The sequence below is a fragment of the Roseateles sp. YR242 genome, from assembly GCF_900109745.1.
Classification (GTDB): domain Bacteria; phylum Pseudomonadota; class Gammaproteobacteria; order Burkholderiales; family Burkholderiaceae_C; genus Roseateles.
Window position 1 is genome coordinate 583,642 of sequence record NZ_FOAV01000002.1, and the last position, 57,671, is coordinate 641,312.

Annotated in this window: 48 protein-coding genes, 1 other RNA gene and 2 pseudogenes (2 of these 51 only partly in view); 21 read left to right on the forward strand and 30 right to left on the reverse strand. The window is 64.7% G+C overall.

Features of this window, described 5'->3' with window-relative positions; all coding sequences use genetic code 11:
• From BMY53_RS06200 to BMY53_RS06255, 12 genes are all read right to left on the reverse strand, one after another.
• On the reverse strand, positions 1-350 hold the 5' portion of the coding sequence (locus BMY53_RS06200) for an FHA domain-containing protein (protein ID WP_143073946.1). The gene continues 667 nt to the left of window position 1, outside the view; the window shows 350 of its 1,017 coding nt (coding positions 1-350); its start codon is at positions 348-350; the stop codon falls past the left edge of the window.
• Between the two features lie 5 nt (positions 351-355).
• Complete coding sequence (gene sctC, locus BMY53_RS06205; protein ID WP_092944712.1) at positions 356-2,020, reverse strand: type III secretion system outer membrane ring subunit SctC; 1,665 nt, start codon at positions 2,018-2,020, stop codon at positions 356-358.
• On the reverse strand, positions 2,017-2,715 hold the full coding sequence (locus BMY53_RS25375) for a hypothetical protein (protein ID WP_143073947.1): 699 nt from the start codon (positions 2,713-2,715) through the stop codon (positions 2,017-2,019). The genes sctC and BMY53_RS25375 overlap by 4 nt, the downstream gene beginning before the upstream one ends.
• Positions 2,716-3,009: 294 nt before the next feature.
• Positions 3,010-5,142, reverse strand: a complete 2,133-nt coding sequence (gene sctV, locus BMY53_RS06215; RefSeq protein WP_092944716.1) for a type III secretion system export apparatus subunit SctV — start codon at positions 5,140-5,142, stop codon at positions 3,010-3,012.
• Positions 5,139-5,696, reverse strand: a complete 558-nt coding sequence (locus BMY53_RS06220) for an RNA polymerase sigma factor (protein WP_092945151.1) — start codon at positions 5,694-5,696, stop codon at positions 5,139-5,141. The genes sctV and BMY53_RS06220 overlap by 4 nt, the downstream gene beginning before the upstream one ends.
• A gap of 312 nt (positions 5,697-6,008) precedes the next feature.
• The gene (locus tag BMY53_RS06225) at positions 6,009-7,103 is read right to left on the reverse strand and encodes a hypothetical protein (RefSeq protein ID WP_143073948.1); all 1,095 of its coding nucleotides are present in this window, start codon (positions 7,101-7,103) and stop codon (positions 6,009-6,011) included.
• 362 nt (positions 7,104-7,465) lie between these two features.
• On the reverse strand, positions 7,466-7,723 hold the full coding sequence (gene sctS / locus BMY53_RS06230; protein WP_092944720.1) for a type III secretion system export apparatus subunit SctS: 258 nt from the start codon (positions 7,721-7,723) through the stop codon (positions 7,466-7,468).
• 10 nt (positions 7,724-7,733) lie between these two features.
• The gene (locus BMY53_RS06235; protein ID WP_143073949.1) at positions 7,734-8,675 is read right to left on the reverse strand and encodes a hypothetical protein; all 942 of its coding nucleotides are present in this window, start codon (positions 8,673-8,675) and stop codon (positions 7,734-7,736) included.
• Between the two features lie 189 nt (positions 8,676-8,864).
• Positions 8,865-9,074 carry a hypothetical protein gene (locus tag BMY53_RS06240; RefSeq protein ID WP_143073950.1) on the reverse strand — a complete coding sequence of 70 codons (210 nt, stop codon included), beginning with the start codon at positions 9,072-9,074 and terminating at the stop codon, positions 8,865-8,867.
• A 120-nt stretch (positions 9,075-9,194) separates the two neighbouring features.
• Positions 9,195-10,145 carry a general secretion pathway protein GspB gene (locus tag BMY53_RS06245; RefSeq protein WP_177200757.1) on the reverse strand — a complete coding sequence of 317 codons (951 nt, stop codon included), beginning with the start codon at positions 10,143-10,145 and terminating at the stop codon, positions 9,195-9,197.
• A 2-nt stretch (positions 10,146-10,147) separates the two neighbouring features.
• Positions 10,148-11,767 carry an ExeA family protein gene (locus BMY53_RS06250; protein WP_092944728.1) on the reverse strand — a complete coding sequence of 540 codons (1,620 nt, stop codon included), beginning with the start codon at positions 11,765-11,767 and terminating at the stop codon, positions 10,148-10,150.
• Between the two features lie 203 nt (positions 11,768-11,970).
• Entirely contained in the window at positions 11,971-13,332 is a 1,362-nt protein-coding gene (locus tag BMY53_RS06255; RefSeq protein ID WP_092944730.1) for a pentatricopeptide repeat-containing protein, read from the reverse strand.
• A gap of 151 nt (positions 13,333-13,483) precedes the next feature.
• Here BMY53_RS06255 and ssrA point away from each other — a divergent pair.
• Positions 13,484-13,757: a transfer-messenger RNA gene (gene ssrA / locus BMY53_RS06260) on the forward strand.
• Between the two features lie 92 nt (positions 13,758-13,849).
• Here the strand turns inward: ssrA and BMY53_RS06265 are convergent.
• Positions 13,850-14,914, reverse strand: coding sequence for a sigma 54-interacting transcriptional regulator (locus BMY53_RS06265; protein WP_092944732.1), 1,065 nt, complete (start codon positions 14,912-14,914; stop codon positions 13,850-13,852).
• 156 nt (positions 14,915-15,070) lie between these two features.
• Between BMY53_RS06265 and BMY53_RS06270 the strand changes: the two genes are divergently transcribed.
• Positions 15,071-16,252 carry a type IV pilus twitching motility protein PilT gene (locus BMY53_RS06270; protein ID WP_092944733.1) on the forward strand — a complete coding sequence of 394 codons (1,182 nt, stop codon included), beginning with the start codon at positions 15,071-15,073 and terminating at the stop codon, positions 16,250-16,252.
• A gap of 53 nt (positions 16,253-16,305) precedes the next feature.
• Here BMY53_RS06270 and BMY53_RS06275 read toward each other — a convergent pair whose 3' ends face one another.
• Genes BMY53_RS06275 through BMY53_RS06320 form a run of 10 tightly spaced genes read right to left on the reverse strand, consistent with a single transcriptional unit; the run spans position 16,306 to position 26,802 of the window.
• On the reverse strand, positions 16,306-16,806 hold the full coding sequence (locus BMY53_RS06275) for a lytic transglycosylase domain-containing protein (RefSeq protein WP_092944735.1): 501 nt from the start codon (positions 16,804-16,806) through the stop codon (positions 16,306-16,308).
• Positions 16,807-16,825: 19 nt separating this feature from the next.
• Positions 16,826-18,511 carry a shufflon system plasmid conjugative transfer pilus tip adhesin PilV gene (gene pilV / locus BMY53_RS06280; RefSeq protein ID WP_092944737.1) on the reverse strand — a complete coding sequence of 562 codons (1,686 nt, stop codon included), beginning with the start codon at positions 18,509-18,511 and terminating at the stop codon, positions 16,826-16,828.
• A gap of 2 nt (positions 18,512-18,513) precedes the next feature.
• Positions 18,514-18,969 carry a type IV pilus biogenesis protein PilM gene (gene pilM, locus BMY53_RS06285; protein ID WP_092944739.1) on the reverse strand — a complete coding sequence of 152 codons (456 nt, stop codon included), beginning with the start codon at positions 18,967-18,969 and terminating at the stop codon, positions 18,514-18,516.
• A 31-nt stretch (positions 18,970-19,000) separates the two neighbouring features.
• On the reverse strand, positions 19,001-19,570 hold the full coding sequence (locus BMY53_RS06290) for a type 4 pilus major pilin (protein ID WP_255370054.1): 570 nt from the start codon (positions 19,568-19,570) through the stop codon (positions 19,001-19,003).
• A gap of 47 nt (positions 19,571-19,617) precedes the next feature.
• Positions 19,618-20,694: a type II secretion system F family protein gene (locus BMY53_RS06295; RefSeq protein ID WP_092944741.1), complete on the reverse strand. Its 1,077-nt coding sequence runs from the start codon at positions 20,692-20,694 to the stop codon at positions 19,618-19,620.
• Positions 20,684-22,243, reverse strand: a complete 1,560-nt coding sequence (locus BMY53_RS06300) for a GspE/PulE family protein (protein WP_092944743.1) — start codon at positions 22,241-22,243, stop codon at positions 20,684-20,686. The genes BMY53_RS06295 and BMY53_RS06300 overlap by 11 nt, the downstream gene beginning before the upstream one ends.
• Complete coding sequence (pilP, locus tag BMY53_RS06305) at positions 22,240-22,845, reverse strand: type IV pilus biogenesis protein PilP (protein ID WP_092944745.1); 606 nt, start codon at positions 22,843-22,845, stop codon at positions 22,240-22,242. Before pilP ends, BMY53_RS06300 begins: the two co-directional genes overlap by 4 nt.
• On the reverse strand, positions 22,835-24,115 hold the full coding sequence (gene pilO2 / locus BMY53_RS06310; RefSeq protein WP_092944747.1) for a type 4b pilus protein PilO2: 1,281 nt from the start codon (positions 24,113-24,115) through the stop codon (positions 22,835-22,837). The genes pilP and pilO2 overlap by 11 nt, the downstream gene beginning before the upstream one ends.
• Before the next feature lie 9 nt (positions 24,116-24,124).
• Positions 24,125-25,834: a PilN family type IVB pilus formation outer membrane protein gene (locus BMY53_RS06315; RefSeq protein WP_092944749.1), complete on the reverse strand. Its 1,710-nt coding sequence runs from the start codon at positions 25,832-25,834 to the stop codon at positions 24,125-24,127.
• On the reverse strand, positions 25,831-26,802 hold the full coding sequence (locus BMY53_RS06320) for a toxin co-regulated pilus biosynthesis Q family protein (protein ID WP_177200758.1): 972 nt from the start codon (positions 26,800-26,802) through the stop codon (positions 25,831-25,833). The genes BMY53_RS06315 and BMY53_RS06320 overlap by 4 nt, the downstream gene beginning before the upstream one ends.
• Before the next feature lie 419 nt (positions 26,803-27,221).
• On the opposite strand from BMY53_RS06320, the gene BMY53_RS25875 reads away from it, so the two are divergent.
• From BMY53_RS25875 to BMY53_RS06335, 4 genes are all read left to right on the forward strand, one after another.
• Positions 27,222-27,611: a hypothetical protein gene (locus BMY53_RS25875; RefSeq protein ID WP_177200759.1), complete on the forward strand. Its 390-nt coding sequence runs from the start codon at positions 27,222-27,224 to the stop codon at positions 27,609-27,611.
• Positions 27,604-28,092 carry a CesT family type III secretion system chaperone gene (locus BMY53_RS06325; RefSeq protein ID WP_177200760.1) on the forward strand — a complete coding sequence of 163 codons (489 nt, stop codon included), beginning with the start codon at positions 27,604-27,606 and terminating at the stop codon, positions 28,090-28,092. The genes BMY53_RS25875 and BMY53_RS06325 overlap by 8 nt, the downstream gene beginning before the upstream one ends.
• A gap of 48 nt (positions 28,093-28,140) precedes the next feature.
• On the forward strand, positions 28,141-29,331 hold the full coding sequence (locus tag BMY53_RS06330) for a hypothetical protein (protein WP_143073951.1): 1,191 nt from the start codon (positions 28,141-28,143) through the stop codon (positions 29,329-29,331).
• Positions 29,332-29,518: 187 nt separating this feature from the next.
• On the forward strand, positions 29,519-31,198 hold the full coding sequence (locus BMY53_RS06335; protein WP_143073952.1) for an ExeA family protein: 1,680 nt from the start codon (positions 29,519-29,521) through the stop codon (positions 31,196-31,198).
• Between the two features lie 85 nt (positions 31,199-31,283).
• Here BMY53_RS06335 and BMY53_RS06340 read toward each other — a convergent pair whose 3' ends face one another.
• Entirely contained in the window at positions 31,284-31,898 is a 615-nt protein-coding gene (locus BMY53_RS06340) for an RNA polymerase sigma factor (protein ID WP_092944759.1), read from the reverse strand.
• Positions 31,899-32,668: 770 nt separating this feature from the next.
• On the opposite strand from BMY53_RS06340, the gene BMY53_RS06345 reads away from it, so the two are divergent.
• Both BMY53_RS06345 and BMY53_RS06350 read left to right on the forward strand, forming a co-directional pair.
• Entirely contained in the window at positions 32,669-34,078 is a 1,410-nt protein-coding gene (locus tag BMY53_RS06345; RefSeq protein ID WP_143073953.1) for a hypothetical protein, read from the forward strand.
• Between the two features lie 62 nt (positions 34,079-34,140).
• Positions 34,141-34,911, forward strand: a complete 771-nt coding sequence (locus BMY53_RS06350) for a transglycosylase SLT domain-containing protein (protein WP_177200761.1) — start codon at positions 34,141-34,143, stop codon at positions 34,909-34,911.
• Positions 34,912-34,992: 81 nt separating this feature from the next.
• On the opposite strand, the gene BMY53_RS06355 is transcribed toward BMY53_RS06350, so the two are convergent.
• Positions 34,993-35,529, reverse strand: a complete 537-nt coding sequence (locus tag BMY53_RS06355) for a hypothetical protein (RefSeq protein WP_143073954.1) — start codon at positions 35,527-35,529, stop codon at positions 34,993-34,995.
• 100 nt (positions 35,530-35,629) lie between these two features.
• On the opposite strand from BMY53_RS06355, the gene BMY53_RS06360 reads away from it, so the two are divergent.
• Positions 35,630-36,820 (forward strand): GntR family transcriptional regulator, encoded by a 1,191-nt coding sequence (locus BMY53_RS06360; RefSeq protein WP_092944767.1) that lies wholly within the window; start codon positions 35,630-35,632, stop codon positions 36,818-36,820.
• A gap of 33 nt (positions 36,821-36,853) precedes the next feature.
• Here the strand turns inward: BMY53_RS06360 and BMY53_RS06365 are convergent, their stop codons facing one another.
• Positions 36,854-38,245 (reverse strand): class-II fumarase/aspartase family protein, encoded by a 1,392-nt coding sequence (locus BMY53_RS06365; RefSeq protein ID WP_255370055.1) that lies wholly within the window; start codon positions 38,243-38,245, stop codon positions 36,854-36,856.
• Between the two features lie 128 nt (positions 38,246-38,373).
• Between BMY53_RS06365 and BMY53_RS06370 the strand changes: the two genes are divergently transcribed.
• From BMY53_RS06370 to BMY53_RS06380, 3 genes are all read left to right on the forward strand, one after another.
• A complete protein-coding gene (locus BMY53_RS06370) occupies positions 38,374-39,378 on the forward strand; it encodes a porin (RefSeq protein ID WP_092944771.1) in 1,005 nt (334 codons plus the stop codon).
• An 11-nt stretch (positions 39,379-39,389) separates the two neighbouring features.
• On the forward strand, positions 39,390-40,364 hold the full coding sequence (locus BMY53_RS06375) for a Bug family tripartite tricarboxylate transporter substrate binding protein (RefSeq protein ID WP_092944773.1): 975 nt from the start codon (positions 39,390-39,392) through the stop codon (positions 40,362-40,364).
• A gap of 247 nt (positions 40,365-40,611) precedes the next feature.
• Positions 40,612-40,857, forward strand: a complete 246-nt coding sequence (locus BMY53_RS06380; protein WP_143073955.1) for a polysaccharide lyase family 7 protein — start codon at positions 40,612-40,614, stop codon at positions 40,855-40,857.
• Between the two features lie 269 nt (positions 40,858-41,126).
• On the opposite strand, the gene BMY53_RS06385 is transcribed toward BMY53_RS06380, so the two are convergent.
• Both BMY53_RS06385 and BMY53_RS06390 read right to left on the reverse strand, forming a co-directional pair.
• Positions 41,127-41,735, reverse strand: coding sequence for an ankyrin repeat domain-containing protein (locus BMY53_RS06385; protein ID WP_143073956.1), 609 nt, complete (start codon positions 41,733-41,735; stop codon positions 41,127-41,129).
• Between the two features lie 202 nt (positions 41,736-41,937).
• On the reverse strand, positions 41,938-43,518 hold the full coding sequence (locus tag BMY53_RS06390; RefSeq protein ID WP_143073957.1) for a DMT family protein: 1,581 nt from the start codon (positions 43,516-43,518) through the stop codon (positions 41,938-41,940).
• A 219-nt stretch (positions 43,519-43,737) separates the two neighbouring features.
• On the opposite strand from BMY53_RS06390, the pseudogene BMY53_RS06395 reads away from it, so the two are divergent.
• Positions 43,738-44,001, forward strand: a pseudogene (locus BMY53_RS06395) (transposase); the annotation flags it as partial.
• Between the two features lie 95 nt (positions 44,002-44,096).
• On the opposite strand, the gene BMY53_RS26170 reads toward BMY53_RS06395, so the two are convergent.
• Positions 44,097-44,759 (reverse strand): OTU domain-containing protein, encoded by a 663-nt coding sequence (locus tag BMY53_RS26170; RefSeq protein WP_218151186.1) that lies wholly within the window; start codon positions 44,757-44,759, stop codon positions 44,097-44,099.
• A gap of 985 nt (positions 44,760-45,744) precedes the next feature.
• On the opposite strand from BMY53_RS26170, the gene BMY53_RS06405 reads away from it, so the two are divergent.
• The 7 genes and pseudogenes from BMY53_RS06405 (at position 45,745) to BMY53_RS06440 (ending at position 56,006) form a co-directional block, all read left to right on the forward strand.
• Positions 45,745-47,244, forward strand: coding sequence for a hypothetical protein (locus BMY53_RS06405; RefSeq protein ID WP_092944783.1), 1,500 nt, complete (start codon positions 45,745-45,747; stop codon positions 47,242-47,244).
• A 34-nt stretch (positions 47,245-47,278) separates the two neighbouring features.
• Positions 47,279-48,297 (forward strand): annotated as a pseudogene (locus BMY53_RS06410) (IS30 family transposase).
• 244 nt (positions 48,298-48,541) lie between these two features.
• Positions 48,542-49,000: a DUF2087 domain-containing protein gene (locus tag BMY53_RS06420; protein ID WP_143073960.1), complete on the forward strand. Its 459-nt coding sequence runs from the start codon at positions 48,542-48,544 to the stop codon at positions 48,998-49,000.
• 317 nt (positions 49,001-49,317) lie between these two features.
• Entirely contained in the window at positions 49,318-49,608 is a 291-nt protein-coding gene (locus BMY53_RS06425) for a co-chaperone GroES (protein ID WP_092944789.1), read from the forward strand.
• 188 nt (positions 49,609-49,796) lie between these two features.
• On the forward strand, positions 49,797-51,434 hold the full coding sequence (gene groL, locus BMY53_RS06430) for a chaperonin GroEL (protein WP_092944791.1): 1,638 nt from the start codon (positions 49,797-49,799) through the stop codon (positions 51,432-51,434).
• 232 nt (positions 51,435-51,666) lie between these two features.
• Positions 51,667-53,685, forward strand: coding sequence for a DUF1631 family protein (locus tag BMY53_RS06435; protein ID WP_092944793.1), 2,019 nt, complete (start codon positions 51,667-51,669; stop codon positions 53,683-53,685).
• Positions 53,686-53,690: 5 nt separating this feature from the next.
• Positions 53,691-56,006, forward strand: a complete 2,316-nt coding sequence (locus BMY53_RS06440) for a patatin-like phospholipase family protein (protein WP_092944795.1) — start codon at positions 53,691-53,693, stop codon at positions 56,004-56,006.
• A 51-nt stretch (positions 56,007-56,057) separates the two neighbouring features.
• Here the strand turns inward: BMY53_RS06440 and yihA are convergent, their stop codons facing one another.
• Positions 56,058-56,891 carry a ribosome biogenesis GTP-binding protein YihA/YsxC gene (yihA, locus tag BMY53_RS06445; RefSeq protein ID WP_092945153.1) on the reverse strand — a complete coding sequence of 278 codons (834 nt, stop codon included), beginning with the start codon at positions 56,889-56,891 and terminating at the stop codon, positions 56,058-56,060.
• A 456-nt stretch (positions 56,892-57,347) separates the two neighbouring features.
• Here yihA and BMY53_RS06450 point away from each other — a divergent pair, with 456 nt between their 5' ends.
• Positions 57,348-57,671 carry the 5' portion of a c-type cytochrome gene (locus tag BMY53_RS06450; protein ID WP_092944797.1) on the forward strand. The gene runs 297 nt beyond the window's last position, so only the first 324 of its 621 coding nucleotides appear in the window; the start codon lies at positions 57,348-57,350; the stop codon falls past the right edge of the window.

Genomic DNA, 57,671 nt, shown 5'->3' on the forward strand with positions numbered 1-57,671 from the left:
GGCCCGTCGGCCGGCACCTTCCCAGGCCGCTTCAGCGGCGGTACTTCGGCCCAGTCATCCTCGGCGGCCTGGAGCACGATCCAGATGTCCCCCAGACCGACCGGCACGCCGCGCATCAGTGGCACGGCACCGGCGATCGGCTGCCGCCGCACGTCCAGGACGGCCCCCTCGAGCGGCTCGATGAGCCAGAGGCCACCTTGCCGGACGATCCGGCAATGGCGGCCGGACAGGCCAGGATCGACCAGGGCGATGTCAGCGTCCTGCGCAGGCCCGACGACCAGTTCATCCAGCGCTTCGTCGAGATCCAGCACGGCCTCCCGATGCAGGCCCGACAGGACACGTAGTTGCATGGCTGTCATCCCTTCACTCCTGTGGTGGCCACGAGGCGCGGCGTGATGATGAACAGGCGCTGACGGCTCTGGCTCTCCTGGCGCGTGCCGGTGAAGAGCCGCCCGATCAGCGGAATCTTCGACAACCCGGGAACCGAAGCGTCGCTGCTCGTGGTGCTGTCCGTGTTGTAGCCGCCGATCACCAGCGACTGCCGGTCGGGCAAGGTGGCCTGGGTACTGATCGTGCTGCGCTGCACTTCAGGCGTGTCGGCGCTCGTGGCGGCCGACATCACCTTGCCATCCTCGATGTCGACCGTCAGGCTGACCTTGTTCCCACGCTTTTCACGCACGACCCGTGGCGTGACGCGCAGCAGCATGCCGGCGGTTACCGGTTCGATGTTGGCCACGCGTTCGCCGGTGGCGCGGATATAGACCGTCTGGCTCAGGTCCAGCACGGCCACGAGGTTTTCCAGGGTCAGCACGCTCGGCTTGGCCAGTACCTTGGCTTGACCCTCGCGCTCCATCAGGTGCAGGCGCGAAAAGAACGAATTGACATTCGAGACGACCAGCGAGCTGCCACCAGCGAGCGGCGCCGCGAGCACTCCCGCCGGATCGATGATGGCGCGAACGTCCCCACCGCCCCCGTCGAGTCCGAAACCCAGCTCAGCCACACGATCGCGATTCACGTCGATGATGTAGGCCTCGATCTCGACCAGCTGCTGAGGGACGTCGATGGCGTCGACGAGCCGCTGGTAGTACGCACGCTTCCTGGCCAGGTCGTAGATCACCAGGGAATTGGTCCGCACATCCCCCTCGACGCCGACGCCGCGACCGCTGCCACTCCCGCGGGACGTATTGGTGCGCTGCGGCAGGCTGCTGCCGGTCGCCATGCCCGAGGACCCCTCGGACGATCCGCCCGTGCCGCTGTTCATCGACGGCATCGGAACGCCCGACCGACTGCTAGCCAAATCATTGAGGAAACCGCCAGAACCCGTCAACGCTCGTCCGCCACCGCCACCGGCCGCCGTTCCACTCAACATGCTCTTGAGCATGGACGCCGCACCGGGCGTCACCACGCTCTGGTTGCGGATGGTGACCGTGCGATCGTCCACGGTCGCGTTCTTCAGGCGGAACACCATGGCCTCGTAGTCATCGGCCCGGTCCCGGGTGGAGACCATCTCCCGGACAAGTCGTACATACTCGCGCGGACCGGTCACGATCACCGCCGAGCTCTCGGGCAGCTCGCCCCATCCGAAACGGGTCTCCAGAAGGCCCACGCCGGTCAAGGCCGTCTTGGCATCGACCATCGCTTCGCGGGGCATCTCCAGCCGCTCACTGACCATGTCGGCACCCGGACTCACATACAACACGCGGTTGTGCACAAACCATTGGAAGCGCCAGGTACCGGCCATTCGATCCAGAAACTCTGCAGCAGTCCCGCCCTTGACCGAACCGGTGACCAGCTCGGTCATGACGCTCGCCCCGCGCAGTTCTACGCCGTGGCTGCGCGAAAAGTCCTCCAGTACCTTGCTGAGCGGCACGCCTTGCGCGTTGTAGGCATAGCCCGATTCCTTCCACTTGGCCGGCGTTGTAGCCAGGGAGGTGCCGGCCAGTGCCAGACCCGCCGCGAGGACGCCCAGGCACCGGATTGGCAAAGGGCTCAATGCAGCCAGGATCCGGCGGCCATTCATGGGATCGTCCTCCTGTGCTCATTCGGCAAGGCACTTCGCGAAGGAGTTGATCCCTCCGCCTCGACGCCGTTGTCGGCGGCCGAATGGAAAGTGGTCACTGTATGGATGGACGATGTGTCGTCGACTTCGCCGCCCTGCCCTTGGGCAGACTCATGTGGGCGCACATGGGGAGGTACGACTCCGGGTTCTCTGGCTGGGGCCTCCTGCGCACGTTTCCGCTCCCGCGCCGGCTCTGCCTGCCGGATGATCAGGACGTCATCCACCTGTGAAGCGTTTGACTTGCGGTTCGGACTGGCGCTCGATCCGAAGGGAATGTAGGCAACCTCGAAGAACGCGCCCGGCTGTTGCAAGCTCTTCTCAATGGCCTGCAGCAGCGTCAGATCGCAAGGCTGGCGCGTGACCCCGAGATAGCCCTGCCATTGATCCCCACAACGCTCGAAGAGAACCTGAGGCGATCCATGCACGTCCAGGAAGATGATGGGGCCGCGATGCGACTGGATGCGCTGCACCAACTCATTGCCAGTGATCGAGAGCCGGCGCGGTGCGCGCGCTGAGCGCGCTGGCGCCGTACCGCTGCTCGTCCGGATAGCGCGTGAAAATGGATCTCGTCGTCCCAAGAGCTGCTGAAACGTCGACGTCCTCGTTTTCACAGCCTCATCGAGCTGATTCGCGAGGGCAAACAGGCCGCTGCTCATCTCCGGAAGTGTGGCGGACGGCGCCGCGGGGGTTGAGGGAGAGTCCACGCCCGCCCGGTGGTGCTGCGGCCACGTCGATAGCCCGCCGGGTGTAGCCGAGATCGCTGGAAATTTCATGATGATGCTCCTCAATGCGAATGGGCGGTGCAGCCTCAGGCGCGCGGGAAGTAGGTGGATCGAGCGCGCACCCAGTTCCGTCCCGTCAGCGAGAAAGCGTTCCGGCGGCGGGCACGCGGATGCGCCGACCGCGCGGATCGGACACGAGCAGCGCGCTCAGCGCACACCGTCGCGCTCTCATGCCAGCTCCAGCGGGCGTTCGATCGTGCCCCGCACGGACACGGTCACCTCGGGGCTGAGTTCCCCGACCGAGAGCACGACAACGTCTGGCAGGTCGGGCTCCAGCAGTGTGCGCAGAAATCGCCGCAGGTCCTGCGCGCAAGCAATCACCGAGGCCATGCGCCGGTCTTGCTGGGAGGACAAGGTCTCGCGGATCGCGTCAACCACCACGCTGGACTCCTGCGGACTCAATGACAGGAAGCTGCCCGCCGCGCCCTGGCGCACACTCTGCGTCAGCAGGTCTTCCAGGTCGGGATCCAGCACGAACACCTCCAGCCGTCCACGCGTGGCCAGTTCGTGGCAGATCTGCTCGCGCAGCGCATGCCGCACGAACTCGGTCAGGACCGCTGCATCGCGTTCTCTCTGGCCGACGTCGGACAAGGTCTCCATGATCAACCGCATATTGCGGATCGACACGCCTTCGCGCAGCAGGCGCTGGGTCACCTCTGCGACCTTGGCGGTGGTCAAGGATTTCTGGACCTCCTTGGCGAGCTCCGGCATCCATCCCTCCATCCAGCCCATGTACTTCTGTGCCGTCTGGACGCCGGTGAAGCGCGGTCCATAGCGCATCAGCTTTCGCTTGATCCGATCGCGCAGGCACGACACCCAGTTGAGAGAGACCTGACGCAGTTCCTCGTGGTCAGCCAGCTCTGCAGGCTCGAACCACACGATCGACGTCCCCGCCGGTCCTGCGCCCTCTTCCACCGTGGATGACAACACTGCCGCCTGGGATGCATGACGGCCCGTCACCGCGACACGCTCCGGCTTGAAAGGCATGCGCATCACGGGGACCTCATAGACACGCAGCTCCAGCACATCACCGGGCAATGAAGGGTCGAACTGGAAGTTGAACGCAGGCAGCGACATGCCGAGTCCACGAACCAGTTCGTTGCGGGCCTCGGCCACCTCCGCGCACAAGCCCTTGACCGGCGGCTGGTCCTGCGTCCCGTCGGGAAACACCACCAACAGCGGCTCCATCTGGGTGAACTCATGCACGATCGTGGCATCGGCGGCTTGGGTGCTGCCGCTCGCCGAAGCGGTCACCTGCGTCGTGTCCCGTGCGGCAGAACGACGCTGCGCCGCCAGTGCCAGCGCACCCGCAGCCACGGCAAGCACCGCGAAGACGACCGACGGCATGCCGGGGATGAGCGCGAAAAGCACCATCACCGTGGCCAAGCCCCAGAGGGCCCGGGGGTAAGCCCCCATCTGCGACAGCAGATCATCCCCAAAGCCGCGCGGCGCCGCATTCTTGTCGGCGGTCTTGTTGACGGCATCCACGCGTGTCACGAGGATGGCCGCGGTCAGGCAGGTCAGCAGCGCCGGGATCTGGGCCACGAGACCGTCACCGACCGTCTGCACGGAGTAATGCGCGATGGCCTGCTTGGCGGACATCCCATGCACAAGGATGCCGGTGCTCAACCCGCCGATCAGGTTGATCATCACGATCACCATCCCTGCGATCGCATCGCCCTTCACGAACTTCATGGCCCCATCCATCGCGCCCAGCAACTGGCTCTCGGTGCTGAGGTAATTGCGCTGCCGCTTGGCTTCCGCCTGGTCGATCAGGTTGGAGCGCAGCTCGTTCTCGATGGCCAGCTGCTTGGCGGGCATTGCGTCCAGGCAGAAACGTGCCGACACCTCGGCCACGCGCTCCGCGCCCTTGGTCACGACGAGGAATTGCACGACGGTCACGATGGTGAAGATGACCAGCCCCACGACGATGTCGCCGCGCACAACGAAGTTGCCGAAGGTGTCGACGATGGAGCCTGCGTGCCCGTCCAGCAGGATCAGACGGGTCGTCGCCACGCTGATGCCCAGGCGGAACAAGGTCGACAGCAGGAGCACCACCGGGAATGTGGAGAAGGCAGTCAGGCTGCTGACATAGAGCGACAGCGAGATCAGCAACGCGGAGATGAAGAGGTTGATGGCGATCAGCGCGTCCATGACCGGCGCGGGCACCGGCAAAACCAGGAGGAAGATCACCCCGACGACCGCCAGCGCCAGCACGGCTTCAACGCGCGAAGGCACCTTGCGCAGCAGCCCCATCAGGAGCGCACCGGCGCGTGGCGACGCAAGGGCCCGCGTGTTCACAGCAGGCCTCCACGGCGACGGTCGGCGCTGCGTAGCGCGGCCCGGGCCCGGGAGAGGCGGGATCTCACCGTGCCCACCGGAATGCTGAGCTGGGACGCTGCCTGCTCGTAGGTGAGATGCTGATCGAGCACCAGGTCGAGAACGCGGCGGGTGTCGCTAGGCAGGCGCTCGGCGGCACGCTCCAGGTGAGCAAGCGCCTGCTGGCGCTCAATGGTTTCCAGCGGATCCTGCGCCGTCTCGAGGTCTCGACTCTCTTCGGCCACCTCATCCTCGAGAAAAGGGCGCTGCGCGTTTCGCTTGTAATGTCCCCGCACCAGATTCACGGCGATACCGAACAGCCATGTCTCTGGTCGCGATGCGCCCTGGAACCGATCCAGACAGCGCAGGGCTTCCAGGTAGGTGTCCTGGATCAGATCCTCGACGTCATCGGCGTTCGAAACTCGCCGCCGGATGAAGTGGCGCAGGCGACGGCCATGCTGCTGGACCAGCCCTTCCAGGTCGGTCGAGGTAAGCAGGGGGTGATGGCAATGGAGGGCGACGGTCTCTATGGACATGGGGGCTCCGTGAGCGGACCTCGACATGAGGCCCACGTCACTTCGCAATCCCTGTGCCACCGGAATGAATGGTCGGAAACATCGATTTCATCGTTGTTCCCGACCGTCCCGGCGTCATCCCTTCCCGTCCTTCGATTCAATTTCCCGTGATTCACACCAATCTTTGAACGCTGCCGTTTCGACCCAGACAGGAATTTCCGAAGGCCATGGCGCCCAAATGAGATCGGGCCGATTGCGCGAGGCAACCGGCCCAGGGAAGCGAAGGCGTTCAAACATCAAAGGTCGCCGCGTCCCTCGCGGCGGCCGCAGGCGTCAGATGGCTGTTCTCGCCTCCTCCGCACCCTGACCGTTGTCCGACCGTTGCGGGGGATCGTCGTTATTCGGCTCGACGTCCTTCTTGGCCTTCTTGAATTCGTCGGGGATCCCGTCCAGGTCCTTGGCCTTGTAGTAGGTCCGGCCGCCGCTGGTCGCCGCCGAGTCGTTGTAGCGGGCCATCTGCTGATCATCGAAATAGTAGACCTGGTCTTCCGCGCCTTTCTCTCCCTTGACGCGCACCCCCACCATCACTTGGTGGCCGGTGTCCCGGTCAGTCACATACATGGGCGATCCCCAGCGCGGATAAGACCCACCGTGCTGGTCGCTGTCGAGGTCCTCATCAAATCGGACCGCAGTGGGGCCGTCGTCGGGCGTGAGCCCCTGCGACGGGTCGAAGGACGGGGCGCGGATGGGTGTGGCCTGCATCACCACGGCCTCCGGACCGCGATTGCGAGACTGATACTGGTCCTGATTGAACCAATTGAACGATTTCCCGCCGTCGGTGGAATCTGCTACGGCGCAGTAGCGGCCAGCGTCCGCGTCCCAGCGCCAGATGTAGGTCTTGTTATCCCCGTTGGTGGCCGGCGACTGCATGTTCATATGGCCGTCGATGAATTCGCTCTTGGGCGGAATCTCATCGCCGGACGGCGCGGGCGGACGCGTTGGCGGCGCGAGCTTGCCCTCATCAGCCTTGGCGTTGACCGCATCCATCGTGGCCTGGCTTTGGAAGTAGTAGCGTTCCCCGTCGGTCCGGTAGCCGACGATGACCTCCTTGCCTGAATCGGGATCGCGGCGATAGATCAGCGAGGCGTCTCCCGTCGGTGGCTGGAAGAACTCGGGATTCTGTGATGTCTGGCTCGGAATTCGCCCTCCACCGCTCCTTTCGAGCTGGCCGGCGTTGACCTCACGGAACGTCGCGCTGTCGTAGTCGACCATTTGTCCTTCGGCATTTTTCTCGCCAATCACGACGTATCCGAGGTCGGCATTCCAGCGCAGCTTGACCGTCTTCTCGCCAAGCGGCATCTCCAGGTCCTTGTGCTGGGGATCCTCCGCGGCGGGCTTGACCAGATTCGCTTCGGTGCGGCTGCTCACCACCGTAGCGTTGGAAGGTGCGGGACTCTTTCCGTCTGCGTCCTCCACGTCGCGGTCCGAGGCCGATGGGTATGTCGGCATCTCGCTCGAAAAACCCCCTCCGGCTCCGGGCAGCTCGGACGAGCCGCCACCGTTGGCCGCGGGGTTTGGCGGCCCGGATGGGGCGGGACTGGAGGACGGGGCGCGGTCCGGCAAGCTCGGGAAGTCCGAATACGTGTTGGATGGAAATGCAACGCTCATGAGGGCTCCTGTAAGGCATGCGGATCGGAACACCATCGGCCATGCCTCCGCCGTTGGTGCTGGGTCGCGGGTTGAAAAGGGAAACGGCTCAACCGTATCGACGCCTGGGGGCCGTGGGCCGCTTATCGCCGCCGGCCGAGCAGGTCGAACATGTGATTGGCCAGCGACAGCAACTCCGCGAACATCCAGGGACCGGTCAGGAGAAGGACCACCACCAGCGCCACGATCTTCAAGGTGAACGACAGCGCCTGGTCCTGAATCTGGAACAGGCCTTGCACCAGTGACACTGCAATGCCTACCACCGTCGTGACCACCAGTGCCGGGGCGGACAACAGCACCACCATCACCAGCGCTTCATGAAACAGCGAGACGGTGTCCATCGTCGCTCCTTCACTTGACCTGCAGGGTCACGGGGTTGCGCCGCAAGGCGTCCCGGACCTCCGGCTGTTCCCACATGTCCATGGGCAGGGCTTTCAGAAGAAAATTCACGACGGCTCCACGGTCATTCGGTGAGTAGGATCGATCGGGAAACGCCGCCGCATGCAGGGTCTGCAAACGACGCTCGCTTACCTGCCCTGCTGTGCACTCAATGACTTCGGACATGAACTGCCCCCAACGCTCCTGTCCAACGTCCGGGACGCCTTTGTCCATGAATTGGTCTGCACTGGCCACCAGCCGTTCAAGCACGGCGGTTCGCTCCAGATCGATGGTCTGGGTCTGCCAACGGGTTCTGTCGCGCAGCACGAGAGGCGATGCCAGGTCTGCGCGCAGGGCATTGCGCATGGCCACCAATCCGGCGCGCAGTCGGGCGGGCCCGAAGGCCTGGTGAAGGTTGCGATAGAGCGACTGCATGCCGTTGCTCTGCGGCACCCAGTCGCGATAGATGGCGCGCGCTTCGTCCCAGCCGTGCAGTGAACGTGTGATGGATAGCAATGGCGCCGAGGTGTGGAAATCCAACGCGATATCGGCGGCATGAGAGTCCCAGATGGCCGCTTGCGCCGCCGCGATGCGCTCGTGCACTTCAGGTTCCGACCCGCCGGTCGCTTCCAGCAGATGCTCGGCTTCCAGCAGGGACAGATATTGCTTGAACGGCTGACTCTGCTGGAGAACCACGAAATGCTTCAGGTCCCGCCCTTCGCGCGCGACGTTCAGGACTTCCGGCGCGCGCGGTTCCGCGTAATCGCGCCACTCGGCCTCCGGAATGGCCGCATGCAGCTTGCGCATTCGTGAGAAGCGATAGAGCTCCCGCATCTGCCGCGCATCTTTGATGAGCGAGTGGGCTCCGGGTGCCGATGGCAAGTGCAACCCGAGCGCGGCCAGGCGCTCGCTCATCCCGCCCATGCCATCCCGCGGCATGGACATCGGCCCGCCGTCCCCGCTGGCGGAGGCCTTCACCGGCGCGGTGACCTGTGGCAGAGCCGGCGGTGATGAGATCGGCACGGGGGCCGGCTGGACCGGCAGCGGACGGTCGAATGATTTGACGGAAGTAGACAAAAGGGGCATGACTGCGTCGCCTGGAGGTCAGCGAATGGCGTCGATGCTCGACTTCATCAGGTCGTGCCGGGTTTTGATGTCGAGTGAAGCGCCCCATTGCGACAGTAGCATGTCCGCGGTCAATGGCAACATGGCCGCCAGATCATTCAGGCTCCCGACGGGCCGCCGCGCATGGTCCTCGTACCTGTCGTAGGCGGCGGCAAAGTTGCTCTCGAGCTGCTGTTGAAGGTCATTCATTGGGGGCTCCCGAAGGGCCTCGAAGACGAGGCGCCTGTACACATCGCGTTGACCGTCCAGCGGTCATCGCCTCTTTCAAGTAGGTGTCAGCCACGCGGAGGAAGTTCACGCAAATTCCAATCAAGCCGAGCCGCCGCGCAGGGACGAACTCCGGATCAGGAAACGCTGCGCTCCCTGGCTCAGCACCATCCCCTGCGGTGTGATCTCTTCGAGCCGCACGCCATCTACAAGATCGTCCCCCTCGCGCAGGCGTTTGCCGGCCACCACCAGCAGCCGTTGGCGGGCCACCGGCCCATACAGATGGAGCTGAACCCGCACCCCTTCGATCGCGCCGCGCAGCGAAGGCGGCAGTTCATCGATTGTCAGAAAGGTGGGAGCGGCCCGAGCAGCCGGCGCTGCAAGCATCGCCGTGGCGACGGACGGCGTCGGCGCATGCCCCGGCACGGTCACCGGGACGGTGGCGGGCCTGGCCAGTGCGAGGGCCGTTCCCCCGCCGGGTGCTGGGGGCACTTGCCCCGGCACGGCGCCTGGGGGCAGCACGGGACCCGGTAGCGGGAGCGGCGTCGACAGCGAACCTGGTGGCGCGATGAAGACGCCCCTCGGGGGCGACGAGACCAGCGGCAGGCGCCCCCTGGGAACCGCCATGGCGGCGGGTGTCGATCCGGCCGCCGTCGCCACCATTGCGCCATTCGTCGAGCCGGTGGCCCCCGCGCCCGAGGCTACGGTCGCGGCAGCCAGGGGCGGCACGCCCGACACGGCGACAGTTCGCGTCAAGGGCGACCTTGGAAGCGACTGGAGCATCGGGATGTCGGCTTCTTCCGGCAATGACAGGGGCAACGGCACCGCATTCGACGCCGAGCTCGACGCCGCGTTGGCAACGGGTGAGCCTCGCGCCCCCCACATCGAGCCAGCCAGTGCTGCGACGATGGCCGCCGTGACGGCACAGCCCGTCAGGCCACGCCGGGTGCCGAGCCATTCAGGCAGAGTCGGGCCAAGACCGGCATGCAGCGTGGTAGACCAGGGGGTGCTTCGCGCCGCCCGCGTTCTCAAGGCCTGCAGGATGATGGACATGCTCAGACTCCAGGACATTGCCGCAGCTCAAGCCGAGGCGCCAAGGCCTCGGTGCGGCTGGCCAGATGCATAAGCGTGCGCAGGTCACCGACGCCTGTGGTGGGCAGCCCCTCGAGCGCCTGGAACTCGCGCAGCGTCTGCTTGAGGCGCCCCTCCAAGCGGGCCGGAAGCCGGCTGGGGTCCACGCCTTGAGACTGGCCCAGACGGTCGCGCAACCAGCTCACGGCGACGCCGTCAGCACCTGCGTTGACGGCGCCTTGAAGCCCGAGCGGTGGGCGCCAGATCAGCGTGTAGTGCCGGGTCCATTGCGACTCGAGCACGGGGATGGTGACAGTACGCAAGGCTCCGCCTACCTGCAGCACGGCCAGGTGCTTGCGCAGCTGCACCAGGGCCACGTGCGTCTGACGGCCCTTGGCGTCGACCAACTGCAGGACCGCCGGCATGTCGAGTCGCCGCAGCGCCTCGATCTCATCGCGGCCCTGCACGCACATCAGGCCCGAGCGCGCCGCTTGGGTACACGGTTCCACGCCGGTGGGCGGTGCGGGCACGTCCCAGCGTCGCAGCAAGGCCTGGTAGGCCAGGACCGTGCTGCCGCGGCCTGCCATGCCGTCGGGCCAGTCGGAGGGATCTCTCGCGTCGAGACCTGCAGTGCTGGGCTCCAGCACGCCGGGCGCCGACGCGGCGGTGGCGGATGCGACGGGCGTCGCGGCCACTGCCGCCGGGCGTGCGGCGACCCCTAGCGCCGCACCCGCCGCGAACAGCGTGCAGGCCCCCGCCACCCAGGCCATGCGGCGATCCCAGCGCACCGGGACCGGTAGGCGGCCTCTGGCCTCGCTGCAGGCCTCCCTGAGCACGCGCCCTGTCACCGCGCGCCGTCCCTGCGCGAAAGTGGCCAGCAAGGCCCGATCGCAGATCAGGTTGATGACGCGTGGAATGCCGCCGCTCATTCGATGCAGCCGGCCGATCAACCGACGAGGGATGAGCGACTCCTGTCCGCCCGACCGCTCCAGCCGGTGGGCCACATAGGCCGCAACATCCTCCGGTCCCAGCGGGCCAAGGTGGTAGCGCATGCTGATGGCGCGATTGAACGATACATTCTCCGGGCGTGCCAGCACCTCGTTGAGTTCGGGCTGCCCCACCAGCACCAGGCGCAGGCCGTCCTGCCCCTCATGACCGCGGCGTGACAGGCGCAGTAGCATGCCGAGCGCATCGTTGCCCAACCCCTGCGCCTCGTCAACGATCAGCACGGTGGCCCGGTCCTCGCGGCATCGCGCGGCGGCATGGGCGAGGATGCGAGCCTCCCGGTCATCGCCGTCCAGCATCACCCGCGTCTCCATGCCCAGTTGAAGGCAGATGCCCGACAGGAGGTCGTCGGCGGTCCCTCCGGGATTGAAGAGCATCACACCCTGCACGTGCCCAGGCAGCTCGACCAGAAGACGCCGGCACACCGTGGTCTTGCCCGCGCCGACTTCGCCCGTCAGCAGCACCACGGACGCGTCTCCCGTCACCGCATGGTTCACATGCAGCCAGGCATCGCGATGCTGGTTGCTCATGTAGAAGACGCTCGGGTCGGGCGCGATCGAGAAGGGCATCGACCGGAGTCGGAAGTGTTCCTTGTACATATCGGTCCATCCGCAATCGCCGCGGCATCGCGGCACTCCGAGATTAAGTGGATCGACAAAGACGAACGTTCCCAATGGTCACTCGCCGCTCCCCTCGAGTTCAGGCTCTGCAGCGAGGCACGCTTGTGACCACAAAAGACTTGAAATTCCGGCACCCTTCCAGAAGCGCTGTCTGCCAAACTCCGATTGAAGTGACATCACATTCAGATCGAACGGCGACGGAAGTCTGTACGAATCGAGGCAGCCTTTTGCACACCGTCGGCAGACTTGGGTCGCGGCTCCTCGATCTCTTTTTGCGGAACAGGCGGGACAAGTTGGCCGAGCTGTGCACCGTCGATCGCGGCCTCGGGGTCAAAGCCGCTCTTGATCGCATGCTCAAGAAACGCCCTGGCGAAAGCCCAGTCTCCGAGTTTTTTGCAAGCCTTGATCATTGTCCGATAGGTGTGCTTGTTCGGAACAACCTTCGGTTCTAACTCCTGGCCGCGCCCCTTCAAGTGGTTCCACCAAAAAAACACGCCCTCCGGCTTTTCGCTCCTTGCATGTGCCGCGAGCAGGGCGTTGTAGATCTTTATATTGGGTACGACCGGGGGGTCGAAGTGTGGGCCATTTTGCAATAGGTGCTCGAAGCAATAATTGGCACCGACAGGATCTCCTGCCTCGGCGTGAGCCAACATTACGGCGAGGTATGTGGCGTCGTTAGGCACGGCCCGGGGTTCGAAGCTCGCGTCTTGGGAGCACAGGAGCTTGAAGCATTCAGAGGCGCCAATATTGTCGCCTACCTTCGCTTGCGCAAGGAGAACGGCGTTCCAGATCAGGATATCGGGAACGATCGGGCGGGTGAGGGTCGGGCCGTAAGCCAACAGATGTTTGAGGCAGTTAAAGGCGCCACTCGCATCGTGCGCCTGCGTGTGCGCAAAGATCAAATATCTGCAAGTCAAGATGTTGGGTTGGACTGGCGGGATCATCGTCGGCCCGTGGGTCATCAGATGCACAAACAACTTCGCAGTGCCCTTCGCATTGCCCGCCTTTTGGTACGCCAACATCACGGCGTTGTAGGTGACCACATTGGGCACGGCAGGGGGGCACAGCACCGGGCCGTGTATCAGCAGGTGCTCGAACCACTCCAAAGCGCCTTCCGGGTCACGCGCCTTCGCGTAAGTCGAGATGACCGCAGTGTAGACGTAGCAATTGGGGGCCACCCTTGCCCCACCGAAGACGGCGCGACTCAATTCATTCAGACAGGCCACGGCTAGTTTCGGTTGATCAATGCACTCCTTGCTGATGACCGTCGCGGTCATCCTCAGCAACATATCTGCGTTGATTCGGCCGGCCCTGAATTCATCCACAATGCCGCTGTTAAGCGCATACCCCGTATCCGAAGCTTCATGCCCGCCGCCAATACGTGACCGATCAACAGCGGGCGCCCCAAATCGCCGCACCGCTGGGAGCACGTGGGGCGACGGTCCGATTCCAGGACGACGGGCCTCAATGATCCCCCTCGCTGCGACGCCGGCGGTGATTACATGGCCGGGCCGTAGCCCGCTTACAAAGGGTGTGTTGATCATTTCTACTTTCTCAATCAACGGTCCGCGGTCAATGGCCCTTGGGTGAATGCATTGATGAGCTGGTTCCCGGATAGTCAGGGGCGGGAACTTTCCAAAGACCGCCACCACCTACCTGTACAGCCAATGTCTTACTTGAGTCGTTTGCAGTTGGTTGAAATGATCGTATGGACGCAACGGTGACCATCGCCCGAGCGTCCTGAAGCTGGAAACTCAAAGGCGCCGGACGGGGGTTCGATTCCCCCCAGCTCCACCAGAGTGCGTGTCACCCGGCATGCAGTCTCGTGGGGCTGACTGGTTTCGACGGCGCATGGCGGTGACGGGCGACGATCCGAGAGGCGACTGCCGTAAGCAGAGCAACCACGTAAATGCTAACGAAAGCCTTTACCTGAAGCAGGCCTGATCGCCCGCTTCGGAGTGACCCGCCAGGGTCCCCGGCCCCTGCATGCGTGCAGGCTCGGCAACAGAAAGGTCGGGACCTTCTTCCAGGCTGAGGCCTGTTGGCGACAGCCGACACCCCTCACCCCGCCGTGAACTGGATGCCCAAGGTCTTGATGCGGTAGTAGAGGGTATTGGCCGGCACCCGCAGCTCGGCACTGGCCTTGGCGACGGAGCCCCCGTGCAGGCGCAAGGTCTGGACGATGAGGTCCTTTTCGAAGTCGCGCATGCGGTCGCGCAGCGATCCCGGTGCTTCGGCTGCGTCGCCACGGTCGCCATCCCCATCGCCCTCCCCGCCCGTGAACGGCGCGCCGCCCAAGTCGGCAAAACCCGAGGGACCGGCCCCACCGCCGTCGAGGTCGGAGGGCGCGCTCCGGCTGGGCGCTGCCGCAGCCAGGCCGCCATCGTCCAGCGGCGGCAGGCCCAGCACATGACGCTCCGCCGCATTGCGTAGCTCCCGCACGTTGCCTGGCCAGGTATGCGTCAGCAGCAGCCTGCGCCCTTCGGCGCCGAGTGGGGGGTTGGGTAGCTGGTGGCGTTCCGCCGCCTCGGCCGCGAAAGCGGCAAACAAGGGCACCACGCGTTCGGGCGAATCGCGCAATGCGGGCAGGCACAGACGCACGACGTTCAGCCGGAAGTAGAGGTCCTGCCGGAATCTCCCCGCCTTGACCAGCGCCGGAAGTGGCACCTTGGTCGACGCCAGCACACGAAAATCCGCACGAATGAAACGGCTGCCGCCCAGCCGCTCCGACCCGCGCTCCTGCAAGGCACGCAGCAGCTTGACCTGCGCGGCCAGCGGCATGCTGTCAATCTCGTCCAGATAAAGCGTGCCCTTGTCCGCCAGCTCGAATTTCCCTTCCCGGGACCGCGCCGCGCCGGTGAACGCACCGGCCTCATGGCCGAACAGCTCGCTCTCCGCCAGATGCTCCGGAATGGCGGCGCAGTTAATGGCGATGAACTTCCCATGGCGGCCGGACCATTCGTGGATTTCGCGGGCGAGTGCGTCCTTGCCAGCCCCGGTCTCTCCCTGTAGCAGCATGTCCACAGCCAGCGGCGCCAGACGCCGCGCGGCCTGCCAGGCAGCCGGTTCATGCAGGACTTCGACGACACTAGCGCCTGCTTGCGCAGCCGCGATCAGGCGATCCATGAATGCCCTCCCTTTGCCACCGAAGTCGGGGACTCGCGAGGAACCATGGCCCGCTTGGGTCCACTTACCGCCAATGGCCCACGGCGACATGGCGGTCTCCCCCAAAAGTCCCGCGCAAGCCCTTGCCGATATTCACTACCGTTGCGAAAGGCCGTCATGGACGCCAGCTCCGAATTCGTCCCGATCGACCAAGGCCTTGCGGAAGGCGACGCCGCCGCGATCAATGCCGCCTCCGCCGTCCCGGCCCGGCGGGAGGCTTCAGCGCCCGACCTGCTGCAGCTGCTGGCGGCGGTCAGCAACGGCAACCACGCGGTGACGGACATCCACATCGAGCAGGACGAGTTGCCGATGATCAAGTCCCCCCGCGGCTGGCGGCCGCTGGAGTGGGGGCCCATTCGAGAGGAACAGTTGTATCCGCTGCTCGGCGCCATCGATGAGGACTGGCGGAGCCGTCTGCGCGTGGGCGCGATCGATCGGCTGCTGGCGCTGCCCACCAGTCGCATGCGCTGCAACGTGTACTGCATCAAGGGCGGGCAGCGCATCGTGCTGTCACTCCGTTGCCTGCCACTGCGGCCGCTTCCGCTGGACCAGACGGGACTGCCGACCTACGTGCGCTCGGCGCTGCTGGAATCCAGCAAAGGCTTGATCCTGCTCACCGGACCGACGGGCTCCGGCAAGACCACCACGGCTGCCTCGATGATTGACCACATCAACGCCACACGAAGCGCGCACGTGGTGACGATCGAGGAACCCATCGAATACCAGTTCAGCCGTGCCCGCGCCCTGATCTCGCAGCGCGAGGTCCCAACCGACACGCCGAGCTTCGGCACGGGGCTGCGGGAAGCGCTGCGCCAGAAACCCGATGTGATCATGGTCGGCGAGGTGCGAGACCATGAGGCCGCCGATACCGTGCTGCATGCGGGCGAATCCGGCCACCTGGTGCTGGCGACCATGCACACCAGCAGCGCCATGGGCGCGATTTCCAAGCTGCTGTCGTTCTTCCCGCCGGAGCAGCGAGACCGACGCGCCGCCGCCCTGGGCGCGTCGCTGCTGGGGGTGGTCTGCCAGAGCCTGGTACCCGGAGAAAGCGGCGAGAACTACGTGCTTGCCAGCGAGATGATCTTCAACAATCACCAGCAGGCCACGCCCTTCATCGAGGACGCCTCGCGCTTCCACCTGCTGGGTGACTTCATGCGGCGCAAGGAGGACAACATGTCCCGGTCGCTCAACGACAGCCTCGCGCAACTGGTCGCCGCCCGCAAGGTGTCGTCCAAGGATGCGCTGCGGGCCGCCTACCTGCGGAGCGAACTGCACGAGATGCTGAGCCACATCCGCTGAAGTCACAATCGCCTCCGAGGCCGGCGCGTGACAGCGCACGCCGGCCAGGCGCCTTATCGTTCGGTCCATTGCCCGCGCAGCTCCGGCGGAAGGTTGGCGTACACGCGCCGGGCATATTCCAGACCGCGCACCGGATTGGGTGTGTTGTAGGCGGCGATCGCCGCCCAGGTCATGCCGCGGGTACGGATGTTGTCTGCCAGGATCCACGCCCCCACCTCGATGCTGACACAAGGCTCGTACAGGTCCTTCTCCTGAATCCCGAATCGAGCCAGTTTCGGCAACCAGCTGCTGTTGATCTGCATCAGGCCGATGTCGTAGCTGCCATCGCCGTTGGCGCGGTTGATGGCTTTGGGCTGCAGTCCGGATTCGGTCTTCGCAATCGCGTAGAGCAGCTGAGGGCTCACGTTGTACTTCTGCGCCGCCTGCTCCCAGCACGCCAGTGCCGGCCCGGCCAGACTCAGCGTCAGCGCCAGCCCGGACAATAGCTTCGCGGACAGGGCCGCACAGGAAGTGTTGAGGCGGCGCGGTGGCCGAGCGCTTGCGTTGCGAGTCATCTCCAGGGTCCCGATGTGGTCAATAGGTCAAGTCGATGGACCAGTCCATCTGCAGCGGTGTGAGCTCCACCACGTCGCCAGCGGCATTGCGGTAATTGGCCCGGTTGTAGAAGTTGCCGGCGTAGCTGGACCGGTAGGTGGTCCAGAAGACCTGCATGCGAAGCAGGTAGCCGTCACGGTTGCGCGGCACGGCCTTGGAGACCGTCACCGCCAGTGTCGAGATGTCGTTCACCAGCCGAGGCGACATCGCCCGGTTGGCCGCCAGCACACGGCCCGTGTCCCGGTCCACCACCTGGACCAGCAATGTCATCTGCGCGGTGCCGGCTGCACCGCTCACGTTGCCGTTGCTCATGGCGGCGTTGACGTTCGTGATGATGAGGCCGTCCTTGGTCGGCGTCAGTTGCCGTTCCACGGCAGCGGTGACGGTGTCGTTGGGCGCGTCGTACTGGAACGGCCCATCGTAGAAAGAAGTCCCTGCCGGATAGGCGAGGTAGCCGGAGCGCATCACGACGCTGCTGCCGGTCTCGGTGTAGGCGAGTTCTTGCGTGGCCTGGGAGCGCCAACGCCCCTCTCGGCAGGTCAGGAGCAGCCCTTCCGCCGTGCGCGAAATCAAGCCATCCCGGGCACAGGCCTGGCCCACCACCTCCACGCTGGCCACGCGCAGGTAGTTGCCGCTGGAGACCCCGGGGACGTCGAAATTGCCGTCCTGGTCGACGGCCAGCGCCTGCCACGCACTGCCGGTCCAGGCGAATGCACGCGAGGTGTCGACCGTCAAGCGCACGTCGCCCACGCCATTGCCGGTCGCGGGCAGCGAGGCGGCATCCGGCACCGGGTCTTTCCAGGACGCGGATCCCTGGCGCCGCCAGACGCCCGCCTGGCAACTCAGCACCACGCCGCGAGCATCGACCGCCACGCGCCCCGTGGATGCGGTGTCCGCAGCGTTGCACAGCGGGTCGGCGGCGTCGTTCTCCACGGCGACGCCACGGCCCCGGAAGGCAATCGGCTGCGACATCGCATTGAGTTCGGGGTGTCCCGGCACCTCGTTGCGATAGAGGTAGTCGACGGCGCTGGTGTCCGGCCCGTCGAAGAACAGCGCCGAGGCCAGGCGATTGGCCGGCGTCAGTGTCCCGCCGCCAGCGCCGCAGCTCACCGTGAACGGATTGAGGTTGACGCGCCAGGCTCCGAAAGCACCCTGGGCGATGGTGGGCTCATCCTCGGTGATCTGGCCTCCGCCGCGGCCTGCGTGTGCGGCAATGTAGGCAATGTCGCGTTGCGGAATGGACTCTCCGCCCTCCGCCACGATCAAGGCCTGGAGCTTGCCGGGCTGCGCTTGCAGGATGCGCACGCAGGGAATCTGGCCGAACGCGTTCTCGAGCCGGAAGCCTTCGGGCAGCAGATTTAGATCAACCAACGCGCTCAGCGGCACGGCGGCCGGCCCGTCGGCGGTCTGTGACACCAGGTCCGCGTAGTGGGCCCGCACGTAGCGTTCAGCCGCATCCACCGCGGACGCCTGATGCTGGGCCGCATGCTGGCCTCGCGTGTCATTGATGCCCGATTGCACCAGGGCCACAGCGCCGGCCGCCAGGACCGCCAGGATCGCCAGGGCGCCCAGGAGCTCCAGCAAGGTGACGCCCCGTTGGCGCCGCGCCTGTCTCTGGCAACGGCGCCCGCCCGGCGACCCTTCGGCGGCAAAGACTGCGCGCATGCTCACTCCCTCGCGGCCAGCCACACGGCGGCCCCGTCCGGAATGTCCGCTGATACGGCGATGCCGGTGTCGCCAAGGTCCGGCGACATCAGCGTGCCGGTGGCCGCATGCGCCTGCCCGACCAGCATGGACCCACCGGCCAGGCGACGCATCTGCATCAGCAGGTCGGGGGGCGCCACCCCGTCCAGATAGACGATCACCAACCGCCCGTCAATGCGCGCATGGATGCCGGGCGATGGATGCGCCCAATCCGGCAATCCAAGATCGCCCTGGGCCAACGCGCCCTCGAACGATGGATGCGCCCGGCTAAAGGCTACTGCGGCACTCCGGACGGTGGCCATCGACTCCGCAGTCGAACGTGATCGCAGGCCCTCGACCTCCCGCGCGTCGTGCCGGGCATCCAGGGCCATCCAGCCGATCGCGGCGGCAGCGCTCACCAGCATCGCCTGCGCCCACATCAGACCGTCTCCTGCTCGGTGTGCACGGACTTCATCGCGCCGTCCAGGTCACGGTGTTGGCCGTCGCATCGGTGCACTGCTCCGCCGCCTGCGCCGGGCTGACCGGTGGGGTCAGCCCCGCCGATCCGTTCACCGAAACGCCCATCCACTCTCCCGACGTGGCGACCAGCTCCACGCACGTCTGCTGCGGCACGTTGCCATAGCTGATGTCGAAGGTGGTGGATGCACCGGTCACGTTCACCGGTCCATTCCAGGCGTTGGTGACCGCGGTGCCGTTGACCGCGAGCGTGGAAGGAAAGACCTTTGCACGGATCAACACCTCATTGAGGCTGCCCGTGCCATAGGCCCCGGCCTGACTCATGAACAGGCGCTTCACACCGGTGCTGATGGCGGCGATCTCTTCCTGGGAACGATTGGACCGTGCACCGCTGAACGCGTTGGTCAGCAGAGCCACGGCGCCGACGACTATGGTGGCCGCGACGCCAAGGAAGGCAATGGCCTCCAGCAGCGAAGCGCCTCTCTGCTCTGCACGACGCGAGAGCGGTGGCGGTGAAGCGGGACGGACCTTCAGGCGGCACGTCGATGGCGAAACGATGGACAACATCGGGAGCTCCTTCATCACTGGCAGAGGCGGGTTCGGAGGGGGAATCAATGCATCAGGCGGGTCGAGGACACCACCTGCTCCTGGATACTGAACATACCGACGGCGAGCCAGGCGATGACCGTGGTCAACAGCGCAATGGCCAGCCCGTTCGCAAGCTTCATCTGGGCCGAGATGCGCGCCACGCCGTCCTCCATCCATTCGTGCGCCAGCCGTTGCAGCACCTCGGGAAAACCGCGGTACTCCGAATACACGCAGAGGTCGTCCACGATCTCCGCGGACGGGAAGCCATAACCGGCATGCCGCAGCGCCTCGCCACAGTTCAGGCCGGACTTCACGCCGAGCAACGCGCCCTCGAGACGCTCGCGCAACCAGGGCCCGGCCGACTCGCATTGCCGGTAGAGGGCTTTCTCGACGGTAATGCCGGCTGCCAGCAGGGCGGAAAACGCCAACAGGAAACTGCTGCCGCTGATCAGCCGGTAGATCGAGAAGGGTGGCACCCGCTCGACCCAGAGCCGGGAGCTACCGCTCCAGCGCGGCAAGGCGTAGGCGACAAGTCCGAAGGCGGCCAGCAGCGCCAGCACCGCCAGCGGCATCCACTGCTGCACCCACAAGGACATCCAGTGCAGCCCGCGAGCGGCGCCATGCCACTGGGCAGGATCCCCCAGCCGGGCGAACTCCGGCACCACCCGCGTGCCGAAGAGGTAGATGTAGCCCACGATCGAACACAGGATGAGGATCGGATATGCCGCCCCGCCTATCACCGCGCTGCGGATGCGGCGAGAGGTCTGCACCACTTCCGCCGCCGCCGCGAGGCTCGCTTCCAGCCGGCCCGATTGCTCGCCGGCCTGCACCAGCAAGCGTTCTGCGCGAGGCGCCCAGTCGCTCATGCCGTCCGACAGCATGCGGCCACTCTGCACCGCGCGCTTCCACTCGAACAGGACGATGGCAAGGGGTTCGGACGGCCGCCGGCCACGGAGCGACGCGCGCTGGTAGAGGTCATCCAGCACCCTCACGAGCGGCAATCCGTTGGCCAGCATCGTGGCAATCTGGCGATAGACGCGCAGCCGCACCGGCTCGGTGAAGACCAGACGCGCCCAGGCACGGTGGAGATCAAATCGCAAGGTCGACCTCCTGGACGTACATGCTGGGCGCCAGGCGCCCCACGGCCCGCTCCGCCATGGCCGGATCAACAATGCCTTCGCGGACCTTGGCGATGGCGTGCTCGACCATCGTAAGGCCGCCCATCGCGTCTCGCCAATGGCGGATGGCCGCGGACTTGTCGCCAGCGCGCAGCAGTGCGCAGAAACGCTCGTCGGGCGCGATGACCTCAGCGAGTACCGTGCGTCCGATCGTGCCTCGTCCGCCACAGGCCATGCACCCGGTGCCGACGACGCGCACCGCAGTGAGGTCCTGGCCGATGGTGGCGTGCAGTCGTTCCTGCAGTTCGGGGGAGGGGGTCTGGCGCGCCAAGTCGCTGCCCAGCGGCTGGCAGCATGACGGGCACAGACGCTTGACCAGGCGCTGGCTGATAAGCCCCGTGATGATGCTGAGGTCCGCCACCATGCGCAGCGGCAGGCCGATGTCCTCCAGGCGGTCCACAATGCCAACGGCGCTGTTGGCATGGACCGAACTCCAGACCTGGTGGCCGGTCATCGCTGCGCGCAAGGCGCTGCGAGCCGAGGCCATGTCCCGGATCTCGCCGATCATGATGGTGTCGGGATCCAGCCGCATGGCATTGACGATGGCCGCCGAGAACAAGCGTGCACGATCTTCCTCGCTCGCCGCGTTGACCAGCGGGGTCTGGACGGCACCGGCAATCGGATATTCGACCGGGTCCTCCACGGTGATCACATGCAGCCTGCCCTCCTGCTGGGCCAGCTGACCGAGCAGCACCCGCTGCAGCGTCGTCGACTTCCCGGAGCCCGCCGGGCCGCTGATGAGGTTCATGCCGGTCGGCTGCTCGCGCAAGGTCTGCAGCACGCTGGCCTGCGCCGGCGTGAAACCGAGCCGGCACAGATCCAACGTCTCGCCCGCATCGTTGTAGAGCAGCCGAAGCACCATCAGCCAGCCTTCGCTGGTCGGCGTGGTGGCGATGCGAACGCCGATCAACTGCTCCGGAAGCTTGTCCCGGTCGGCGATGGCCGCGTCCTGACGCTCGGTGGGCTTGTAAGCGTTGTCGGAGACGCTGGCCATCGCACCGTACAGCGTGGCGAGCAGCCGTGCCCCGTACTCGCGGGTGTGGCCGCCGATGCGTTCCAGGTCGTTGTGGATGCGGAAATAGACTTCCGTCCCCAGCTGCTTGACCCGGATGTGGATGTCCGAGGCCTGGGCTGAACACGCGGCGGTGAGCAGGTCCTTCGCATCTTGCTGCATGCGCGTGTGCTCAGGATCGAACTGCGCGCGCGAGGCGCCGCGGTAGTGGCGACCGATCACCTCGATGGGCACGGAAACGATGCGGCACGCATGACCGAGATGACGAAGACGCGCCTGGTAGGACAGGACATAGGCATTCATCGCCTGCCCTTGCGCGATCAACAGTTGCCCGTCCGACAACAGGCAGACGAACTTGCGTTCTTCCTCGCCCGCTGCAAGCAGTCCGGAGGCGCTGAGCACTTCCACGGGCATCGGATCCGCCCGCGCCATGTCACGCAACGATGCGGGCGCGTTCATCGCGGGCTTCCCGGGTTCAGGTTGCCATTGGGCTGAGGGCCGGCCATCGAAGGCGCTGGGGGCACCATGGGCGCGAGTGCCGGCAGCCCCGTCATGCCGCTGCTTCCGGGTGCGGGGAACGGACTGCGCGCCATCCCCAGCGAAGTCGCAGCCGGGCGCAGCCCCTCTCCGAGGTCCGCGGCGGCCCGGAGGCGCAGCTGCTTGCGCCCGGCCGTCATGACCGTGACCCCCGTGGCGGCGATGGCGACCACCCGGACGCCGTCCGGCAGAAGGTCGCCCACCACGACGTCGAGCTGGGACCCGTTCTCCATGGCCAGGGTCGCGCTGACGCGCCGCCCCAGCCCCTCGATGCCCAGGACCGTGGGCAGACCGTTCTGCCGGTAAGGGGCCTGCCGATCGATATCGGCCTGCCGCGCCGCAATCTGCGCGCGCGTCTCGGCCACGCGCAGCCGGGCCTTGAGCACCACGTGCTCCGCCTCGATCTGTGCAAGCTCCTCCGCAGTGGTGCCGGCATGCGCCGGAGGCGCCATCATCACCGCAACGCCCACCGCTGCCGCGAGCAGCCAGAAGCCACCCAGACGGGGCGTTCCCTCATTTCGCATATGCCACTCCTTCGACAAACCAATCTCCGTCGCGATACAACAACTTCTCGAGCCGCACACCCGGCTGGCTGAGCGCCGAGGCAATCTCCGCCAGTGGCAAGCCCCCGGCGCGCAGACTGAAGGGGAAGACCCGCCACGACGGCGGCTCCGGCGTGAATTGCTTGAGACCAGGCAGCGCCGGCGCCGCGGGCCCGGGCGCGGACGGCGCCTTGACCTCCAGGCGCAGCCCCAGGCGCTGGAAGCGGCCCACCAATGGCGGCAGCAGACGCCGGCTGTCCATCAGCTCCTCATTCAGGCCCGCCGACGCGGCAATGGCCTGCGTCCGGCTTGCGGTCTCTCCGTTGAGGTCCACGATGGCGTCCGGCCGTTGCTCGAGCAGGTAGGACACCATCGACTGGCCCCGGGACCATTGATGCGTGGCCTGGTTCGGAAAGCATCGATACTCGTCCAGCTTCCAACCGCCCGGGGCCACGACCTCCAGCAGCTGCGCGCATGCGCGCGCCATCTCCCTGGGCATCGGCTTGTCCGGCCAGGGAGGACGCGGCTGCTTCTGGTCGCGCGAGCGGCGCTCGTCGGCAGCCAGGCGTGCCTGATCCAGTGACAGCCTGGCCTGCGTGGCCTGTCGCTGCTGCCACCACACCGTCCCTCCCACAGCCACGCCAACAAGCGCCAGGCAGGCGACGGCCAAGGCCCGTTGGCTCTTGCGCTGCACAGGACGCAGTTCCGCCGATATGCCCGACCACCAGCGCGGTGCGGCATGGCGGGGCAACACGTCGGCCAGCGTCACCGCCTCGAAGTTGTGGAAGCCCTGCTCAGCCAGGCTGGCATCGCCGATGACCGCATTCCAGCCCCCCAGGGCGTAGTCCGCGTGCAACCGGTCGAGCACCTCGTCTCGCGTGCCGGCGAAGTCCCCCGATGGCAGGAAGCTCTCCTCCCGCACCGCAAGGTAGGCCCAGCGCTGCTCATCCAGCCGGAGCGCCGCTAGCCAGCTGGAGGCCGGCTGCCGGGTGCCGTCCACCGCCACGCCACGCGTCGCAATGACTCCAGCCACCAGGGCACCGAGCGACAGCAGGCCGGGCTGGCCGCCTTCGCGGGAACTCGCGAATCCTGCCTGCGCCAGGCCCAGGTCCTTGCGCAGGACCATCAAGTTCATATTCAGCTTGCGCGCGAGTTCGGCCGCCTCTGCGCGCAGTTCGCGCGGATGAGACAGCGACTGCCACAGCAGTCCGCTGGCATACCGGCGCTTGCGGATCTCGGTGATGACAAGCATCTCGACTCCTCAGGCGCCTGGCATGGTGATCGGCGTGATCAGGATCACGATCACTTCCTTGTTCGAACGGGCGCCGACACCCCCGCCCAGCAGGAAGTTGGATGGATGCCCGGTGCCTTGGCGATCGACGTTGTTCTCAAGCTGCTCGAAGCCGCTCACCACCAGCGTCTGCCCGGACTTCATGGCCACGCGCTGCAGGAAGTTGCGGGTATCGATCTCCGGGGTCTGGATCTGGCTGCCGGTGGTCGCTCCTGTACTGCTGACCGTCTGGATCCGGCGCAGCGTGGAGATGTCGGTGGAGAACTGCAGGATCACCGTGCCGTTGTCCAGCAGGTTCGGTAGCACCGTCATCGTGAAGCCCGAGGTCACCACGCCCGGCGTCAGGCTGGTGGACGAGCCCACATTGGCACTGATCGTCGTCTGCGACGACTTCAAATAGGCCGTCTGGCGCGCCACTTGCACCGGCACCGGCTGGTGATTCAAGGTGGCCACCGACGCCGAGGTTTCCTTGCGGACCTTGCCCTGCGTGGACAGCGCACTGATCATCACTGACGAACCGGCGAACTTGCTGTTGGCCGTGTCGAGAATGCTGGCGGAGAACGATGTGCTCCCCTGGCCGGCGCCGAAGGTGCTGCTCACCCCGTACTGGCGGAAAAGATCCTTATACACGAGGTCCCAGCGAAGGCCGTAGCTGTCCTCGTCCGCCACGGAGACCGCCAGCACCGTGACGTTGATCATGATCTGCTTGGAGAGTGTCCGGTTCTCCCGCTCGATGAATCGTTCGACCCGATCCAGGATGGCCGGTGTATCCGTCACCGTGAGCGTGCCCGTCGCAGTGGAGCTGACCACCGTGCCGCTGGGCGACAGCATGGCCTGCACCGATTTCTCGAGGCTCGCAAAGACCGAGAGCTGCGACCGCACCGCCGTGGCCTGTCCGTTGCCGGAGGCCACTTCGCCGCCCACTGCGGACGTCATCCCCGTACTGCCACCCAGCGGCCCGCCGGCAACGCCAGAGTCGGAGCCCGCACGCGAACCCACGTTGGCACTCAGCGCCGAATCCCCCGGCACTGCGTTGATCTGGAAGCTGCGCGTGTCCACATGCAGGAACTCAATTGCGCCCTGGGTGTATTTCCACGAGACGCCAAAACGGGTCACGCCCAGGTCCAGCAGGCCCTTGAGATCTCCCGCGCGATACACCAGCGACAAGCCGCCGGGCTCCCAGCCCACCGTGGGCCCGGACATGCCCGCGGGCAAGGGCTGCTGCAGTCCATTGGGGGGCGGCACGGTCAGCTGGCCGCTGGCATTGGCCAGCGGTGCGTTGCCGCGCATCGCGGGACGTCCATTGGCAGCCATGTCCGTGGCGTCGGCGGTCACGCGCGTCGGCACGCCGCTCATGGCGGTGATGCGTTCCGCGAATTCTGCCAGTGAGCGCACACGGCGATTGAACGTGACAGGTTCGGAGAACACCGGCGGCAGGGACGACGCTTCCTGAAGGCGCACGCTGGACTTTCCGATCCAGATGCCCTCGTTGATCTGGACGCCGTCTCCACGGCGGTCGTCCACCACCTGACCGACCTGCCTTGACTGGACGGAGGCACGGCGATCGGCCTCCCGGCTCTCCTGGTCCAGGCGTTGGGTCAGTCCGGTGCAGCCCGCGAGCAGCACCCATGCCGTGGCGCTTGCCGAGCGGACCCAGCGTGCGAGATATGCGGCGCTCATTCCTTGCCCCTCGGAATCACGCGCAGCACCCGGTTGCCGCGGTAGAACACCGCCTTGGGCGGCACGTCTGCCTGGCTCAGGCTGCGCACGACCACGGCAATGGCGTCCTCGAAATTACCCTCCACATCCGCGGGCGCCACGATGGGATAGTCCACGCCCATCTCCCAGAACATCTTCCACCCCGCCTCACGTGACCAGCGGTCCAGAGCGCCGCGCAGGGTCTGATCCTCGGTCTGGAGCACCCACCCCTCTCGCGCGGCGGTCTTGGTGCCGTGTACGGACACGCGCTCCAGCACCACCGCCTCGGACGTTGCGGGCGCAGGCAGCGCGTCGACCTCCATGGCGACGGGACGCATGGCGGGGTTGTTGCCGCCTGCGCTTTCGGGGTTGACACGTCCCTTAGCCCTGTCCTTGGTTTTCAGCGATCGAGCTGCCTGCCCGGTCGTCACGGCGGATGTGGTCTTGGCTGTCGGCTTGGGCAGCGGTCTCAAATCATTGGAGGCCACGCGCACCAACACCAGGCGTGAACCCGTGGCGATCGTGACGGCCACACCAGGCACGGCATTCAGGGCTTCCTCGAGCGCATCGGCCCAGGACTGGTCCGCGCCCCAACTCACCGGTGCCGACAGGCGCGACGCATCCACGCCGACCCAGCGCACGCTGTAATCGGGCGGCACGAGTTGCTCAACGGCCTTGCGCAGTGGCACGCCGTTGCCGCCCGGCGCACGGACAGGCAAGGCGGCCCGCTCCGCGCCTACCGTCATCACTGCGGGCTCTTTGCTTGCGACCGGCGCTTCCACCGGCGGCGGTGTCGGCCGCGACGCGCAGCCGCCGGCCATGACGGCGGTGATCATCACCGCCGTCCATATACCGATCTTGGGATCTCTTGGATTCACGCCGGTCTCCTCATCATGTCCAGCAGATCGCCGGACGTTCGCTGACAGATGCAGCGGGTCATAGGTGGACACAGGGACCACCCAGTTCCCGCGATGCATGGCGGAAAGTTGCGCTGGCCGCGAGCGGTGGGCAGTGACAGCCACTCGGTGGCAGCGCGTGATCACTGCCACAAGGGAGGGCAGCCTCACTCGAAAGGGTGGAAACGGACGCATGACGGACCTTGAAAGCAAAAAGCCCCCTGACGGCGCCATGGCGCAATTCAGGGGGCTGATGTAGCCGAATGTAAACCAGCGATGCTGCTGGTGGGGTCGGTTGTTGTCGTGCACATCGACGCCCGGTGCGCAGGATATGGAGTTCACTCCATGCCGTCAATCGCGGGCCCGTGTCGGTCCTGGGACGGTGCCGCGCCGCTCTCGTCAGCCGAACAGATTGGCGGGAACTTCGGCCCGCAACGGGACACCTACTGGCACCACACCTTACGGCGAGTCACATGGTGCCCACACAAGAATTGCTGATGCGCATTGAGCGCGAGAGTGTCACAGCGCCGGCGGTGCTGCTCAGGCATCGCATCGCGATGGTCAGAGGACTCGCACACGCCTCTGAGGGCGAGTGCAGTAGCGATCTGGCCGAGCACGCCCGCGCCCTCCTGCTGAAGCTGGAACAACGACTAAGCGAGGAATGCAGCGAGCATCAGAGCCTGCGACGACTCGACTATCTTTCGCCCGGCCTGCGCATTCCCGTCGATGACGCCGCGGGCCTCTGCCTTCACGACGGGGACTGGCTGCCACGCGACCCTGTACGGACCTGGGACGTGTCGAGCTTGGCGCGGGGTGCCGCACGCCAGCACCACCTTTCCCTTCATGGAGTTTCCGATGAGTGACTATGACCGCCTGATCCAGGAGTTCTGCAGCCTGGCCGGACTGCCCGATGCGAAAGCCATTGGCACCGGGTCCCCAATCGAGGTCGACGGCGTAACCTGTTCGGTAACGCCCAATCGTCAACGTCCCGCGGAAGCGCTGGTCGTCTATGTCGAGTTCGGGGGCGTGCCTTCCGGCCGTGAAGCAGAGATCCATGCCGAACTGCTGTCACAGAACTACCTGGGCTCGCCAGATAGCGGCGTGATCTTCGGCTACTCGGCCCTGACCCAGCGCGTGATCTGCATGCAGCAGCTCACCACCGCGGAGTTGACCGGGCAACGCCTGATCGACGTGCTTCATCACATCGCGAGCAAGGCGGAGGAATGGCGCCGTACCTACTTCCTCAAGCCGAAGGAGGACGTCCGGCCCGCCCTGTCTGGATCTCTGTCCGGCGGTGCGCGAGCGCTGCTGGGGTCGCGAGAGCTCGGCAGTCGGGGCGCATGATCGTTGACAGGCGTCCTCGTCCTTCGCTGTCATGTCTGAGCGGCTGCGATGATTCCTTTGCCTCGCGGTCTGGCACGCCTGGGCGGTGTCTCGACACCCGCGTCGCTCGCGATGGCGGCGCCGGGGACCTTCGCTTCCGCCGGCCATATCGGCCTGGCGCCGCCGAGCGACCACGTCCGGGCTGCAGTTAACTCTTCGGTGCCGCATGGTGCGCCGCGGGACTGCCTGCGGGCTGCGAACCCGGACGTCGCTTCGGCCGCGCCTGGACAAGATCCGCTGAAGTCGGCCAGCGCGATGCGGCATCTAGCCGCGGGGCTGCTGGACCGGCACGGTGCGGCCACGCCGACCTCATCCGCGGACATCCATGCGACGGCGGCCGCCCTGCCTAAAGCCTTGCGAGCGCTCCGCCCGGGATTGCGGTTCGATGCCGCGCTGCGTGCCGCGCCGCTGGATCTGAAGCGACTGCTGCTTCTGATCGAAGGCCCACAGGACCATGCGCTGCATCGGCTGCCTCACGCGATGCAGGCCGACCGGATGGACGACCTGATGCGCCGGATGCTGATCCAGGTGCCGCCCTTGGCGCCCGAGGCGCTTCGGCAGGCGGTGGTGGCATTGGGAAACATCGGTCTGCCGCGTCACAAGATTCTCGTGAGCGCAGCGAAATGCCTGCATGCGCCAGGCCAGGTGTCGACCCTGCTCAGTTCCGATCGCCAGCTCTGGACGCAGTTCGACGCCACAGGGCGACGTGAACTGCTGGCATCCCTGGCGGGACGGCTGGCCTTGCTGGCACCCGCCAGGCGTGCGCCCATGGCCATGGAACTATGGACGCTGGTGACGCTGCATGATGGCTCGGCCGAGACCAGTCTTCAGTGGCGTGAGGCTCTGAATGATCGGCCTGGAGACGGAAGATTGGCGGCCTCCAGCGAGACCGCCCTGACGCGTTTTCACTCGCTCTCACATGACCCGGTCGCCCTTCCAACGCCCGCCGACATGCAGCACCGTCGTCATGCGCCCGGCGTCAGCGCGGCGCTCGCGCACTTCGGCTATTGGCTGCATTGCCAGCAGCACGCTCCGCTGGAGCGCTTGCACAGTCTGTCCGATGCCGCAAGTTGGCGGCTCATCGACCACTATACGAGCGATCCGCTGGCCGCGAGCACCACGCCGCGGTCCGAGCCCCACGACGCGCTGCTGCTGGAGCAACGGGTGCGGCAGTTCAATGATGCGCTGAACCTGACATGACGGCCGCTTGATCGCATGCGCTCCGGGAACACCCTGCGGAACGCTGCCTCGCACGACGCCACCCAACAGGCGCCGTGCGTCGGATCGTCCGATCGTGGCCAACAACTGTTCATGGAGATCCATCGTGGCCCCACCTCGTCCCCGCATTTTTGGTTCGACGCCACTCGCGTCAGCGCATCGCCTGGCGTTGACGTTGCAAGTGGCGGCCGCCGTGCGTCGATGGCTGCCGCGTCCGGCGACGCCCTCCCCGGCTGACGTCCACGTCACGCGCTTTTCTGCCAGCGCGCTGCCGGAGTTGATGTCAACAACCTCGCCGGTCTCGCTTTTCATGAGCCATCAGCATATGGAAGCGCTTGCGCACCTGCGCTACGGCCTGGATTGCGCGGGTGGTGTCGTGCTGCTCACCGGCGCCATCGGCACGGGCAAGACCGCCGTGTGCCGGGCGTTCCTGCGCGAGCTGCCGCCCCAGGTCCAGGCCTTTCATCTGGCACGCCCGGGATCCGACCGGAAAAGCCTGATGATCGACATCTGTCGCGGCTTCGGACTCCACGTCGATCCGGCCGCGTCGGAGCGCGCACACATTGATCAGCTCAACGAATTGCTGTTGCGCAACGAGGCGCAGGGGCACCGGACGATGCTGATCGTCGATGACGCACAGCGTCTCTCACCGGATCTTCTAGAGCAGCTCAGACTCCTGACCAACCTGGAGACCGACCGTTGCAAACTGCTGCAAATCGTGTTGGTCGGCCAAACCGGCCTGCGCGACCTGCTGGAGCGGCCGGAACTGCGCCAGCTGTCGCAGCGTGTCGTCGCTCGCCATCATCTGGTCCCTCTCGCCCGCGAAGAGATGGTCGCCTACGCTCATCACAAGCTCGATGCGTCCGGCATCGCTGGACTGCGTTTGTCACGACGCGCGGCCTGGACGCTCCATGCATGGACGCAGGGGGTGCCACGCACGGTGGATCAACTGCTGGACCGGGCCGTAGCGACCACGCTGTCCCGAGGCGCCTTGACGCTTGACGCCTCGACGTTGGCGCGGGCGGCCCGCAATATCGGGTTGTCCCACATGAGGATGCCCTGGCCTTGGAGCCCGCAGCTCGCGGGCACCTCGCTGACGCTGGTGCTCGCCTGCGCGGGCGCGGTGGCATGGATCGACCGCGGCGAGAAATCTCACGCAGCGCCGCGCCCGGCGCCCGCGCCATCGTTGACCGCGACGCCGGTGCTGCTGAGGCCCGTGCCAACCCAGCCCCCCCCTGTGCTGATCCCATCGGCCACCGCTGTTTCGACTGCTGCCGGTCCCGAGCCCATGGTCGCCATGCTGCAGCGATGGAGAGCCTCCTCAAGCGACTGGCCCGGCTGCGCGCGCCTGCCCGATCGCCTGCGATGCCTGCAGGGCCGCACATCTCTCCAGGAGCTTCTTGATCTCGACCTTCCAGTCGTTCTCCATCTGTCGGACGAGAGCGGCCGCTCCGGTGACGCCATGTTCCAGGGCATTGACGCCGGACAGGCGCTCTTGCGCTTTGACGACAAGAGCTTGCGGATTCCGGTGGAGGAAATGAAGCAGCGCTGGCGCGGGGACTTCACCGCAGTCTGGTCTTCGCCGCCCGCGTTCAGCCGCCCCTTGCGCCTGGGAGACAGCGGACCCGCGGTGGCCTGGATCCGGAGCTCGCTCTCGCGGCTGCACGGTCGCGTCGGTTCACGGGTCGACGGCACGCGCTTTGATGCGTCTCTCCAGGCCGCCCTGCGCGCCTTCCAGCGCCAGGAGCATCTGGACGTCGATGGAATCGCCGGCATCAAGAGCCTGGTGCGGCTCGCACAGCGCGTGGACGGCGACTCGGCGCGACTGGCGCCCCCCGCATCCCCCTGAATGCAGAACGCCGGCGGTGCGGAGCGCACGGCCGGCGTCGGAGTGTTGAGGGAGCCGGGCCATGCGCCCCCCCTTGCAGCGATTTTCAGGTGGATTGCAGATCGCTGGCGCGAGCCTTCATGGGCTTGGGCGCGGCCTCCTGGGCTTCGGTCAGATCGGGGCTCGCCTCGATCTGTCGCTTCAGATGGGCCCGCGCACGCGAAATGCGCGACCGCACGGTCCCGATCGGAATGTTCATCTCGAGCGCCACCTCTTCGTAGCTGAGGTTGTCGATGACCACGCGTTCCAGCATCTGTCGGCTGTCTTCAGGCAAGGACGGCAGCACCGCGGCCACTCGCGTCATGCGTTGACGCTGCTCGGTGATGTCCATCGGGTTGTCGCCGCCTTCCGAGGGCACGTCCGCCACATCCGCGTCGACATAAACATCCCGGCAGCGCGCGCGCTTGTAATGACCACGCGTCAGATTCAACGCAATGCCAAAGAGCCAGGTTTCGGGGCGCGACTGCCCTTGGAACTGCTCGATGCAGCGCAAGGCTTCGACGAGCGTGTCCTGCACCAGATCCTCGACGTCGTGCGGGTTTCCGACGCGGCGTCGCAGGAAGTTGGCCAGCCGCGAGGCGTGGGTCCGCACGAGTTGATCCAGGTCCTGGATCGTCAGCCGCGCCACGGGCGTCAGCTCGGAAGAATCGGTGGTCGACATGACGGACTTCTTTCAAGACACACGCAGACCGGCGGTCTGCTCGGCCTTTGACAGCGCAACGTCCATGCCACGCCGCGACGAATCTCCAACCCGCTGATTCAAAAGGGATTTATTGACCACCTACGGGTTAGCCCACCCCACCGCCGCTCAAACCTTCGAGTCAAGCGTTTGAGCACTTCCCAGGTTTTGAGAGAACGGTCAGTTCCCGAAGGAATGCGGACATCGATCGGCGCGGAACTTCGAAGCCCGGCTGTGACGAGGTGCAGGTCTGCGCCACCCAACGGGACCAAGCCGCCCGGCCGCTCAACATCGAAAGGATCTGCTCCATGTCAGCCTTGCCTCTTGCACGCGCATCGTCCGTCGAACTGCGCACCATCGTCTCCACGCACACGCAAGACCTCATGCACGCACACTCGTCTTCGGGCGCGCCTGTCATTGCGCTGGCACCCGCCGCCGTCCGGGTGACCCCACCTGACGCCTTGCCGGCAGCGGCCGTCCCGGCGGCTCCTGCAGGCGCCCCCAAACCGCCATTGGGGGGTGAGGAGCCGCTGGCACAGCTCATCACGATGCCCACGGCCGAAGGCGATGGGCCGTCGCACGACCATTCAATCGGCACGGTGGCCTCCCAAGCGGTGGCGAGTCCCACCGAGCCCACTCACTCCCGCAACCCTGCCGTCGTCGCGGAGATGCTCCTTCGCCTGGATACCGTCATCGACCTGGCGCCAGCGTCACCGCAGCGCCACGCCTGTGTACAGGTCCTGCAAAAGGTGTTGGGCAACCTGGACTTCGTGCGGGCACTCACGACTCGCGATGACGACAGGATTCGCCGCGACCCCAACGTTCGTTGGGCGCTGACAGGCGCTCGCGATGTGATCGACCACATGCGGGTCGTCATCGAGGAGAACGAGTCTCGCCTGCCGCCGCCCTTGGCAAAAGCGCTGAAGGCGCGATGGAGGGAAGCGGACTGGAACCTGGCCGACTTTGCGCACGACGCCTCATTGACCTCGCGCATCGCGGCACTGAGCACCGTGCGGGCGGTCAACACGTTCATCTTTCTCGGCGTGCCACTCATGGAGCCCCAACGCAAGACGACGGCGCTGTACGTGGCCGTGTCCGGCAAGAGTGCCGTGCGGGCCATCGGTCTGGGGCGGCGCGCCACCACGCATGCCTGGCAAGTCGCCGACCACTTCATCGGCCGCGATCTGATCAACACGCAGCAGAGCCTGCTGTTCGCCATCCACTTGATTGGCGCGTTAATGCCGCCCGGCCCGGCACGGGACCGCCTGGAGCGAAGCACCAGCGCTGCGCCCTACCTGACGTTCGTGGGTGTCGCCTCGGTGATCTCCGCGATGCTCGCCTTCCATCACAAGGACCTGTCGCGCCTGCTGAACAAGCTCTTCTACGGTCATGCCGCTCCTAACCTGCAGGGACGGGAAACCCTTGGGGATCGGGCGCTGCGACGGCTCGGCAGTCTGCGCGATGCCTTGATGCGGGACGCCCGGCGCACGATGGCTCGTCCGCCTGCCGGGGCGCTGAAGGTGGAGGACCTGCCATCAGAGGTGCAGGACGCGCTGCAGTATCTGCTCAAAGTGTCCGAACGCGCCAGCCACGGGGTGCGGCATCTGGGCCGTGAGATGCAGAAGCTGGGGACACTCAGCGACAGCAGCGCCAAGCTGTTTGGCACCGTCGAAGGCAGTTTCGGCCGGCTGAATGAAAGCATCGGTTTGGTGCTCGGCATTCCCGTCGAGTCGCGCGCGAACGATCAATGGGTGGCCAAAGCGGCCTTGGCCGTATTTGCGCTGGGCGTCTGTGTGGCGCCGGCGGCCTTCCTCAAGGACAACACCATAGGCTTCGTTGATCTCGTCGCGAATGCCGCGTTCGTCTTTCTTGTGATGGCGATGAACGCCGCCGACCCGCACACCCGGCTGGAAGTTTCCGAAGACGACTTCGGACAGTATTGCGGATTCAGCCTGGCGATGACCGGCGTGTGGGCCTACAACCAAGTCAAGCATGACCCGATGGAAAAGACCTGGGCCTCGGCCATGCAAGGCGCGGCCGTGCTGACCGCGTTGGGGAACACTCTGTCCGCTCCCTCTGGGCTCGCGGTGGGCTGGTTGGCAGGCAAGGCGCACCGAGGATTTTCACGGCTTGCCGGGGCAGTTCCCACCCAGCCAGATTGATGCAACTTTCCCGCCCGCTCTGCCACCCATCCCATGACCTTATTTCAATCGGAGCAGAAGCCATGGTTGGCAGAGTGCAAGTCGTCGAGGGTGAAATCGGCACGGTTTATTACTGCGATCTGGATCAAGGTGTCTATGAGGTCACCGGAAAAAACACGTCCAAGCTGGTCACTGATCCCGACAAGATCGCCGCTGGCCAGGGCGTTCGCATCAGCAACTGGCAGAACTTCAAGCTGGAGAACGACCCCAGCGGCCGTCCTGCAGGAACGCCGGCGCAGCCCGTGGGCCCCAACGCGCCTCCCATCCCCGGCGGAGGGGGGCAGCAAGCGCCAGGCGCCAGCACCGGGAGCGAGGGCTCCGGCGTCAACGGCGATGGCGGAACCAGCGGTGCGTCCTCGGGACGCACACCCGAGGGCATGCCCAAGGAACTCTGGGATTACTGCGTGGAGGCTGGTCAGAAGACCAACATCAGCCCCTACATCCTGGCCGCACAGATGGAGCGGGAGAGCAACTTCGGCCGTGGCCTGCAGGGCAGTCCGAGCGCGGGGGATGGCCTCATGCAAGTCGAGCCCGGCACCCGCAGCGGCTATATGGCCAAGTTCCGCGAGCAGATGGGCCACGGGTATGACCACGGCAATCCGCGTGACCAAGTGGAGATGGCTGCGGTCATCCTGAGGGACAAGGGCGGGAGCATTCAGAACATGCTTCAGAAGTACAACGGTGGCGACAACTGGCATCCCGGCGCCACGGACTCCTACGGACGTGAGATTCATGCCGACGCGTATGCGAGCGCCGTCATGTCACGCGCCCGTCAGATGCAAGCGGGTGGCTGAGCGTGCTGGCGCAGGGTTGCAACGCGCCACCTGCTCCAACGCCTCCTGCGTTGGAGCACGTGCGCAGGCAGCGAAGGTTCCTCACTGCGCCTGGACTGTCTCCTCACTGAGAATTCCTTGCTTACGCCGATCCCAGATCGCCTCCAGCGCCGGTGGCGTGTACAACAGTTTTTGAGTCAAGTAGCAGGCCGCTTCAGCCGGCCACGGTAGATCGCTGAAGTTCCAGTAGATCGCGATGCGTTCATGATGCTGCAGGGGCAACTCCCCCGCCTTCAGCCTCGCGACGAAATGCCCTAGCAAGGCAGACTTTCTCTGAAGAGAAAGGTGCCTCATCGCATGCCGCAAGGCGGTGAGGCCTTCGATAGGGTCGGAGAATTGTCTAATGATGTCCAGGGCGTTCTGATCCGGACGCAGGGACGGCGCTCCGCGATCCTCACTGATTTTGAGGACCTCCAGCGGGATGGCGGCCCCGCCCGCCTCATGGCTGCGCACGGCGGTTGATTCCGCGGCGCTCCCGGGTGTCAGACTTGGCGCACGCAGGCCTCGAATACCAGTGAGCCTGCTGATAGGGGGCAGAGAGAGCCAGGCACTTTGCAAAACGTCAGTGACCTTGTCCATATTGAACTCCTTGAAAGAGCTCAATAGGTGATGGGCAGCACGTCCGAGTTCCGTCTGCTGCATCGATCCAATACGCCCCACTCTGGTGTATTGTATCGGGATGAACGCTTCCCCCAATGCACTGCTCCGCCACCTCGAACAACTGTCGGCGGATGCGGAGCCTGGCCAGCAACTGCCCACGATCCGCGAACTGATGCGGCGCTTCGGCGCATCGCAGGCCATGGTGCAGCGCGCCTTCCAGGAACTCAAGGCGCTCGGATTGATCGAGTCGCAGGTGGGGCGGGGCACCTATTTTCTGAGCCGAGCGCCTTCGGGGACTTCCACCACCATAGAGCCCGTGCATTCCATGCAACGACGCACGACCGGCGCAGGCGCGGCGGGACAACATGGCACCGCATCGACCGGGCCTGCGAATGGACCTCGAGCGATCCTGCTGCTTCGTCGATCCGTCAGCGTCGCTCGGGGTCGCCTCCTCGTGGAAGGCCTGCAGCGCCGGTTTTCCGCAGACGGCCATCAGGTTCTGGAGGTGGCCTACAACGACCCCCTGCACGCATTGACCGTGCTGAAGGGCTTGCCGCGCTTTGATGCCTGCGTCGTGCAATCGACGTTCAGGACAATCCCGATCGCGCTGCTCGCGGCGCTACGGGAGAAGACCGACGTCGTCGCGATCGATGGCGCTTCTCTGGCCGGCGCCGATGTGGAGGCCGTGGGCACCGAATGGTCGGAGCCCCTGGCCATCGCGGTCGGTTTGCTGAAACAGCGTCAGCATCAACACATCGCCTTCGCCACGACCTCCCATCCCCTCCTGTCCGTCCAATTGGCTCGGCGACGGCTATCCCATCTTGCCCAGGACTGGCCGGGAATCTCGCTGACCGAAATTGCCCTGCCCCTGCTGCCGGACGAAGCGTATGCCACGGCCCTGGTGGAGCACCTGGCGGAACTGCTTTCGCGCCAGGGGCGATTGCCGTTTACCGGACTCGTGGCGTGGGGCATCGAGGACAGCGCCGGGTGGCGAGCACAGCTGGAATCGCGCGGCATCTCGGTGCCCAGGGATCTGAGCGTCGCCTTGCTCGCGAGACCTGACCTTCCCAATGAGCACGCCCACTTCTTCGATGTCGTCGGTGCAAGCATCGAGGACCAGATCGCGGCCCTGCATGCGGCGGTGACCGAGCGCTGGGCCAGTCCCGGCGCGCCCTTTGGTGTCCGGCTGGTACCAGTGCGAACCCGCGCAGGGCAGTCCATCGCGGCGCCCGCCCGCGCCCGGCGAGCCCTTCCGCGCCAGACCGCCTGACCTCGCGACTCGCGAGTACAGACGGACAGTTCTTCAACCGCGCTCGCCTCTCACCTGCCGTATGACGTCTTCGACGATCGCCGCCGACTCGCCGGTGTAGGCGGCTGGGTCCAACGCGGCTGCGAAGCCGTCCGGAAGCGATTGACCTGCCAGCAGAGGATGCCGTGCGATACGCTCCAACAGGTCGCTCTCGGTGGCGTCCACCTGATGTACCGCGTCGTAGAGGACATGGTGCGCGTGATGCCGTCCGATCAATGACGTCAGGCGCATCATCGCGGCCTCCGAGGCAATCAGCCCGTCGGTCAGCGAAAGATTGCGCGCCAGGGCGCCGGGATGCACGGTCAAGCCCTCCACCAGTCGCCGCAGGGTCTGCGCCATCGACGCGGCCAGGATGGCGATTTCCGGCATCAGGGTGTCGGTGACATTGGTGACGGCCGCGTCCCCTTCGTCCATCCGCACCATCGACTCCAGGGCCACCGGTACCCGCGCACGCAGCATGCGCGACAGGCTCGACAAGAGCTGCGCCGTGGTGGGATTGCGCTTCTGGGCCATGGTGGAGCTGCCCACCTTGCCCAGATGGAAGGCCTCGGACACCTCGCCGATCTCGGTCCGCTGAAGGAAGATCATTTCCTGCGCGATCCGCTGCGCCGTGCCCGCCAGCAATCCTAGCGAGTTGACATAGTCGGCCACTCGATCGAAGGAAGATCGTGACGGCACCACGCTCGGCTGGAGCCCTAGCCGCTCGGCCAGGCGAGCCTCCACCTCCCGCCCCGGCGCCCCGGTCGCGGCATAGGTGCCAATCGCGCCGCCCATACTCACCGTGAACGAACTGGCGACCCGCTCGTCCAGCCGTTGCCGGTCGCGGGCGAGTTCGGCGATCCACCCTGCGAGCTTGAAGCCCAGGGTCATGGGCAGTGCATGCTGTCCATGCGTGCGCCCCGCCATCGGCGTGTCGCGATGTGTCTCCGCCAGCGTGGAAAGTGCGGCAATGGCAGCATCCACATCAGCCACCAAGCAGCAATGCGTCTGCATCATCTGCAGCGAGGTGGCGGTATCAAAGATGTTTTGCGTCGTCGCGCCCCAATGAATGTAGCCTGCGGCCGGTTCACCGCATAGGGTCTCGAGCTGATGCAGAACAGGTACCAGCGGATGCTGGGCAAAAGCGATTTGCTCCGCCAGCTGGCTAATGTTGAACAAGGACGCGTCGGCGCGGGTCTCGATCACTCTCGCGGCCTCTTCCGGAATCAAGCCGCTCCGCGCCTGGGCATGCGCCAGGGCAGACTCCACCGTCAACCAGGCCTGGAGTGTGGCCCGGTCGCTCCATATCGCCTTCACTTTCGAATGAAACCAGTGGGCGGTGATGAACGATTCAAACATGCCGACGTGGGCGGTCCGGTCAAACATAGCGGTGTCTTCCTGGGTCACGCGCTCGGTCCGTCGGACCGATGCCTTGCGTGAACTGGCTCGAAGTGTATCGCATATGTGTGTTGCTACATTACATACAATACACTTAGGCGGCGCGCAGAGGCGTATCAAAACATCAGGAGACACCATTGAACAATGCGCTTACCAGGCGACTGACCTGCATTGGCGGTCTGGCCCTGCTGACTTGCGGAGACTGGGCGCAGGCCCAGTCTTCGCTCACGATCTACGGCATCATCGACCAAGGCATCACCAAGGCGAACCGCGGCACTACTGCGGGCGCCATGCTGCCGGGGCGCGCGGCGCCCGACATCTGGACGATCAAGGCCGGCAACACTTCGCGACTGGGATTCCGTGGTCGCGAGGAACTAGGGGGTGGCTCCTACGCACGCTTCCAGATGGAGCACCGCGTCGCCCTGGACACGGGGACCCCCAGCAACCCCAATGTGTTCTGGCTCGGCCGCTCCGTCGTGGCCATCGGTGACAAGCAATGGGGCGAGGTGTACACAGGACGCGAATATTCACCGGTGTACTGGATTGCGCTCTTTGCCGACCCGACCGCGCTGAGCTATGTCGGCCAGTTGGGCACCACCTACACCTATGCGAACTACACGGCCGTGGCGGCGAGTGTGGAAGCCTCCAACAACCGCTGGTCCAACAGCGTGGGCTATAAGTCACCGACCTGGAAGGGAATGAGCGTCGAGGTGGCCACGGCCCTGGGTGAACGCGCACGCAAACGAAATGACTCCGCCAACATCCAGTACCGGGACGGCCCGGTGTGGCTGGCGGCTGGCACCGACCGGATGGACAGTCGCAACAACATGTCCATCGTGGCGGCCGGTTATGACTTCGGGGTTGTATTCCCCACTGCCACCTACAGCCGCGCGCGGGGAGGATTGGCCGGAGATGCGACCTCCTACGCGCTGGCCGTCCGCGTGCCGCTGAGTTTCGGCCGCGCCTATGGGTCCTACGGCAAGCTTCGTCCCGCTGACAGCCGGGACGCCGCGATGGTCGGCACTGGCGTCGAGTATGACTTGTCCAAACGCAGCCTGCTCTACGCCAACCTTGGCAGCGCCAAGCGCGACAGCTTCTCCCGCACCACGGCCTTCGATGCCGGCTTCAAACACACGTTCTGAAAGGTCTACTAATGAATCGCAGATCCCTGTTGCGCCTGTCTCTCGCCGCCGCGGCGGCCTGTGCCTCAACCGGCGCCTGGTCGGCCTCAAACAGCGCCTTGACGCTGCTCGTCGGCTATTCGGCGGGTGGCAGCGCCGACTTGGTGGCCCGTGTGGTGGCTCCAGAAGTCAGCAAGCAGCTCGGCCGCCAGGTCATCGTGGAGAACATCGCCGGTGCCAGCGGGATGATGGCGCTCACCAAAATGATGAACTCGCCGGCGGATGGCCAGTTCCTCTACATGGGCGGCACGGACACAGTGTTGATCCCCATGGTCAACCCCAAGGTGAAGCATCGATGGGACGCAGACCTCGTGCCCCTGGGGCGGATCAGCACGGTACCCATGATCTTTGCCGTGCCATCCAACTCGAAGTACACCTCGCTCACGGACCTGATGACGGCGGGGCGCAAGGCTGGGGAGGGTCTTCGCTTTAACTTTGCAACACCCGGCGTCGGCACGATGCAGCACCTGTATGGCGCATTGATCAACAAGCAAGGTGGGTTGACCATGACTCATGTGCCTTATCGCGGCGGTGCGCAGATCGTCAATGATCTCGTCGGCCAGCAAGTGGATGGCGCCGTCCTCGTGATGTCCACCGCACTGCCATTTTTGAAGGAAGGCAAGATCAAGGCGATCTCGGTCTCCGACGCAGACCGGGTGTCGAGCCTGCCCAACGTCAAGCGCATCGGAGAGGAGGCCGGCTTCAACGATGTCTCGTTGCCACTGTGGCAAGGGCTGTTCGTCAAGCAGGGTACGCCAGCCGCCATTGCGGCCAGCTACGAAAAGGCACTGCAGGCCGCGCTCGCTCAACCCGCCGTCAAGACCAAGCTGGCTGAATATGGCATTACGCTCGCACCGATGAACGGCGCATCGCTGGGCATTTTCGTCAAGAGCCAGGCGCAGGTCTATCGGGACATCGTGGACGCGGCGAAGATCACGCTGGATTGAGGTCGTCGCAAGGCGATGCAACCTTTCGGGGAGCCCCTTCCACGCATTGTGAGACCAGCTCGACAGGAAAGGGGTTCCCCATAAGCATCATTGGCACCGTCGGTGCCGTGTTCCACTGCGACATCGACAACAAGAACTACAAGAACTACAAGAACTACAAGAACTACAAGATCGTCGCCACGAAACGCCGATCGAGTTGTTCTTTCAGGGCAAAGGCAATGGCATAGGCAATATCGCGGCCGGCGTCATGGATGCCACGGGCAACCGACGTGGTGTTCTCATTGCCTCCAACGTACCGATGAACCCGCGGGCCTCCTACCGCCTGGACCTGACTTCGGGCTGCGGCGTGGACATCAACGCCGGGGGTGGTCGGCAGCACATTACGCTGGACTCCCGCCTGGATCCCGGCAGCTTCTACTTCGAGGTCGGCAACTATGCCAAGAGCGCCCAGGGCGGCAGCAAGGTCACCTATTTCGAACTGGACCGGCGGTAGCAGCGCGCGTCATCGGATAGGGCCCGGGGCCTGGCGGCGACATCTTCAACGCTGGCCTCGAAGTTCAATGCCTGGTGCAAAGCAAGGCGTGTGCAGTAGCAGCGCCGCGGCCTCCAGAGTGTGTCGTCACCATCCATGGCGTACTACGCCGCGAGCGCCGCAAGATCCAGCACTCCAGAAACGCCAGTACTCGCACAAACCGAGCCACCTGATCGCGGACGCTGCCCTATCGTTGCGTCTGGCCCGCGGGAAGGAATGGGCTTGCGAGATCACTCCAGACCGGAGCTCCGCAGCCGCTCACGCAATTCTGCATCGGCTGCTGCTACGCGCTGATCGGCCCGGGCTTGGCGGTGCTGCTGCATACCGCGCAACGTGGCCTCATCGAAGCTGATGTGATACTGCGTCAGCACCCTACACATTTCCTGATCTCTTAACCAGCCCTTCTCCTCCGCGATCAGGAGAGGCGTGTTGCCGTTGACGTCGAGGCTATACATGTTGACGTGTTCTCGAAGCAACAATCCAATGGCCATTAGGACCTTTTGCTTTTCCGCCGCTGATGCGCTGGTCGCGTGCTTGAACACCTTGTGCAAAGCGTTGCTGCGGTTCTCGACGGAGAGGACGTTAACGTTCGCACCGCGGGTCACCAAGCTCGAGAGCTGGCCTACATCGACACGTTCAGCAGCCTCGAGAAATTCCCGCTGAAGCTTGTCTGGGTCCGAAAATAATGAGCGGAGCGTCCGTCTACGGAGCGTTGGCGCGTAAGCAGGAGGTCCTTCCACCTCCGTTTCCTGCGTTTGCTCAATACGGGCCGTGGACTGCCCCTCTGCAACGCGATAACTGATGGCGGGCGCCGTGCCGCTGGAGGGCATCAGCGGCACGGCGGACGCCGATGGCCTGATGTGGTCTGGGGGGCGCGGGCCGTAGGCAGGAGGCGCTCCGCTTAACTGGTGTGTAGGACGGATATCCATGAGTTGTCATGCTGGAAAATGCTAATGCCAAGTGGGTGGCCTGGCCGCTTGAATCGTTCCATGCTCTTTCTGGAGTGGCTCAGCGCAACGGTACGGAACAGGACACCGTGGCTCAATGAGATCCTGCTCCCGGAGAGACCCGTTCACGCGAGGCATGTATCGGCAGATTCGCCAAGGCAACGCCCAACCCGGCCAGCACCAACGCCACCCCTTGTCTCAAACCAAACGGTTCCCCCTTCACCGTCGCCAGAACGCCGACCGCAAAGCACAGATCTGCCGCGGCGAGACCACTCCGCACCTCTGCGAGGTTAGCAAGGCTGTTGGCCTTGACCAGGGATTGATACTCAAAATGGGCAGTCACGTAGCCCAGGACGATGTCCTCGAACGCGGCCCCGGCTGACTTCAGCGCCGGCCGCTGCCAGGAAATTGCGTGTGATGGCTTGAGCGTTGGAGGGATAAGGGTGTGCCCATACCACGCCACAGTCTTGATCCCAGCCGCCACGACGCCATAGAGCGCGGCACGCGCCCGGTCGTCCTTGACAGCAAGGGCGCCCGTCAGGCTCCCCGCCATCACGGCGGCGGCAATTCCCAGGAACAAATACTTCAATGAATTGCGTGACCAATGTCTGGTGGACGCATGGGCAGCTTCTATCTCTTCACCCTGGTCCTGCATCGCCCGCTCAATGCCATTCGCAATTTCCAATAGTTTTCGGGCTTGATCCGTTGCTGGCGCACAGTGCTCCCGGTCCAGGTGCCCTTCCATGAGCCCCCGCAATTCACGTTCAATGATCCCGAGGTGCTGCCGCTGCTGAGAAGCGCGGTTCAGCGCGGCGTGGAACATACGATGTGCGGCGGCGATCTTCCGGCCCCCAGCGCCGGCGATGTGGCCCGCCTTCGGCCCTGGCGCTGCACCGCAACTGGGGACGACCATCGTGAGCGTCCCGACCGTGGAAGCCGCCAAGCCCGACCAATGCCGCCAGTCGGTGGGCTCCTTCTTCACGGCCGTCAAGAACACCAGGAAGCAGCTCAGGTTGATGAGCTCAATGGGCGCGCGCAACTTGCTCAGCGCAATGCCGGACGCCTGCGCGGAGCGAGCCGCGAGAATCACGAAAGGGTACTCCGCCAGCGCCATCGCCCAACTGATTCCGACCTTACGTTCGTGCACAACGAGTCCGGGGGTGGTCGGCCCAGCGATCCGATTCCTGGGGATGGCGGTATGCGCGTACCAAGCCGCCGTCATCGCCACGCCCGCGAAAAGGGAGAAAACGAGGGGTTTCACCCAATGGACAGCGCCACGCAGACAAGAGGACGTGTCCTCGGTCGAAGTCAATCGGCTCCCCTTTGCACCTGCCCCGGTCAACATTTCCATCAGTTGATCCATCAGCGAATGCAACTGGCTGAAATCACGAACTTCGTTCAGCGCGGCACGCAATCGTTCGCCAGTCTCGGCCGGCAACTGTTCCAGCAATTCCGTGACCTCTCGCCTGAACTGTTGGAACTCCTTTTGAATGGTCGCGGCGTCCCTGCGTACCCCGCGGATAGCTGGCGGAGGGCCCATGGCGGGCCGCACGTCTGACGGGTGAAGTGCTTGCGCGGGCAGGGACGAACGCAATATCCCCATACGCTGCGCCGCGATACCCAGTGAAGGGCGTTGTGAGCCAGCTGAATTGGGTCGGGCAATTTCTGAAGCCATGCGTCAAGCTCCTCATCAGTCACAAGTCGTGATGGGTGTAGCCAGAGTAGGCGCGGTTCCGGGAGGGCCGCAGACATTAGTGCGTGGTCATTAGGCCGAGTTGAGGGATGCGCGCGAGGGAGTGACGTCGAAATAGCTCATGTAGGCTCAAAAACCTTGCACCGGGGAGCCTGTCAGGATTTTTGTGCGCGAGGCATGGCATGACGACCAGAAGCATCTATGCCAAGCCAGAAGAAGCCGGCTGCGGCCGGTACGACGGCGCCGCCGTCCATCCCTAAGGAACTCATAGAGAAACTGACCGAGGACGGCCCGCTGCGCAGCGAAGTGCCACAGGACCGCGCCGGCCACTTCGAGCCGATCTCCATCCCCAAGCTTGAGCGCCGCTTCACAGGCTTTGCCGACAAGATCGTGGCCATGTACGCCCGCGGCATGACGGTGCGGGAGATTCAGGGTTTCCTGGCCGAGCAGTACGGCACCGATTTATGCGGCGTGGGCTCGTCTGAATCGGCGAGCCCTGTATGGAGCCTCGAACACAGAAATTCAGACAGCCCCGGACCGGGTCATTCCATTTTGCTCGACTACGACTTCTCCCGTTGCAACTCCGAAGGGTCCACCACCGCCATGTAATGCGCAGGTTGACCTGGAACGTCGCGGCTGTACAGCAGCACCGCAGGCCCCGTAGCATCAGGGAAATATTGGGTCGGCATCAAGATGCGCCTGCCCTGGGTGTCAGCGCTTTCGGGAATGATGGCGATACGCACACGCAACAGCATGCATGCAATGAAAGGCGTCAGTGCATGCGCTTCCCAACCCCAGGAATGGTTCCTGGCAAGGCTCTCTACGACCGCCTGTTGATAGGGCTGAAGCTTCCGATACTTCGCACGGTCCTGCTCAGCCAGCAGCAACCCTTCTTCGTCGCCAGACGTGGAAGGCTTCAAATCACTCATGGCAGACAAGATCTCTGCCAGTGGATCGCTTTTGAGGGATAGTTCTTTATCGCGCTCTGGCTTTTCATTGAGAGCGATGAAATGGTCAAGCACCGCCTCGGCGAGTGCTTGACGAATGGGGGGAACCGTCAAGGTGTCTATCTGAAAACGTCCTATGACTGCATTTCTGACATCTGGCCCTGCAACGCGAATGAGCGCGTGGAAGAAACAGTTGCCGTCGTGATTCACGTTGACGAGGACGTGACGAGCGCTTATGCGTCCGACCTCGCGCAGGCGTGCTTCGATCTCTGCCACGGTTTCATGTTTTGAAGCCGGCTTCGCGCCGGAGGCCGGCGCATGGGATGCTGCCTCAACACTGAGGCCTGGCGTCTTACTCCGCCACCTAAACCGAAAGCGTATCGGCACCAATGTTGGCGACCGCGCGAGCGTTGCCCCAGTGCTGGCGGGAGAGCGCAGGGGCTGGCCTACAGGCTTTGACTGCAAGCGTCGCGAGTCAGGCCCCCATTTGAAGATTGCTTTCAGGGCAGACGCCGCGGTGCCATGCTGGATCTCGGATTTAAAGTTCCTGGCACCAGGAATGGTGGCGACCTCTTCGGCCGCCAATGGTTCCGGATGTAGTTGCTGACTCGTGTCTAGCTTTTTTATGCCATTGTGGGCGGTGGTGCTTGGTGAATCCGACCTCTGTTGGTCACTCAGCGTCAGTGCTTGCTGGGCGGAGGCGGGAGATGGTGTTCGCAAGGGTCCCCTTTCGATGGCGGATTCAGCATTAGCAACGATTAGCAGCGCTTTGGTGGCCGTCGGCAACGCTTGGTTCCTCCCCCCGCCGTAATAGCTGTCGCCTCGATAAATCCAGAACAGGAGGCGGCGATGAAGGACGCATCAGCGCAGCCCACGAGCTCGCTGCAGCTCGCAGTCGGGCTGCTGAGTTCGTGGTTGGTACAACGTCGAGCAACGCATAGCGGCATCCGCTACTTCAGCCATGAGCATCGGCCTTCCTGACCGAGGTAACAACTACCTTGACGCGCGCCACCTCCGACGAAGCACTGGTAGTGAGCGCCGAAAAGCGCGTGTGCCGCCTCTTAAGGGGCCATTCGAGGACGCTCCATTTAGGGATTGTCCCATGCCACTTGGGGTCAGTCCCGGCTTATCAATGATTTGATAACGGAAGGGAATTACGCTCGCCGATCTGACACCTAGTTGCCTGAATGCTAGACGCATTGGTATTAACTGAAGGAATGCGATGTCAGATCTTGAAGGAACCCGGGCAGGGACGAGCGCGATGAACACGTCCGTGGCGCCTGGAGCCACGGCTGGTGCCACCACCCAGATCGCCCCACGCCAAGGGCCAAGCATTGCTCCCGGCTGGTCGTCGCGGCTGCCCATTGAAATGGTGGGGGCGATTGCACAATATTTGCCGCTCATCGAACTCACGCGGTTAAAACGAGTGTCTTCTGCGGTAAAGAGCCATACCAGCATGTTGTGGACGGCTCAAGCGCTTCAGCTGCGGATCTCCACAATAACTACGGTCCTTGACTTCATGAAGGTGCTGCATCCGACATCCGAATCGGATCCTAACTTGAATCATCTCTCGCCGGCAGAACAGGCAAGGTTCCTCGCGAGGCTGAGTGACCGACTGTGCAGCCTATCGCGCCTGGATGCTAAGCGAGGTTTGCCGTTCCTGCTTACCACGCTGAAAGATTTTCGACAGAGGTGCTCCACGACCCATTCGGAGCTAAGGGTGAGGGAGGCCTTTGGGATGTTGGGAATCGACATGTTGATTCGAGAGCATTCAACGCGCCTGTGCCTAGCAATTTGTCTTGGGGCCTCTCCAAAGAGCCTCGCATCAGACTTCGAGCTCAATCAAAGGACAGCGGAACTGGTCGAAATTGCGTTCGTCAGGTTCGTGGCCCGACATCAACTGAATGAGGGCACAAGCGTCAATGCACTGGTCCGCCAACACGGATTTCAGACCGCTGCCGCGATCGAGCAACTGGAGGACTTCGCACTAAACATTGTGGGGAAAAAGGCAATTCTTGGGGGAAAGTCTCCCGAAGATTTGATACAAGAACTCGGCATCACAACTCATGCGGCCAAAGTCGAAGTCCAGGAGCTTGCCCACGGATATCGATCAACCGTGCAGCGTGGCGAATTTCCGCACTTGCACGCGGCGTTTTGCGACCTAGATTCAGGGATTACTATTCATAACGTGGTCAGCAATCGACAAGTGAAAGATGCTAGGGATCGTAGAATCCTGGAAAATTACGTGGGCGAATTTCTCGCGTGGCCTGACATAATGAATGGACTGCCTATTGGGGACGCAGTCAATGCCCGCGGAATCACTGACCCTGCAGTGCGAGATTCACTAGAACGGGTCGTAGCGGAGGGTCCAGCATCGATTAAGGTCCTGGATGGCGTCAAGGTCAATGAGGTAGTAGTTGCACACGGCATCACTTCAGACGAAGAAATTGGGCATCTTGAGCAACTGGCGATATATGTCTCAGGTGGCAAGCGTGTCAACGACGGGGAGTCAGTGAGTGAAGTCTGCACCAGTTTGGGACTTTTTGGTACCGAGGCAAGAATCATTTTGGAGCAAATCTCGTTTTTTGGACCGGCAGGTTTATCCGTATTGGTTGGACAATCCTCCGAAGAGGCTGCCGGGCGGTTCGGGATAAGCCTTGATGACATGAAGTCCGCCCTATACTCTCTGCAAGCTGCGCCTGAGCTATCAGAGTTCCGAAATTTTGTCGCCGCCGCTGAAACTAGGCAGTCTCAAGTCTGAAGTGCAACACCTTGCCAACCGGTAAGGTGTGAAGATGACGGCGAGATACAAGCAACTGCGGCCTGAAGACCGAGTGACGCTGGCAGCGCTGCACCAGAAGGGTTTCAGCCGGCGGCAGATCGCAGCGGTTTTGGGTCGCAGCCCGGCGACCGTGAGCATAGAGGTCAGGCGCAATTCCAGTGACGTGGGGCTATTCGTCGAGCGCCGCACAGCGTTTGAGCACTCAGCGGCGCGTTGCATCTCGGCCTGCTTCTCGGCTGGATCCTGGCAGGCCGCTGTGGCCGCTGGTGACGCACATGTTGGTGTGGTTGTGGTCGCCGCAGCAAATCGCGCGGACACTGCGCAGCATGTGGCCCGAGAACCCTGAATTGCATCTGTCTCACGAGACGATCTACAACGCGAATTTATGCGTACCCTAAAGGCGAGCTACGCAAGGCGCTCATCGGCCTTGGGCCAGGGCAAGGGCACGCGCCGCCCTCGCTCTGCGGGCGAGGACCGCCGTGGCCAGATTCCGGAGATGGTCAGCATCCATGTGCCCCCCCTGAGGTGGCCGACCGGGTCATGCCTGGGCACTGGGAGGGAGACCTGATCAAGGGAGCCAACAACCGCTCTGCCGTGGGCGTGTTGGTCGAGCGCAGCACGCGCCTGGTGCTGTTGTCCAAGATGCCCGATGCGACAGCTGAATCCGCGCTCGCGGCCTTTACCGCCAAGCTCAACCAGATCGCTCAGCCGTTGCGCCAGACGCTGACCCACGACCAGGGCGGGGAGATGGCTCGGCACCGCGAACTGGCCCGCGTCACCAACATCCGCGTGTACTTCTGCGACCCCCACAGTCCTTGGCAGCGAGGGTCCTGTGAAAACACCAACGGACTGCTGCGCCAAATGCTGCCCAAGGGCACCGACTTGTCTGTGCACGACCAAGATGCGCTCGATGCCATTGCTGATTTGCTCAACAACCGGCCTCGTCAAACCTTGAACTGGCGCAGCCCCATTCAGGTCTTCGCAGAACTCCTGCGGGGTATCGGCGAATCGCATCAGGCTACAGTCCACTGATCAAGCAATAACTCGCGGGTGTTGCACTTCAGCCTTGAGACTGCCCTGTACGGCATCCTTCATCAGGAGGTGGACAGCGAGAATCGTGCTGCGGTGGAGTCCTTCTATTTGCTAATCACCGAAGCTGTCGGGTTCCTCACGTTTGGAGCTGCCCTAGATCGATGGAGCATGCAGGTGGTCATCTGCTTGTGCGCGGGTTTCTTCGTACTTTCCGGTTTTTTCGCAAGCGGAAGAGTCAACAATCGTGGTAGCCAATCAAAATCCTTGGGCCACCCTGCAAGCGCTTGAGGCGCTTGTTCTTAAGCGTGGCGTCACGCTGGGTCGCATGTCCGAACGTGACCTGCTAATCACGTTGGCCTATGCCTCACTCTCAATTCCGCTCCTGGCAGAGCAATCCGAGACTTCTGCGAACCAAGCCTTGAAGGAGTGGCTCGGCGGAGGGGGCACCATGCTGAGAATTGACCATGTCGAGTTGCGGCGATCGCTTATAGACATGGGGTATTGGGTACGAGATGGCTTCGGCCGGGCCTATTCACGCCCTGTCCTGGCAGACGATCACCCAGCTAAGGCACATGTCGATGCGATGAGCTCCGCGGACGTGTCGAGCCTTTTGCGCGAAGTCCGCTCCAAGAGGGATGCCGAGCGGTTGCAGCGGCAGACCAAATTTCAGGATCAGATAACGGCGGCTTCCGAGCGAAAGTAGGCCCCACCCGTGAGGGGCCCAAGCAGTTCATGACCCGATTGATCACCAAAACTGCGGCGGACTCTAGGATCCAACTGTCTGCTTGACAGGGGAGCTTACGAGGCCCCCCCGCAGCCCGCCGGGTCGAAAGTTTCAACTTAGACGTCGAACTTCCCAAGTGAGCCGAATGTCGACACCCCCCTTGAAACGTCACATCCCGTCCCTATAATCCTTCCTGCTAGCACTCACCCCAACCGAGTGCTAACAGCATTCTTGTGACGGGCGGCGTCCATCGGAGCCGGCCCTGCCATCAAGTCCGACAAAGTCAAGGAGATCAGATGAAACTGCGTCCTCTGCACGATCGCGTGATCGTCAAGCGCCTCGAGAACGAAACCAAGACGGCCTCCGGCATCGTCATCCCCGACAACGCCGCCGAAAAGCCCGACCAGGGCGAGGTGCTGGCCATCGGTCCGGGCAAGCGCAATGACAAGGGCGAGTTCGTGGCCCTGAACGTGGCCGTGGGCGACCGCGTCCTGTTTGGCAAGTACAGCGGCCAGGCCGTCAAGGTCGATGGCGAAGAACTGCTGGTCATGCGCGAAGAAGACCTCTTCGCCGTTATCGCCAAGTAAAGCTACTGCGCGAGCCGGTGGCGTCGTTGGGCGGAGCTCGGAATCCTCAAGACCTTCAGGTCGCTCCGGTTCCTGCGCTCCGTACGCCTGGCCACTGACTCGCTCGCTACGCTTTCTTCGTCGATCACCAAGCGTTATCGATTCGATGGGCGTAGCGGAACTCTCAAACTGAATTCGGAGAATTTGATATGGCAGCAAAAGACGTAGTCTTCGGCGGCGAAGCCCGCGCTCGCATGGTTGAAGGCGTGAACATCCTGGCCAACGCGGTCAAGGTCACGCTGGGCCCCAAGGGCCGTAACGTGGTGCTGGAGCGCTCCTTCGGCGCCCCCACCGTCACCAAGGACGGTGTGTCGGTCGCCAAGGAAATCGAGCTGAAGGACAAGCTGCAGAACATGGGCGCCCAGATGGTCAAGGAAGTCGCTTCCAAGACCTCGGACAACGCCGGTGACGGCACCACCACCGCCACCGTGCTGGCCCAGGCCATCGTGCGCGAAGGCATGAAGTACGTGGCCGCCGGCATGAACCCGATGGACCTGAAGCGCGGCATCGACAAGGCGGTTACCGCCCTGGTCGCCCAGCTGAAGGCCGCCTCCAAGGCCACCACCACCTCCAAGGAAATCGCCCAGGTCGGCACCATCTCGGCCAACAGCGATTCCGAAGTCGGCCGCATCATCGCTGAAGCGATGGACAAGGTTGGCAAGGAAGGCGTGATCACCGTCGAAGACGGCAAGTCGCTGGACAGCGAACTGGACGTCGTCGAAGGCATGCAGTTCGACCGCGGCTACCTGTCGCCCTACTTCATCAACAACCCGGAAAAGCAAGCCGCACTGCTGGACAACCCGTTTGTCCTGCTGTACGACAAGAAGATCAGCAACATCCGTGACCTGCTGCCGACGCTGGAAGCCGTCGCCAAGGCCGGCCGTCCGCTGCTGATCATTGCCGAAGAAGTTGATGGCGAAGCACTGGCCACCCTGGTGGTCAACACCATCCGTGGCATCCTGAAGGTCGTGGCCGTCAAGGCGCCTGGCTTCGGCGACCGCCGCAAGGCCATGCTGGAAGACATCGCCATCCTGACCGGCGGCAAGGTCATCGCTGAAGAAGTGGGCCTGACCCTGGAAAAGGTCACGCTGGCTGACCTCGGCCAAGCCAAGCGCGTTGAAGTGGGCAAGGAAAACACCACCATCATCGACGGCAACGGCGCTGCCGGCGACATCGAAGCGCGCGTGAAGCAAATCCGCGTGCAAATCGAAGAAGCCACCAGCGACTACGACCGTGAAAAGCTGCAAGAGCGCGTGGCCAAGCTGGCCGGCGGTGTTGCCGTGATCAAGGTTGGCGCTGCCACCGAAGTCGAAATGAAGGAAAAGAAGGCTCGCGTGGAAGACGCGCTGCACGCCACCCGCGCTGCCGTTGAAGAAGGCATCGTGGCTGGTGGTGGCGTGGCCCTGCTGCGTGCACGCCTGTCCGCTGGTGAGATCAAGGGCGACAACGCCGACCAGGACGCCGGCATCAAGCTGGTCCTGAAGGCCATCGAAGCCCCGCTGCGCGAAATCGTGGCCAACGCCGGTGGCGAACCGTCGGTGGTGATCAACAACGTGCTGGCCGGCAAGGGCAATCACGGCTTCAACGCCGCGAACGACACCTACGGCGACATGATCGAAATGGGCATCCTGGATCCCACCAAGGTCACCCGCACCGCCCTGCAAAACGCCGCTTCCGTGGCTTCGCTGATGCTGACGACCGAGTGCATGGTCGCCGAATCGCCGAAGGACGAAGGCGCTGCTCCTTCCATGCCTGGTGGCATGGGCGGCATGGGCATGGACATGTAATGTCCCGCCTGGGCAGGGGCTCGCCCCTGCTCTCGCTCAAAAAGGGTCGCTCCGGCGACCCTTTTTTTCTTGTGTCGTCACGCCGGTCTCCCCCAGGCACGCGGCCCCGGCTGTTGCAGGTTGTTGCAACCGCACCACCGTGGCCACCTTCGGGTTGATGCTCCCGCTTCGCCTGGGGGTCGCCTCCCGTTTGGGGGAGGCTCCATAATGGCGGGGCACTTACGTTTTCAAGATGGTTCAAGCGCCCTCGCTGCAATCCCTGGTCGTCGAGACCCTGGCCCACGTTCCGTCCCTGGCACACGCCGTCTACGGCGGCATCCAGGACGAACTCAAGAGCCGCCTGGAGCACCACCAGCTCATGGCTGGGTGGGCCAAGCGGCGGGCGCATTTCTCGGCAGACTTCGAGGCCTCGCTCTCCCGTCTGCTGCACATGGCCGCCGAAGGCAAGGACCCGCTCGCTCGGGACCGCCAACTGCGCAGCGACCTCAGCCTGGTGGATGAAAACCAGGCGTTGAAAGACGTAGCCATCGCCCACGTGATCAACGCCGTCGAGGAAACCACCCGCGCCGAGCTGCATCAGTTGGGCAATTTCTTCGGTGCGCTGCGTGGCATTGCCCGTCCGCTGAAGAGCGACAACCCCTTGCGTGCCGCTGTCTTCGCCCATGCCCTGGCCCGCGCGATCGAGGGTGTGGACCTGGACGCCGACGGCCGTTACAAGCTCATGCGCATCGCCTCGGTGCCGCTGGCGCGCCACCTGCAGCCGCTGTACACGCTGCTGTGCCGCGAGCTGCGGCAGGCCCAGCTCAGCGGCATGCTGCAGAGCCACGGCGCAGCGGTGCAGGAATCCGACTTGCGCATGCGCCAGTTCAAGGCGCTCAACCTGCCACAGGCCCCCAACACGACACTGGACGAAGTGGCCCTGCTGCTGGACGCCATCACGCGGCCAGCCGGGCTGGACACACTGGCCAAGGGTATGAGCACCGCCGCCAGCCCGCGCCTCGGCCCCGGCTCTCCCGGTAGCGCCAAGGGCGGCGACCTGCTCTCCCGCCTGTACGACCAGATCCTGGCAGACACCAGCCTGCAACCGCAGTTGAAGGTGTTGATGGGCCGGCTGCAGGTGGCCATCGTCCGGCTCTCCCGCAACGACATCACGCTGCTCAAGCGCCAGGACCACCCCACCTGGCTCCTGCTGAACCGCATCGCCGCCCACGGCGCCGGTTTCAACGCTGCGGATGACGCCGGCCTGAAGGAATTCCTGCAGGTGGTGGACCAGGCGATCCAGCCCCTGATTGCCGCCGAACAACCCGCCGCCAGCCAGTTCCAGCAAGCCTTGGCCCAGGTGGAACAGCACATCCGCGAGCAGGCCGAACAACGCGGCCAGCGCAGTGCGGTGGCGCTGGAACGCATGGACCGGGAACAGCAGCGGCAGGACTGGCAGCGTGTGCTGCGCGAGCAGTTGCAGCACCAGTTGGACGACGCTGGCGCAGGCAAGCTGATGCGCCGCTTCCTGTTGGGCCCATGGGTGGAAGTGATCGCCCAGGCCATGGTGCAGTTCGGGCGTGAATCCGAACAGGCCGTGACCTATGTGGATCTGGTGGACGGCCTGCTGCACAGCGTGCAGCCGCATGCGGACGAGCCTGCGCGGCAGGTTCTGCGCGGGCGCCTGCCGGTGATGGTCCAGGCCCTGGAGCGCGGCATGGACAGCATCGCCCTGCCCCCGCTGCAACGCCAGGCCTTCATGAACGAGCTGATGCGCCAGCACGGCCGTGTGCTGCGCGGCCTGCCGGCCGACGAGACCGCCACCGTGGAAGGCGCCGGCCGCCGCCCGGCCCTGACGCCGGAAGAAGTGCTGCAGCAATTGCTGGCCGAACGCGAATCCCAACTGCCGTCGCGCTGGGCGCACGAGCGTGTGGACCGCGGCCAGTTGCCCACCGTGCCCATTGGCCTGTTCGCCGAGGAGCGCTCGCCAGACGCGCGCGTGGCCCTGCAGGATTGGATCAACGGCATGGAGATCGGCAACTGGTACCACCTGTTCGTGCAGAGCGAGTGGGTGACCGCCCAGATCACCTGGATCAGCGAGAGCCGCCAGCTCTTCCTGTTCATCAGCCAGTTGCCGGATGACCGGCATTCCCTCACCCGTGGCGCGCTGGAACAACTGGTGGTCAACGGCTTGATCACGCTCCTGGAACCCGAACCGTTGCTGCAACGTGCCATCGGCACCCTGATGCAAGACCTGGAACAACAGCGCTGAGCCCGATGTCCTTGCTGCCCCGCCTCCCGCTCCTGCGGGTCGGCGCCCTGGTGATGGTGGCCTGGCTGTATGCGGCACCCGCTGGTGCCGATCCGGTTGAATCTCCCACCAGCGCGTTCACCCCGACCAGTCCCCCCCCCAACATCACCCCCCGCCCTCGCCTGGGCCTGGTGCTCTCCGGCGGCGGCGCACGCGGCCTGGCCCACGTGGGTGTGCTGAAGGTGCTGGAGCGCGAGCACATCCCGGTGGACGTGATCACCGGCACCTCGATGGGCGCCATCATCGGCGGCCTGTATGCCAGCGGCATGTCTGCCCAGGACCTGGACCGGGAGCTCAAGCGCATCGCCTGGGACCGTCTGTTTGCCAGCCGCGTGGACCGGCAGGATCTCTCCCAGCGCCGCAAGGAGGAGGACTTCGAGTTCTCGGCCACCATCGAATTCGGTCTGCGCGACGGCGAGGTGCGTGTGCCCACCGGCACGCTCTCCAGCCGAGGCCTGGAGGCGCTGCTGCGCCGCCTGACCCTGCCGGTGCGGGACGTGCGGGACTTTGACCGCCTGCCCACACCGTTTCGCGCCGTGTCCACCGACATGGAAAACGGCGCCGAACGCGTGCTGTCCCAAGGGGATCTGGCCCTGGCGCTGCGCTCCAGCATGAGCGTGCCCGGCGTGTTCGCGCCGGTGGAATGGGAAGACCGCATCCTGGGGGACGGTGGGCTGGTCAACAACCTGCCGGTGGACGTGGCCCGCGAGATGGGCGCGCAGCGCCTGATCGCCATCAACGTCGGCACGCCGGTGGCTGGTCGCGCGTCCCTGAACTCGCTGCTGGGCCTGACCTCGCAGATGATCACCATCCTGACCGAGCAGAACGTGCAGCGCTCGCTGGCCTCGATGGCCGCCGGTGAGGACCTGCTGATCACACCCCGCCTGGGCAAGCTCACCTCCGCCGATTTCGACAAGGCGCCCGAATTCATCCGCCTCGGGGAAGAAGCTGCCGAAGCCATGCTGCCGCAGTTGCGCGCCTACGCGGTGGATCCCGACCTCTACGCCCAGTGGCAAATGGCCCGCATGGGCTTGAAGCCTCCCGCACCGCTGCTGGCCGCGATCAAGATGGAAGGCAGCGACCTGACCAACCCGGAACGCTTCCGCAGCCAGCTCGAATCCAAGGCCGGTGTGCCCTTCGACAACGACACGGCGGAACGGGATATGCGCTTCCTCTCCTCCAGCGGCGACTACGAGCGGGTGGACTATCACGTCGAGCAGCGCGCCGAGGGCGAGACGCTGGTCTTCAACATGGAAGACAAGCCCTGGGGGCCGAACTACTTCCGTGTCGGCATGGATCTCTCCACCGACTCCAGCGGGGACAGCTTCTTCAACCTGCGCCTCAGCCACAACCGCCACTGGCTGACCGACAAAGGCACCGAATGGCGCAACCAGCTCACCATCGGCGAGACACCCCGCCTCTATACCGAGCTCTACCATCCGCTGGGCCTGAAGCTGGGTGTGGCGGACGACTGGTTTGTCTCCGGCTGGGCCGAGGCCAATCAGCGCAAGCAGATCGTCTATGACGACAACGATCCGGACAACGCCAGCCTGGGCCAGGCCCGCCTGGTGCGGCGCGATGGCAGTGTCGGCCTGGACCTGGGCCAGCCCTGGGGCCGCTGGGGCGAGGTGCGGCTGGGTGTGGTCAGCGAGATCCGCTTCGCCCGCCCGGACCTGATCACCGTGGTAACGCCCGAGAGCGGCAAGCTGCGCTGGACCAGCCACGAGACCGGCCTGCGGCTCAAGACTGTGGTGGACCAGCTGGACTACGCCAATTTCCCGCAGCACGGTTACCGCTTCACCGCCGAAGCCGAGGCCGGCCACCAGGACAACAAGAACCTGAACAGCGGCCGCTTCGTCCGCGTGAGCGCCGATGGCACGCTGGCCCGCAGCTTTGGCGGCCACACCTTGGCCTTCTACATGCGCGGCGTGGCGGTGCAGCAGCCGGATGACTCCGGGCTGGGCGGCTACACGCTGGGCGGCTTCCATCAGCTGTCGGGTTACCAACCCAACCAGCTCAGCGGCAACGCGCTGCTGTTCACCCGGGCCACCTACTACCGGCGGCTCAACGACTCGCCGTTCCTGTCGCGCGGGTTCTTTGTGGGTGGCACGCTGGAAGCCGGCAACACCTGGACCAGCCGCCGCGACATCAACCCCAAGGACCTGCGCTACGCGAGCAGCGTCTTCCTGGGGTCGGACACCGGCCTGGGTCCCCTGTATGTGGGGCTGGGATATTCGCCCAAGGGCGGCACCGCGCTGTACGTGTTCATCGGCCGGCCCTGAGCATAAAAAAACCGGCTCAGGGGAGGCGGTTTCTGGGGCCGAGGCGCGGGGTCAGTCTTCGGAGGAGACCTCGTCGTCGCCGTCGTCCTCGGCCACGTCATCACCGTCTTCGTCGCTCAGCACCCGGGGCTCGCGATGGGCCCAGTCGTAGATCTGCTCGGCCACATCGTCCAGGCCCTGCTTGTTGAGTGCGGAGAACAGGGTGATGGCAATGTCGGAGTCGTGCGTGGCCAGCACCGCCAGCTCCTTCTCCACCTTCGCCAGCACGGCGGCGCCTTCCTTGCGGTTGAGCTTGTCAGCCTTGGTCAGCAGCACCAACAGGCTGACCTCGCCCGCAGTGACGCGGTCAGAGACAAACTCCAGCAGTTGGCGGTCCAGGTCGGTCAGGCCGAGGCGGGAGTCCACCATCAGCACCACGCCGGAGAGGCTTTCGCGCTGGCCGAGGTAGTCGGCCATCACCCGCTGCCAGCGCAGCTTGGCTTCGCGCGCCACCGCTGCGTAACCGTAACCGGGCAGGTCGGCGAACAGGGCGTCGGGCTCGTCCTTGGGGCCCAGCAGGAACAGGTTGATGTGCTGCGTGCGGCCCGGGGTCTTGGAGGCAAAGGCCAGGCGCTTCTGCTGCGCCAGCGTATTGATGGCGGTGGACTTGCCCGCATTGGAGCGGCCCACAAAGGCAATCTCCGGCAGCGTGCGGGCCGGCAAACCCTGGCCCTCGTCCTCACCCGCCTCCACGCCGTCCTGACGGGGATCCTGGTCGTCGTCGTATTCGTCGCCCAGGTCTTCGTCAGCGGCTTCCTGTTCCGCGCCCGGCAGCACGCCGTTCTGCGGCAGGTGGTGCAATTGGCTGGCCGTGGTCAGGAAGCGGGCCGTATGCGTCCACGCCATGGCACGCTTGGCGGGTGAGACCTCGACAGGCGCCACCACCACCGGCTGACTACCCGGAGCGTTGCGCTTGGGTTTGACGGGCTTCGCGGCCTTGCCGGCCTTGCCAGACTTGCCGGACTTCGCTGCCGACTTGCCACCCGCTTTAGCTGCGGATTTGCCCGCGGACTTGCCCACGGATTTGCCGGCGCTGTTGCCTGCAGCCTTGCCCCCCTTGGTGCCAGGCGTGGCGGGGGCACCGGGCGTGGCGCTGGAGGCGCCCGCCGTGGTCGCACCCGAGGGCGACCGCTGTGCCTCGACCTGGGCGGCCGGGGTGGATTTCGCGGGCGCTGTGCGCCCTGCGGGTTTCCCTGGGGTCGCCGAAGCGGGTTTCTTGTTGGAATCGGTCATCGCGCTTCGGGTGTCAAAGAGGCGCCATTGTAAGATTTCTCGGTTGCGCTCATCCAACCTACAACATTCATGAAGACAGCCTCTATCTTGTTATCGAGTCTGGTCCTGTTGTCCGGCGCTGCGCTGGCTGCGGAAACCACCCCTGCGGCCAAGCCCGATCTCACCAAAGGTCAAGCCATCTCCACCCAGGTCTGTGCCGCTTGCCACACGGCCGATGGCACGCGGGGCACGCCCGCCAATCCCATCCTGCAAGGCCAGCATGCGGATTACCTGAGCAAACAACTGCACGAGTTCAAATCTGGCAAGCGGCCCAATCCGATCATGGCCGGCATGGCCGCCACCTTGTCCGATGACGACATCCGCAACGTCGCGGCCTTCTACGCCGGCAAGCAG

Excerpts from the sequence above, each read along its gene's own strand:
- sctC (WP_092944712.1), bottom strand. The coding sequence starts at position 2,020 with ATGAATGGCCGCCGGATCCTGGCTGCATTGAGCCCTTTGCCAATCCGG.
- BMY53_RS25375 (WP_143073947.1), bottom strand. The coding sequence starts at position 2,715 with ATGAGCAGCGGCCTGTTTGCCCTCGCGAATCAGCTCGATGAGGCTGTG.
- BMY53_RS06220 (WP_092945151.1), bottom strand. The coding sequence starts at position 5,696 with ATGTCCATAGAGACCGTCGCCCTCCATTGCCATCACCCCCTGCTTACC.
- sctS (WP_092944720.1), bottom strand. The coding sequence starts at position 7,723 with ATGGACACCGTCTCGCTGTTTCATGAAGCGCTGGTGATGGTGGTGCTG.
- BMY53_RS06235 (WP_143073949.1), bottom strand. The coding sequence starts at position 8,675 with ATGAGCGAGCGCCTGGCCGCGCTCGGGTTGCACTTGCCATCGGCACCC.
- BMY53_RS06240 (WP_143073950.1), bottom strand. The coding sequence starts at position 9,074 with ATGAATGACCTTCAACAGCAGCTCGAGAGCAACTTTGCCGCCGCCTAC.
- BMY53_RS06245 (WP_177200757.1), bottom strand. The coding sequence starts at position 10,145 with ATGTCCATCATCCTGCAGGCCTTGAGAACGCGGGCGGCGCGAAGCACC.
- BMY53_RS06250 (WP_092944728.1), bottom strand. The coding sequence starts at position 11,767 with ATGTACAAGGAACACTTCCGACTCCGGTCGATGCCCTTCTCGATCGCG.
- BMY53_RS06255 (WP_092944730.1), bottom strand. The coding sequence starts at position 13,332 with ATGATCAACACACCCTTTGTAAGCGGGCTACGGCCCGGCCATGTAATC.
- BMY53_RS06265 (WP_092944732.1), bottom strand. The coding sequence starts at position 14,914 with ATGGATCGCCTGATCGCGGCTGCGCAAGCAGGCGCTAGTGTCGTCGAA.
- BMY53_RS06270 (WP_092944733.1), top strand. The coding sequence starts at position 15,071 with ATGGACGCCAGCTCCGAATTCGTCCCGATCGACCAAGGCCTTGCGGAA.
- BMY53_RS06275 (WP_092944735.1), bottom strand. The coding sequence starts at position 16,806 with ATGACTCGCAACGCAAGCGCTCGGCCACCGCGCCGCCTCAACACTTCC.
- pilV (WP_092944737.1), bottom strand. The coding sequence starts at position 18,511 with ATGCGCGCAGTCTTTGCCGCCGAAGGGTCGCCGGGCGGGCGCCGTTGC.
- pilM (WP_092944739.1), bottom strand. The coding sequence starts at position 18,969 with ATGTGGGCGCAGGCGATGCTGGTGAGCGCTGCCGCCGCGATCGGCTGG.
- BMY53_RS06300 (WP_092944743.1), bottom strand. The coding sequence starts at position 22,243 with ATGAACGCGCCCGCATCGTTGCGTGACATGGCGCGGGCGGATCCGATG.
- pilP (WP_092944745.1), bottom strand. The coding sequence starts at position 22,845 with ATGCGAAATGAGGGAACGCCCCGTCTGGGTGGCTTCTGGCTGCTCGCG.
- pilO2 (WP_092944747.1), bottom strand. The coding sequence starts at position 24,115 with ATGCTTGTCATCACCGAGATCCGCAAGCGCCGGTATGCCAGCGGACTG.
- BMY53_RS06315 (WP_092944749.1), bottom strand. The coding sequence starts at position 25,834 with ATGAGCGCCGCATATCTCGCACGCTGGGTCCGCTCGGCAAGCGCCACG.
- BMY53_RS25875 (WP_177200759.1), top strand. The coding sequence starts at position 27,222 with ATGGTGCCCACACAAGAATTGCTGATGCGCATTGAGCGCGAGAGTGTC.
- BMY53_RS06325 (WP_177200760.1), top strand. The coding sequence starts at position 27,604 with ATGAGTGACTATGACCGCCTGATCCAGGAGTTCTGCAGCCTGGCCGGA.
- BMY53_RS06330 (WP_143073951.1), top strand. The coding sequence starts at position 28,141 with ATGATTCCTTTGCCTCGCGGTCTGGCACGCCTGGGCGGTGTCTCGACA.
- BMY53_RS06340 (WP_092944759.1), bottom strand. The coding sequence starts at position 31,898 with ATGTCGACCACCGATTCTTCCGAGCTGACGCCCGTGGCGCGGCTGACG.
- BMY53_RS06350 (WP_177200761.1), top strand. The coding sequence starts at position 34,141 with ATGGTTGGCAGAGTGCAAGTCGTCGAGGGTGAAATCGGCACGGTTTAT.
- BMY53_RS06355 (WP_143073954.1), bottom strand. The coding sequence starts at position 35,529 with ATGGACAAGGTCACTGACGTTTTGCAAAGTGCCTGGCTCTCTCTGCCC.
- BMY53_RS06360 (WP_092944767.1), top strand. The coding sequence starts at position 35,630 with ATGAACGCTTCCCCCAATGCACTGCTCCGCCACCTCGAACAACTGTCG.
- BMY53_RS06375 (WP_092944773.1), top strand. The coding sequence starts at position 39,390 with ATGAATCGCAGATCCCTGTTGCGCCTGTCTCTCGCCGCCGCGGCGGCC.
- BMY53_RS06380 (WP_143073955.1), top strand. The coding sequence starts at position 40,612 with ATGGATGCCACGGGCAACCGACGTGGTGTTCTCATTGCCTCCAACGTA.
- BMY53_RS06390 (WP_143073957.1), bottom strand. The coding sequence starts at position 43,518 with ATGGCTTCAGAAATTGCCCGACCCAATTCAGCTGGCTCACAACGCCCT.
- BMY53_RS06405 (WP_092944783.1), top strand. The coding sequence starts at position 45,745 with ATGAACACGTCCGTGGCGCCTGGAGCCACGGCTGGTGCCACCACCCAG.
- BMY53_RS06425 (WP_092944789.1), top strand. The coding sequence starts at position 49,318 with ATGAAACTGCGTCCTCTGCACGATCGCGTGATCGTCAAGCGCCTCGAG.
- groL (WP_092944791.1), top strand. The coding sequence starts at position 49,797 with ATGGCAGCAAAAGACGTAGTCTTCGGCGGCGAAGCCCGCGCTCGCATG.
- BMY53_RS06435 (WP_092944793.1), top strand. The coding sequence starts at position 51,667 with ATGGTTCAAGCGCCCTCGCTGCAATCCCTGGTCGTCGAGACCCTGGCC.
- BMY53_RS06440 (WP_092944795.1), top strand. The coding sequence starts at position 53,691 with ATGTCCTTGCTGCCCCGCCTCCCGCTCCTGCGGGTCGGCGCCCTGGTG.
- yihA (WP_092945153.1), bottom strand. The coding sequence starts at position 56,891 with ATGGCGTGGACGCATACGGCCCGCTTCCTGACCACGGCCAGCCAATTG.